The organism is Pseudomonas citronellolis, assembly GCF_001586155.1.
Classification (GTDB): domain Bacteria; phylum Pseudomonadota; class Gammaproteobacteria; order Pseudomonadales; family Pseudomonadaceae; genus Pseudomonas; species Pseudomonas citronellolis.
Map to the genome: position 1 here is coordinate 5,124,330 of NZ_CP014158.1, position 50,136 is coordinate 5,174,465.

Consider the following 50,136-nt stretch of genomic DNA (forward strand, 5'->3'; position numbering starts at 1 on the left):
GTCAGGCGGTAGTCCCGCGGGTCCTGCAGGCGCTCGGCATAGCTGTCGAAGGGCGGCGCCTGCAGGCGTATGCCCCGTTGCACCTGGAAACGCGCCTCGAAAGAAGCGTGCTCGGAAAGGATGCGCCCGCTGGGCGGCGGGCTGGCCATCCCCTCCCAGAGCACGAAGCGGTAATAGGCCGCCTCGGCCATGGCCGTCTCCAGGCGCAACGCGGCGTAGAACAGGCTGGGTTCGTGGCGGCGGCCGAAGCGCGAGCCCCAGCGCAGCGGCGGGTAGCGGAACGGCGTCTTGAGCAGGTAGTGCAGGGTTTCGGTGGACGGCGGCAGGTGCGGCTTGCTGGTCTCGATCAGCTCTTCCAGCAGGGCCTGCTCCTCCAGGGTATCCACCAGTTGCAGGGTCGCGACCTGCTCCTGGCTCTCCACCAGGCGCACCAGCTTGCCCCGCAGCGGGGCTATGACCTGCTCGCCCCGGCATTCGCGCCACAGTTCGGCGCCGGCGTCGAGGGCCATTCAGATCTTGCCCCGGATGGCGTCGAGGTACTCGACCACCTGCACCAGGCCCTGCACCTGCTCCATCCGCTGCAGCGGCACACCGCTCAGGTGGCGGTTGGGGGTGCGCAGGAAGTGGCGCATGTCCTCCAGGTTGCCGCCGAACAGGGCGAAGAGCGCGCGGTATACCCGCACCAGCAGCAGCGCCAGCTCGCCGGTCTTGCTGCCCACCCGCAGGCCGCCGCTCTTCCAGCGGCTCACCGCGCTGCGGTCGACGCCGACGATGGCGGCCAGCTCCTGCTGCGTCATGCCCAGTTGCTCACGGGCAGCCAGTACCGCCTTGGCCAGGACCAGATCAGCCGACGGAGTTTCCCGGATCAGTGCGCTCATGCCGTACCTCTTTCGTGCATTTGATGCAAACATACCATCAAATGTGAAAACCGCACAAAGCACTTCCCCTTTTCCGGCAGAGCGCCGGACGCGGTTCGGGCGGCCATGTATCAGCGCCCTGACGAAAGCGACGAATTCTTTACCGGACCTTTACTCCACATTGGCGTTTCTTGACCTGGACGCACGGTCTCATGAAGTACCCGAACCGGCTGCGCCCGGTGCCGGGATCGACCGATAGCAGCGCGCGCCGCAACCGCCGGCCGCGCCAGGAGAACACCATGAAGAAGACCGTCGCCCTGCTCTGTGCCGCCCTGATGCTCGGCAGCCCGCTGGCGAGTTTCGCCCAGCCGGGCCCCGGCACGGACCACGGCCCGAACCGCCCGGACAATCGCCCGCAGCAGCACCAGCAATACCAGCAGCAGAAAGGCCACCAGGGCGGCCACTACCAGGGCCGCACGGGCCACGCCGATCCGCGCTACTACCGCGACCCGCACTTCCGCCCGCAGGCCGGCATGCCGGTGCCGCATCGCGAATGGCGCCGCGGCGTGGTGGTGCAGCCGGTCTACCGCAGCGACCGCTACTGGGTCACCGACTGGCGCGCCCGTCACCTCTACGCGCCGCCGCGCGACCATCGCTGGCTGTACGTCAACGGCGACTACGTGCTGGTGGCCATCGCCACCGGGGTGATCGTCAACATCCTGGCCGGCTATTGAGGCGCCTCAGGCGCTGGTGCTGAGCAAGGCACCGGCGCCACCGCCGCCATTGCGGATCGCCTCGGCCAGCGCCGCCGCCGTGGCCTGCATGGCGGCGCTGGTGCTGGCGATGCGGCTTTGCAGGGCCATGATGATCGCGGTGCGCTCGTTTTCCGAGGAATATTGCCGCTCCTGCGCGGCCGCCAGTTCCTGCTGCTCCTGCTGCAACTGCTTCTGCAACTGCTGCAGGCGCTTCTGCAACTGCTCGACGGCGACGCTGGAGCTGCCGCCGCTTTCGACACCGGCGCCGGCCGCGCCCTGGTTTTCAGCCGTCGTGCCACGGGTGGTTACGGCACCATCATCCTGGACGGCATCGGCCGCCGTGCTGGCATCGCCACTGGTCGCTATCCGCAACGAGCCGGCGAAGGTCTGGCTGGAGGGCGTCAGGGAAAGGTTCATGCCCGAGGTTCCTTTTTCCGGGTGTTCTGCCGCTCTATCGACTGCCGTAGGAAAAACTTGAAAGACCATTCGCCGATGCCAGGCAAAGGCCCTAGGATAGGCCCCTTCATGCCCAGGCAGCCGTCACCATGGACAAGCAACGCGCCCACCAGTTGATCCTCCAGCGCCTCGACGCCGACCTCGATGTCGCCGTCCGCGCCGCGCGCACCGCCCACGAGGCCGCCACCCACGAGGAAAACATCGCCGAGAACAAGTACGACACCCTCGGCCTGGAAGCGGCCTACCTGGCCGCCGGGCAATCGCGCCGGGTGGAGGAGATCCGCCAGGCGCTCGCCTCGTTCCAGGGGCTGGTGCTGCGCGACTTCGACGCCGACCTGGGCATCCAGACCAGCGCCCTGGTCGAACTGGCAGACCATGAGGACCGCCGTCGCTGGCTGTTCCTGGGTCCGGACGCCGCCGGTCTGAAGATCGAACTGGACGGCCACGAGGTCCTGGTCATCACCCCGCGCTCGCCGTTGGGCGGCGCCCTGCTCGGCCGCCACCCCGGCGACGAGATCGAGGTCGGCCTGGGCTCGGCGCGCCAGGCCTACGAGATCGTCGCGACGCTCTGAGCGCCCCGCCCGCAGACCGGCGAATCCCGGACTAAGCTGCATGGCCGTCAACCCGAAAAGGAGATGCCGCCATGCTGTTCAACTGGTCCGAATACGTTCCCGCGGTGAAGAAGGCCTTCGGCTCATTGGGTAAGAAACATCCGAAGATGATCGCCGCCTACCAGGCGCTGGATGCCGCCGCCGCGGACGGCGACGCGCTGGACGCCAAGACCCGCGAGCTGATCTCCCTGGCGGTGGCCATCACCACCCGCTGCGACGGCTGCATCGGCGTGCACGCCGAGGCTGCGCGCAAGGCCGGCGCCAGCGAGGCCGAAGTAGCCCAGGCGCTGGCCACGGCGATCGCCATGAACGCCGGCGCCGCCTACGTCTACTCGCTGCGCGCGCTAGAGGCCTTCGAACAGCCGCAGGGCTGAGTGTTCAGGCGCGGCGCCGGGCGCCGCGCCCAGGCTTTCTCCGGCGGCGGAATTGGGTTATCCATTGCATTTTCGCCCAACGATGAGCCGCCATGTCCTCGCCCAGCATCAGTCTCTGCAAACTCGCCCTCGGCATCGCCGCCGGCATCTGGCTGGGCTTCGTCGCCGTGGCCCTGAGCTGCGTCCTGCTCCTGCGCTTCTGGCCCGGCGCGCCCCTGCCGTTGCCCGCCGGCCTGTCGCCGGCGCCGGCCAGCGCTCCGGCGCCCATCCCGGATGCCAACGCGGCGATGTTCCAGCAGTACCTGGAGAACCAGCGCAAGGCCCAGGCCGAACAGGGCCGGCAACTCGAACAGAGCGAGCGGGAACAGCGCTTCAACAGCGCGCCCTGCCAGTTCTGGCGCCAGCAGTACCAGGCCGACCCCAGCGAGAAGAACCGGCTGAAGATGGACGGCTACTGCGGCTGAGGCCCGGCGCCCACCACCTGGTTGCGGCCCTGGTGCTTGGCCCGGTACAGCGCCTTGTCCGCGTCGCTCAGCCAGGCGCTGGCATCCACCTGGTAGGGGCTGTAGGACGCCACGCCGATGCTCAGGCCGACGGACAGGTCCGTCGCCAACTGGTAGTGCTTTTCCGCGAAGCTCTGGCGCAAGCGCTCCATGATCTCCACCGCCAGCGTCTGGGTGGTGCCGGGCAGGATCACGCAGAACTCGTCGCCGCCATAGCGCCCCGGGGTGTCGGTTTCACGCAACGAGTGGGTGAGCAGGTGGCTGAGCTCGGTGATAACCATGTCGCCCAGCACATGGCCGAAGCGGTCGTTGATGCCCTTGAAGTGGTCGATGTCGATCAGCGCCACGCTGGCCCGGGTGTGCTGCTGGCGGCACTTCTGGAATTCGTTCTCCAGCTGGTCCATCCAGGAACCGTGGTTGAGCAGCCCGGTGAGGCTGTCGGTGCGGCTGACCGCGCGCAGCGCCTGCTTGTGCTCGGACAGGCGCCTGGCCAGGCTGTAGCTCACGCCGCCCACCGCCAGCGGGTAGACCACCAGCATCGGCAGGCAGGCATACACCTGCAGCGGCGTGGCCACGGCGGTGAAGGCGATGCCGAAGCACAGCCAGGCCAGCAGCACGCCCAGCAGCTGCGCCACGCTGCCCAGCAGGAAGAAGCGCAGGCCGCCGGCGGCGATGTTGTCCATCGCCATCATCGACAGGATGGTCACGCTCGGCAGCGGGTTGAGCTGCATGGCCCCGGCCCAGAAGCCGCCGAACAGCGAATCCAGCAGCAGGTTGCGCCGCTCCGCCTGGTACGGCGCCCGCGACAGGCGCGCCAACTGGTAGGCCAGGTGCGGCCAGAGAAAGCCGTTGGCCACCAGCAGAGCCCAGGCCCAACCCGGCCGCTGCAACGGCTCCAGCGCCGCCGCCACGCAGAAGAAGCCGATGCCCAACCCGACCATGCGCGGCACGTAGATGCGCCTGGCGAAAGACAACCCCTTACCGACCACAGCCCCCATACATCATCCTGATCCAGGCATCCGATAGAGCAAGCTAGCAGATCGGCAGGAAAGCGCCTACGCGGATTGGCGGCAATTCGACATTACCTCCCGCCCACGCCATCGCCCGGCTACAGCGCCAATCCCATGGCGGAACGAGTCTGTAGGCCATCCCCCGCGACCGGGTCCGATCCTTCCGCAAGCACGCCAACTCCTTACGGATATGCGTCGCCCCGATTGAGGCCCGCCCCCGCCTGGGGTATGAGAACTCCACCCCCGCCGCCATGGCACACAAGCCACAAGGATCGTCACCCATGCCCAATCCAAGAACGACAATCGCTGCCGCCCTGCTCGTCCTCGCCGCGCCCTTCCAACTGGCACTGGCCGACACTGCGAAAACCGACACCGCCTCGCCCAACCTGCTGACCGCCGCCGTCGCCTGGCGGCAGACGGCCGCCGAATACCGCGCCCTCTACTACCAGGGCTTCAACCTGGCCAAGCTGCGCCTGGACCAGGCCCTGGCCGAACGCAAGCCCGGCGCCAGGCCACCGGCGATCATCAGCGACCTCGACGACACCATCCTCAGCAGCAACAGCTATTGGGGCGCCCTGCTCAGCCAGGGCAAGGACTTCTTCGACGACGCCCTCTGGGACCGCTGGGTAGCCGCCAACGGCCCCACCCTGACGCCCGGCGCGCTGGACTTCCTCGACTACGCCAAGTCCCGGGGCGTGGAAATCTTCTACGTCTCCAGCCGCGACCAGGGCGACAGGACCGACGAATACGCCCTGAACAACCTGCGCAGCCTGAAAGTGCCTTTCGCCGACAAGGAACACGTCACCATCCTGCGCGAAAGCTCCAACAAGGAACCCGCGCAGAAAGCCATCGCCGAACGCTACGACGTGCTGCTGATGCTGGGCGACAACCTCAACGACTTCAAACGCCGCTACTACATCGACGACGCCAGGCAACGCGCCGCCCTGCTCGACGAGGACCGCGCCCAGTTCGGCGAGCGCTTCATCCTCTTCCCCAACCCCACCGACGGCCACTGGATGAAAGCGATCTTCGGCGAATCGGAACCGGCCGACACCCCGGCCAATCGCGCCAAGTTCCGCGCCGCGGCGACTTCGGGGGCGTGGAAGGGGCAGGATTGAGGTAGACGCAGAAAGGACAAAGCTCCTGGAGCGCTGGGCGCTCCAGGAGCTTTGACTATCTGCAGGGCTTTGCCTGATCGCGGCGCCTACATCCCGCATAGAACTCAAGCGTCTAGAGCGCCCTCCCGTTCGGCTTGATCCCCATGGATGCGCAAGCTCCAGATTCGCAGTGTATGGAAACCATCCCTAGACACGCTCCGGCAGCGAATAGGTGACCTTCTGCCCTTTCACCTTCACAAGGCCACGCTTGCACAAGAGCTGGTAAACGCGCTCAGCCTCGGCCAGTGGAGTGTCCTTGCCAAGCGTCGCTCGAATCGTGCTGGTCAGCGTCTTGACCGAAGCCGGCTTCGAAGCCTTCCGACGAACAAGGTCGGCCATGACGGTCTTCAGATGGGCATCGCTCTCGGAAGCAGGCTTGGAAGATGCCTGGCTGGCCGGCTTGGCATCGTTCGCGCTTGCCGCGCTGGCTGCCAGCGTCGCCTGCAGTGCAGGCAAATCCTTGAAGCAGGGCATGGCCTCGATGCTTTCGGAACGCATTGCGAAGATACCCTTGCCCTTCAGGTGCCTGAGCAGGGGATCGAAGCCCTTGTCGGCCGAAATCACGTGGAAGAAAGCCGTGGGATCCTCCAGGGCGAAGCGCCCCAGGTAGTAGGCGATATGGAAGTCGAGGGCGTTGGGGCCGGCGGCTTCGAGCTGGATGTAGTCCGCCCGCTCACCCAGGCGCTGGATGGCGACGACCAGTTCGGTGGGCAGCCTGGAGTTGTTCGGGCCGAGAAAGACCCGCAGGCGAAAATGCGCGTCCTGCAGCAGGTCGAGCGACCGGACTGGAATGCTTTCGTAGTCGATCAGTACGTAGTTGGTACGCATCCGCTGCTTCCCGGGCATCCATGTTCCCGGCATTCTGCTGCAGTCATTGACGGAACGGAAGCAGGCTTGCGTCGGAGGTTTCGACTGCCCTGGCGCAGAAAAGACAAAGCCCCTGAAACGCTAGGCATTTCAGGGGCTTTGGCTATCTGTAATGGCGGAGAGATAGGGATTTGAACCCTAGGAGCCATTGCTGACTCAACGGATTTCGAATCCGTTTTCAGGGCCCGCTTTGCGCTGCCTCCATCCCGCTACACCAGAATCCATGCACCATTCACGCATTGCGCTTCATGTTCATGAATGGCTGTTTGGGGGATTCATTCCCCCAGAATTCCCCCATCTGCTCGTTCTGGGCGCCCTACCACATCGATCTAGCGATACTCAGCAATACCCGCTCCTGCCGGCCGCCACTCATCCTGCGGGGAGTTAGACCGGAGCATGACGAATGCTTCAACCTCCTGCCCCTCTTTCGGTTCCGCCGGGGAGATAGCGGCATGGCGGCCGGCCGCGTGGCCGGGGAACATGTCGGAGTTCGCCGACACGTGATATTCCCAAATCCCGAAATTGCCGGCCTTGCCGACCATGCGCTCCAGCTGAAGCCGCGAGAAAGTGCCCTGACGAATGATGAGCATGCCGATCTCCGATAATTGAAGGCCGGCATTCTACTGCAGGCCATCGTAAGCCGCCTCGCAGGCTAGCCCCCGGGCCCGGGCTTGGTCAGCAGCTTCTGCCAGGATTGTTGCTCGGTCGTTAGCGCGGCTGAGCACGTCGGCGAGCACTCTGGCTGCAGTGGCAGCTGCCTTGCTTGCTCCGGCAGTGCAGGTATCGCGGCCGGCTTCACTTGCTGCCAGTCGGGCTGCGAGTTTGTCGGCGGCGTCCCGCAGGCTGCCAGCAGAAGCGCGAGCAGCGGCAGCATCAGTAGCCGCGCGGTCGATTTCACGTTGGGCATCGGTCATCACCTTGTTGATGGACTGTTGGCGGTTCTGCTCAATGACGCGCTGTTCGGCCAGGGCCTGGGCGGTAGCTGCGGCGTCGGCGGCCAGGTGCTGCTCCCATCGAGCCTGCCAGGCTGCATCCGTCGTCGTCACGCCGTGGCGCCAGCATCCAATGCCCACGGCGGCGATGATCAGCACCATCAGGAGTTGGCGCCAGTAGCTGAGGAGCCAGGTCATTCGTCATCCTCCAGCGGCGGAATATCGACCGTCTGGCCGGCCAGGGCATGCGTGCAGTCGTTCAGGTACTGGATGCGCCCATCGGTGACGAAGGAGTGGCAGACGACCTGCTCGCGCTCGCCGCTCTCCAGTAAGCGCCACGGGTACTGGCACAGGATCGACGGCTGGAGCGTCGGCCTATCAACGCTGCCGTTCCAGGACCAGCGCGGCGGACCATCGATCTCAACGTTGATGCCGTGGAGCATGTCGCAGCCAGGGCAATGGAAGAACAGCTTGCCGTCTGCCTTCTCCAGAATCGGCGACACTCGGACGAAGGCGCTCATGCCACCACCCCGCCGGCGGCGCGGTACTGCTGCACCAGGTCGTCGAGCCGGTGCTCGCGCTGGCCATAGCCCGCGCCCGGCAGGCTGGCCCAGATGTTCGAGCACTTGGCGATGGCGTCGCGCGCCCGGCCAGCCTGGATGTCGCCCAGAGCCCCGCGCTCGCGAATCTGCTGGATGGCCACCCGATCCTGGCTCTCCGGACTGAAGTCCTTCAGTTGGAGGAGATCGCGGTAGGGCTTCCACCAACGGAACAGCAGTTGGTAGCGGCCGGCCGCGGTGGACTTCAGCCCCTGCTTGTTCACCGTCACCAGAATGTTCGGGTGGCCGGAGTAGTTGCTGAAGGTGTTCGGCGAGTCCAGTCCGCCGACCACCACGTCGTAGCCGTCGTCCTTGGTGTAGCGGCTGGTCCGGGTGCCTTCGCTCCAGGCCAGCATGTCGAGGAATGCGCAGACGTTCTTGCCGCCCGCTTGGGCAGCGCTGATTCGAGGCATGGTCAGGCTCCAGAAACAAAAACGCCGGCTCGATGGCCGGCGCTGGGAAGGATCTGCAGCAGTTGCTGCTCGGTGAGGGGCATAGGTTTCTCCAACTCGCACTTAGGTGTCGTTCTCAGCATTCATTCGAAATAGTCGCTAGACTCAACGCAATTAAGGAGGGATCCATGCGTTACTCACCACAACTTGATGGCTTAAGGGCAATAGCCTGCTTAGCGGTTGTCGCATTTCATGCGCGAGTCCCTGGCTTCTCAGGTGGATTTCTTGGAGTTGATGTTTTCTTTGTTTTATCAGGATTCCTTATCACTTCAATTCTGATGAGCGAGTTTGAAAAATCAGGAAATATTTCAAAAGCTGAGTTTTACAAGAGAAGAGCCCTGCGGCTTTACCCGCAATATGCGTTTCTACTCATTGCATACATAATAATATCCCCACATTTATTTTATAGCGCGCCGAAATCAAGGCATTTTCGCGACTCATTAATAGCATCGATTTACATGTCAGACTATGCAAACGTTTTAGATCTACCATTAAAATACTTAAATCATACATGGAGCCTTTCGGTAGAGGAAAAATTCTACATAGTATGGCCATTCATACTTATTGCAATACTAAAGAATCACAGAGAGCAAGCAGTAAAGATACTTTCCTTCACATACATAGCATTAACCATATGGAGATTCGGAAACTATACCTTCATAACGGATTACAGTTGGCAGGTATACAAACGCGCTGACACGCACTCAACAGGGATGATACTCGGGAGCCTATTGGCATTTTGCAAAATAGACTTAAACAGGTATTTCTCAGCCATTTCCATGGCAGCACTGACTTTTTGCATAAATACTTTCACATGGAGCAGCCAAATAACAGTGCTAGCTGGATTTACCGCAACGGAAATATCTACAGCAATTATAATCTGCTCATCCCCGGCAATTTTAGGTTTGGGCATCCTAAGTTGGCTTGGAAAACTGTCTTACGGGATTTATCTTTGGCACTACCTTGCCATAAACTACTGCAGACAGACAGGACTTGAATGGCCAGAAACATTTATTTACTCAACATCATTCGGAATAATAATGTCAGCAGCCTGTTATTATAGTTTCGAGGCGGCCATCAGGCGATATCGCGAGCGAGACAATGGCAGGACTAAGGGCTATAGATTGTCACAGTGATGTTGTCCACATAGTGATCATTAGCTGTGCCACTGGTGCGACCTGATGCGTTATACAAGGCATCTACTGATCGCGTAAGTGTTGGCAAAGTAACTGGGTATGAGCGCGGGAACCACGGGCCAGCTCCTGCAGCACCATTTCCGCCAAGCGTGTAGGCCAGAGGGCTGTATGTGGTACTGATAGTTTCTGCGGCACCATTTAGCATTCTGATCCCCATCCCGCCAGGATCATTGTTATCGTAGGCAGCCTGCCGCCAGCGAATTTTCGCCCACATGGTGCCGGTATCGAGATCAGACGTTGAAAGGCCCTGCGCTACAAGATCAAGACGTTGTTTAGATACCGAACTGGCGAAAGATCCGCCAGTGAAATAGTAGGCGCCCTCGAATGGCAAAGGATTCGCCTGGCGCACCGTCATTCCGCCAGATTCTACTGTCCAGCCAGTGGTATCTCCGGTTTCGGCTCCCGGGTTGACTAGTGTCAGCGTGTAGGCGGTCAGGTGATTCGATTCATATGAGCCACTGACAGCTGCAGAATATTCAGAATCGCTGATTGGCCCGCTCTGAATGTATAGGTTCCGGACAAGTCCGAAAGAGAAGCCGCTTGAAAAACCAGCTGTCGCACCGGGAGCACCGCCAATACTCACCCTTGATGGAGTAACAGTGGTGTTCCATGAAGCAGTGCCAAACGCACGATTATTCAACTTCAGCGTGATGCCACCTGCGCCGTCGTGCTCGATGGTAACGTCATTCTCCTGACCGATGGCTGAAAAGTCCGTACTCCATACCGAGCGCCATCCATCATAATCAGAAACCGAACTATATCCCTCTGTTGGTAGATATAGCCGATTAGTCACTGGATGGATTGCCATATCCTCTGGATAGAGAGATGGAGCAACCCATGACTTCGTAGCTGAAATTACACTATCAGTAGCCGTAGATGATATCGCGGCAGCAATATCATACTGTTCTATCCATCCATATGTTTGAGCGCCACCAGTTTTATGGTTTCGACTTAGCAATAGCTGGGAGTCTCGCAAAACGATACCTTGAACACGTCGGCCGACTTGGAATCTCTTGTATTGGTCGCCAATGGTAAAGGTTGTTCCTGATAATGCACTGACTGGTATAACCCAGATACGACCACTGGTGTCAGAGGTGCTGTAATAATTTGCCGCCAGCAAGTATTCGGTTCCAGACACCGTTATGAACTCAATCCCGTAGCCCGTGCCGGCAGAAGTCATATCATAGGTCGAGAGGATCACTGCCGTTCCAGCAGTGAAACTTGCATCTAAATCCAATCGAAGAAGCTTGTTGGTCTCATAATCGGCAGCCCAGAAATCGCCATTGCTTCGCTTGGCAAATGCCGCGATATGGCGATAAGTGCTGGTTCCAAATGTGAACTGTCCCAGCAGAGCCCCATCCGCCAGGCTGATTTTGAAAACCTTGCTCTCTGTGTCGTTATAATGGGCAGACAGAAGCATGGTGTCTGCATCAAGAATATAGATCGCCTGTGGGCTACCAACCTGGCCGCCAGACGCCAGAACAGGAAGCCGCCCTTCATATCTGTATTGATAGCGGAAAAGTGGTGTTTGGCCAGAAGGATACCCCCCACTAGCAAAGACCGCCCCGCAAGGGGCATTCGATCCATCTGGCCGAAGAGAAATCTCCAGCAGCGTATCGGGCACAGCAGAGTTCATGCATAGCGAGGCGAAAATATCGCGCGTAGATGCGAGGTATGGAGAGTCGCACCTGATAGTGGCAAGCATACTGACAGGCCGCGTATGGTCTGTAAGCCACGACGGAAGCCCGGACGCAACAAGACGAGCGCCGTATCCATCTCCTTCAAAACCATCAGGCGTTATGAGCGGACCGCTTCCTCCGCTTCTGGTTAGATTTATGGTTCCGGTTGAGTCCTGCTCGTCATAAGTCAGCGGGAAGACCAGCTTGTCATAGACAATCGGGGTAGATGCGAATCTGTATGGATTGAGAAGCATCAGGCTTTAACTCCGATCAGGGCCACCTTCAGTCCTTTGGCTGTTCCATCACCAACCTGGTCGATATCGACGGTGATCTCGGCATCATCCGCAAGCGCGGTGTCCGAAATGACCGGAGGCGTCGCTGCTGTGGTGGACGTTTTCTCGGTGTTGTCGATGGTTAACTTGGTACTGAGAACAGAGGTGCCGCCTTCGTTGATGTCAACGGTGAGGATGCTGCCACTGGTCTGCGCAGTGGTGAGCGAAGCTCTTACCTCCTGCAGCGTGAATGCATAGGGCATCCTGAACGTCACCTTGGCGGCCCCGGCGGCGAGCGCCGTAGTTTCATCCGAACAGGCGATGATGATCGACTGTGTTGCGGCCCCGCCAGCAGATTCCGGCTGCACCCAAACCGAGCCGGTGTATCCGTAGCGCTTGGGGACACTATTGGCATCCAGCTCATCAAGAACTGAAACCATCCACCCGGCCAGCGGCACGATGAACTGCCACGCCCCCGCTGCCGTCAGCCAATATGCAATCTGACCGGCCTTCCCTGACCAGGCGCCTGTAGGGCTTGATGCGACGATGTAGGCGTCTCCATCGCCTGGAGAGCCCGGAGGAGTCGCCAGGTCCTTGTCCTTGACTCCCGCCTGCACGATTTGGTCGAGGGCTGCGAAGGTGGTATTTGCCAGCGTCTGGTTGGCTGCATTGTTTTGCAGGTATTCGAGCTTCAGCTTGGCGGATTGCGTCACAGGGTGACCTCCAAGGGATAGCCGCGGCCGACGGTGCCGCTGAGCTGGTAGATACGGAAGGTGATCGAGGATTGAGCCGAACCGAAGTCGGCGGCCTGATCGGCAGCCGAGTAGGACCATGCCGGAGAAGTGACCGAGATCGTGCGCTTGACCGTAGAGCCCGACATAACGTCGATCTCGTAGGCCTCGCTGGCTTCTCCCACCGGCGCAACAACCCCATTGGTCCACCAGGTGTTGCTCAGTCGGCTGCGGCGCGTGAAGGTGCCTGAGAAGTTGCTGGAGCCGTCGCGCGATCCCTTCGCGTACACCGGGCTCAGGCATTCCAGGTTCACGCCGCGGTAGGTAAACGCCTGGTCTGAGGCGCTATCGATTGAAGCGCCGGCAGTCACTGCTCGATAGATGCGCCCCCGCCCAATCGATTCGACTGGCATGCCAATGAACAAGTTATCGGGATCGTCGAGCAGCACGAACCAGTCATTCTGCTGATGCAGACCAGAAGCCCATTCCGTACCTCGCTGGCCGCGAACAAAACCGGAAATCACATAGGTGCCGTTAGGTTGCAGCACCGCGTTCTGGAATCGAATAATCTCCCACCGACCATCCACTCCATAGGCTGCATAGTTCACGCCTGCCAACATCTGGTCGCGGGTGACACTTTCAAGCTCGCCAGCCAGCAAGCCGACCGTCAGGCTTCGCTGATCAATGATTGTGCAGTTGCTCGATGGAAGAACCCCGGTGACGCGACCGAAAGTGCCTTTCCCATCGAAAGCCTGGAGCTCACTCCAAGTCTGGCCGTTGTCAGGGGACTGCACCAGAACACCGCTACTCCAGCCGTTGGTATAGCCGGCCATCGCCGCAGCGAATCCAACGCTGTTCTGCACGGTCTCGTCGACGATTGGAATGTCCATTAGGACGACGATGGATTCCCCGGTTAAAGGGATAGTGCCATCTGGACCAGGGCCGGGAGCCCCAACAGCATTGCTGGTGTAGATCGCGGCATTGTTGAGCTTGGCCTTACAGGTAAGGCGCCCATCCGACTCGTAGTTGATCTCAGTGAGGCGGAGCTCGAAGGTGCCGAATTTAGCGTTCACGGTGGCAACATCGGCCGGCTCCAAGCCAAGATAGGTCGGAGGCAGAGAGAAATCGAAGTCATCGCGTTCCAGCCAGCGGAGGAACAGCAGCTTTTCAGCCATCTGTGCGATTTCATCATCAGACAGAACAAGCGGTATATCACGGTCTTCGGCGTTAACTGCCGATGTGTTCAGCCGCTCGTAATACTGTGTGCTCTCTCCGTATTCTCGATCTGCGCTCAGTGCTGTGATGCTGACTTTCTGCGGGAGTTGGGAATCCATCTCGCGCGAGTAAGGCAGTGAGTCTCCGATATCTGAACCATTAGTAGCAGCAAGGTCTTCCCAGGGGATCGTCATCACTGAAGACTGGCCGCGCGGAACGAACTTGATTTTGTATCCTGCCGGCACGACATCAAAAGGATAGGCGCCCTGCAGCGGCTCAATCACTGAACGAATGGTGCCCCCTGACACTCGATATCCAAGCAATGAGTCCTCAAGCAATGTTGTGTCGAGGTCGCTTGCCGTAATCAGCGAAGATAGCTCGCATTCTGGGATTATTACCTCTGCGAGGGGGATTCGCTCAGATGTTTCGCGCCCGACTCTAGCCAATAGCGTTGCCTGACTATTTGGCGAGACTCTTCTATTTGCCCTTCCGATTATCCCTGAAAACGCGCGGGCGCACGCATCAATAGGCGAAGTCAAAGGCGCTATTGAATAATCAACCCTATAGCTACCAACAATATCCAGCAAATCCGGATCAAGCCTAAGGAAATCTATTCCAGACTCATCATAGCCGATGCTAAACAATATTTCAGAACCATATCCCCAGCAGTTATTGCTATTGCTATCAACAACGCCATCAACCTCATGCGATATTGTATTTGTACTAACCTGAACCAGGTCTATTGATCGGTACTTTACGATAACAATCGGATCATCGCTTAGCGCCCTGGATATACCATAAAGGTGATCTCCAGAATCAAAAATTACGCCATTAGGAACATTTATAACTCGCGCAGTTTCGCTCCACTCTCCAGGGTTTGACTCATCAAAACGACATATGCGCTCTTCACCGGTGAGCGTCGTATAGCCAATGAATACATATCCACCGCCTTCACCCTCTAAAAAGAATATCTTGCGCGATCCCGCTGGGAGAGCAACAACATTCGGTGTCTCATCACTACCAAAACAAACATATGATGTAGTAGTTCCTATTGAGTCAAGGCTTATGAACGCATATGAAAATGACCTAACATTACTTGAAAGAGGAAGAAGAATCCTGCTTGAATCAGTAGAAACAACAAACTGATCGACCTTTATGTCGCCATAGTATTTATATAGCGTCGTAACATATGATCCAGTGCTGCCAGATTCAACAAGCTCATACCTGCACCCAGACTCGTCTATTGGCGATCCGGGGGCTCTTCTGCCGGAACTTGAACTGCTAACAACATAATCGACCATCAGAGAATCGATGGAAGATAGCGAGACAATCTCTACCTTGAACTGCGCCGCCTGCAGGGTATTGCCATAGTCAGCCAGGGCAAAATCATCGAAAACGATGTAGGAATAGCCCCTGAACGCCGGCGCATTCCCCACGCCCACGTCAGCCTCATAGCGCGGATCTGGCAATTGGTCATCGGTGCCGCGGTAGAGACGCCAGCCCTTCGCCGCCTGGTTCGAGGCGATGATGGTTTCCAGGTCATCGCTGCCAGCGTTGTAGATGAGCTTGTCGGAGCACCAGATTCGCCGGATACCAGCAATCTCGCCCTGGCAGAGCATCAGGGCAAAGGTGGCGAAGTACGAGTACGTCTTGGTGACCGTCGACGCCCCGCCCTTCCCGCCCGATTTCTTTTTCTTGACGACCTCCTTGAGCTGGTTTTTCTCCATCCAGACGATCTGGCTACCGGATAGGCCGACGGTGCCGTAGACGCGAGGAATGTCGCCGCCGTACTCGCTGCCTTGGAAGGTTCGATTGGAGAGCTTCCCAACCTCGATAGTGGTCTTCTGCTGTTGAGAAAGACCAACAAGGAGTGCGCCAACTACCCCGACGCCGATGCCTATCGTTAGGGGATCAGACATCAGTCACCTCGGAAAATCTGTAGGCACGTACAACACGTCCGAACCAGCGCGAATCCAGGCGATGAACACAGACCTTGCCGTGCTGCTCACTGGCATGGATGACGTAGGGGTGGCCGCGGTATTCACCCGCATGGATGGCGATGTGCTGGGGTTGTTTGGTCATGCGCATCAGCAGAACGTCGCCCTTCTGCGCTTCTGAGATGGCGATTCGCTGCAGAGAGGGCTGGGCGTCCATCTGACGCTCCAGCTCACCATCGAACGGCGTGCGCGGGTAGCCCTGGGCGTCACGATGGGGAATGCCCAAGGATTGGCAAACGAAGACATAGAGGCCTGCGCAGTCGAGCCCCAGGCCAACCACTCGCCCTTGATGCCGGAACGCCGTTCCTTCGGCCTCCAGGGCGGCAGAAACGATCTCGTCGCGAGTCATGCGCCCCTCCCCACCGCTCCAGACTGGGAAGCGGTCGGCATGTCGGGCTGTCCACCGAAGTTCGGGCCGTTGCCGTACTTGCCCACGCAATCTTCGGTGCGGCGCTTGCGGCATCCGGGGATCATCACGTAGGCATCCCCGGGCGCGATGGCATAGGGGAACGGCTCGTGCGTGGTGATGACGCCGGCCGCAGTCGACGATTTGATCTGCTGCGGTTTCAATCCGGCATTGAGCCCAGTGGTGAACATCACCTGGCCGGCGGTGAACCAGTCATCTGCCTCGGACCTGGATGCATCGGTGAAGGTGTACTGGCTAGTCACCCCGGTGACGCTGCCGCTGACCTTATAGTCGTTGATGTTCGGGCCGTCCGGATTGGAGCGAGGACCGGTGCAGCGACTGCGCGTCGACGCGATGATCCGGCCATCCAGCGTCTGGTCGAACAGGGTGTATGGGCATTGCGCAGTGAACACCGCACCGACCGACTGGTTGAGCGCATCCACGATGCTCATCATCTCGGCCTTGTAGGCGTCATCGGTGAGCGTGGTCTTGCCGAGGATCATGACGCCAAGCGGCTCTTCGTCCTCGATGGGCGCCTTCCAGGAGGTGGCGAAGACGTAGGCACGAGCGTTGTCGAAGACGCCAGTAGCCAATTGCTCCCGAGTGATTCCGTGGTTCAGGATGCCGGTCAGGTCCACGCTCGATGGCGACATGCTGTCGGTCGCATCCAGCCCGCTGAACTCGTAGCCGGACTCGGTCGAATAGACCTCGCCGTTGCTCATCACCAAGTCAGTCGGGTAGGCGGCCAGGCGAACGATAGTGCCGTTCTCGGCCACGATGCGGGCGCAGTAAACCCTCGTCTTCCAGTCTGCGACGTGTGGTTTCATGGATGGTCTCTGGGAAGGTCAGCGAGCAGCGAGGACGAGGAAAGCGGTAATGCCGAGGGAGATCAGGATGCCGGCGATATTAGCTGCGCGCGGCGTCATCTGGAAATCGCCCCAATTGCGGTGATTAGCTCTGGCAACCTAGCGATCAGAACCAGGGCGCCAATGGCGAGCGCGGCATGCCACAGGTTCTTGCGGAACTCGGCCGGTTTGATGTTCACGGATTCCATGAAAGCTCCTAGGAATTTGAGGGTGAACCTCTTATCCTTCATCTACGTTCTGCTCCTTGTCCTTCCAAGGGGTGGAAATAAAAAGCCCCGGACGTTGCGAGCGCTCGGGGCTTTTGCTTTTTAGTAGTCCGAATAGGGAGCCAATCGACCTGTCAGGGGTTCAGCAGCTCTACGAGCGTCAGGCCTGACGCCTGCCCTACATCCGCGCTCAGCGCCTGGACGTTGAAGTTCGAATCGAAGGCGACAGGGATATCGAACTCGCAGCCGCCGGTGACGATGTCCGTTCCACTGTTGAGCGGGCGCGTCTGGACCGCGCCATCACTGGTGTAGTCGCTGAAGGCGCTGGAGTTAATGGCGACCGTAATAGACGTTCCAGAGCGAGCGGTGATGACACCGCGGCGTCCGTTTATCTGCGTCATGCCGGTCACACCGGAGATCACTACCGACTCACCGACGGCGAAGCTGTTGGCCACCGTGATGACCGTGGTGGCACCCTTCGTGATACCGGTGATGGTGCCGGTCTTGTTCGCCGCCAGCGTCACCCGGCCGGTCGTGTAGTCGATAGTGGTTCCATTCGGGTAGGCCAGGCCGGCGACGGCGATGACGGCCTTCCCCTGTACCGGTTTGAAGATCGTCCGACGAGGCCGGCCTATACTCGCAAGGCCTGGCTTGTCCCGGCCGTACTCCTTCACCAACTGGTACACGCCATCACTCACCACATCCAGCGTGCAGTCCAGCGAGGTATAGGCAGACTGCCCATCGTTCGCCGTGGTGAAATCCGCCCAGGCCTTCACCCGGAACCCCGCGAACCCTCCCCAGGTCCGGTAGTACAGGCTGGCTACGTCCTGGGCCAGCTCCTTGTTGTACTTCACGAACTCGATATCGAAAGTGCGGTAGGGCTTGCCGTTCTTCAGCGAGACAAACCGCGAGCCGCCGGCCGTCGTGGTGACGCTGGTGAAGAAGCTGTCCTCGGCCTCTGCCCCAATGCGGAAGCAGGTATCCAGGCGCTCCTCGATGAACTCGCCCATCAGCTGTACCTCCCGGCCGCATCAACTGCGCGAGCGATCTGGCGCGCTGCCTTGGCAGTGCTGGCCTGCTGTTCGCGCGAACTACCACCACCTTGCTGGTAGAAGTTGATGACGGTGCTGCGATTGTCATTGTTCGCAGCGATCATCGCAGCGCTCGCCTTGCCAATTGATGTGTCCAGCTTGCCGGCGCGCAGGGCCTCTAGGTTATCAACGCCGATCCTGGAGGTCGCCGCGGCGTCGAAAACGAACTCCTTGCCGTGAACCACGCCGGCTACATCGTTCACCCCGGCATCGCCGGTATAGCCACCCTTCTTGAACCCGCCCTTGAAGGCGAGCGCGGCAACCACGGCAGCCAAGCCGATAGCGGCTGCGGTACCGAATGACCCGATGGAGGATGCGATTGCAGCCGGCGTCCACGCCGCGGCGGTCTCTGCGGCTGCGGCGGTCTGGGTTGCAGTCGTGGCGGTAGTCGCGGTGGCTGCGGCAGTGGTCGTAGCGCTGATGGCAGCGATCTGGGCTGATGCAGCTGCCTGCGCGCCAGCGATCTTCGCGGCGGTATTGGTCTGCACCCCGGCAAGCTCAAGGGCCTGATAAATCAGCCACTGTGCGGCCATATCAGAAATGGCTTTGATTATCGACTGGCCTATCGTGGTTGCTACATTAGCCAGAGCATCGTTCAGGTCTTCGGTCTGGGTGATGAGTCCATATATTCCATCGCTTAATCCGCTAGTTGCATCACCTAGAACTCCAGAGACAGCATCAGCGGCTTGGCTGCTGTAGTCCGTTGCGCTATCGACATAATTCTGGAATGCATCGTTGACACCATCCTGCCAGTTCTTCTGAGCCTCATCGACCTTAGCGTAGTAGTCCTCCTGGATTTTCAGGCGCTTATCCATAGCTTCCTGGAGCAGCGAAGTTTCCTTGTCGTAGAGTTCCTTGCTGATTTCGCCAGAATTGTACTGTTTGTTTAGATCGGCTTGTTTTTCGTTATAGCTCTGCCTGATTTGAAGTAGCTCTTGAAGGCGAGCACGATATTTATCGCCCATGCCTGCGCCAGCAAGCTCGATATCAAACCCTGCCGCTGCGGTACTATTTTCTTGATCCAAGGTAGAGCCGAATGCAGCAGCCTTGGCCGCATCCTCATTGGCTTGCTTCAGCTTCTTGAGTCGGTCAAGTTCAGCAGCCAAGCCGTTCAGGCGCTCCTGCTGCTGGGCGTTGATGCCCTTCAGCTTGCCGGATTCGATTTCGAACTGGAGCTTGGCGACTTCAGTGGCGTCTTTCCGTTTGTCGACTTCGGTGTTGATCAGGGCGATCTGACGTTCATAGCCGGTCTCGGCATCATCGAAACGCTTCTGCAGCGCCTTGGCTGCCTGCTCTGCTGCCTTCTGCGCGGCCTGCTCTTCCTTGGTTAGGGCATGGAATGTGCCTGGGGCATTCTTAAGTCTTCCCAGTTGATCCATGAGATCAGAAAGAGACTTTACTGTGCCGCTAGTTCCATTCCTGCCCGCATCATCGATTTTTTCGAAATAACCACCCCACTTCAATGCCTCAGATTCGAGGCTGCTACCAACATCGGCCGCAGTAGATTTTATTCCATCCCAGTTTTTTGCTAGGCGCACTCCCAAAGCAGCCGGCCCCATAGCAAGGTCGGCCCATGAGGCATCCTTGAATCCAGCCGCAGCAATTGCGGCGACACCACCAATAGCTTTACCAATCAGATCAAAAGCAGCTACGGCACCTACCGCAGATTTGGCCATCCACTTTATCGTCTCAACAACGAATTGTCCGACAGCCACCATAGCCGTACCTTGCTTTGTTACATCAAGTAGTGCACCGGCAAACGCGCTAAGAACTGGAAGCAATTGAGTAGTTAACTGATTCTTAAGGCCAGTTGTGCTTTGCTCAATTAACCATTGTGCAGCAGCAAGCTCATTGGCTGACTTTATGGTTTTCTCATCCATAATGGCGCCGGCGGCGGCGGCAGCCTCACCGAAGGCCTTGAAACCCTCGGAGTTATTGCGGAGCAGTGGCAGCAGCGCGGTGGCGTCACTGGCGATGGCTTCCAGGTAGAAGGTCATATCTGATTGGCTGACCTTGGCCTTCTCCAGGCTGGAGACATACAGGCCAAGTGCCTGAGGGCCCGACAGGTTGCGGAACTGATCGGCAGTAACGCCGACCTTCGGTGCAATGTTGGTGAAGAAGTCCTGTAGCGCGCCGCCCCCGGTGTTCAGGAAGTCGCCGACCTTATCGTTCACATCCTTGAAGATGTCAGCGAGCTTGTCCTGCTCAATTCCAACCAGCTTAGCGCCAGCCGCATATTTCTGGAACTCAGTTGTGCTGGCATTAGCGACATTGGATAGATTCGAAATCTCTTTTGCTGAGTTGATGGTGCTGATAGTAATAGCAGTCAGCGCAGTAGCTCCGGCTACAACCGCCCCACCTATAGCGATACCGACAGCCTTGGCATTCTTCTCGACCTCTTTTCGCCACTTCAGAGAACTACGCTCGGCTTTGTCCATACCGGCAGTAAATCCTCCTACCTGAGCGATCAGGTCAAGGGTAAGAGTTCCAAGACTTTTCGACGCCATGCTTTTCTCCGGGCAATAAAAAGCCCGGACAGGCCGGGCTTTATTTTTGGTTCCGTTTACATCCCAGGGAACCCATTAGTATCAAATTCGAAAACTTGTATGCCTGAATGGTAGAACTCAATACCAATTCTTATAGGCTTACCTTGCTTGATTACTGATTCGCACCTCGCGAATGATCTTGCTAAAATCCAATCACGTTCTCCTCATGCTGCTTCATGGGGTATGAATGAAAAACCCCCGGACGTTGGCGCGTACCGGGGGTTTTGCTTTTCAGTGCCAGGTTTCCATGGCTTGCTCCAGCGTCAGTACCGGCTCCGATTCATGCGGCATGAAGTCGTAGAGCTTGAACCCGCCGTTCTTGCTGTGTGAGTTGGCGTAGAGCGTGGCCAGCAGCGCTGATCCGCGTTCTACCCTCATGCCAATATGCAGCGTCCCGCGCTTTGCCCGATACCGACTCCAGGCCATGAACTCCCGATAGCTCAGCCGCTGCTGGGCTTCGGCGATGGTCCTGCCGCCAACTCCGCACAGGACCAGCTCATGCCAGAGTTCATCTAGCTCGCTGAGCTCGGCGTCTTTCCCATGTTGTTGACCTCGGCGATCACGCTCAGGAGCGCTACCGTCAGGTTGCCGTCCAGGGCGCCGCGGGCCGGATCAGCTTCGCCGGTGATATCGCCCGGAGTGAAGACCGGCTTGCCCTCGGCATCGACGATGCTCGCCGCGATGCGACCAGCTACGCCATCCACCTTGCCGTTGATGGCCATCAGGTCAGATACGGCAGAACTGTAGGAGAGAGGCCGGACGTAGACTGTGGCCGTCAGCTCCTTGTCGCCCTGCTTCCAGGTGATTTCCTTCTCGACCGGGGCGCCGGTGAAGGCGCCAAGTTCTTTCAGCGAATCGATGCTCAGCAGCATGCGTTATACCTTCCGAATCCAGGCGGAACCGCCAGAGCGTTGAATCGTGGCCGTGGTGGTCACGACGGTGTTGGCCGCGAAGTCGAACGGGAAGTCCGAGACGTAGCCCTCGAAGACGAACCAGGTGCGATCCGTCGGCAGATCGAAGTCGTAGTCGCCGTTGCTGTCCGGGCCAGTGACGGTCGGGAGGGAAGTGCCATCCGCCCAACCTACCGCCCACTTCAGAGTTGGTGCCGGATCGGTCTCGCTCAGCTCATGCAGGCGAACGTGCGAGTCGTTCTCCGGATCGGCGTTCAGGCCCAGGCTGGCCTGGCCAGGAGTGCGCAGGCCCGGCTTGTAGCTGCGGGTGGTAGCCGACAGGCAGGTGTCCTCGATCTGGTCTGCAGGGTTACCGCCAGGACTGAAGGTGGTAGCGCATTCCACCTCGCGCACGTCGGGGCCGCTGCTGTCGAAGTTGGGATCGATAAAGAAAATCTGAGTCCCTTGGGTCAAAACGCTCAAAATGCACCTCCTAGCCGGTATCGGCTATTTTTAGGCAATAAAAAACCCGGCGTTTGCCGGGTTCCTTTCTATGAATCTGATCAAATCAGATAGTGGATGTTTGCATGCTTCCTGAGATTGTCCTTGGCCCATATTGGCCTAAGATTTGGCAGCGCCCAGCAAGCCCGAATTTCGTCAATGTCATTTCTGGAAAAAGTTGATAACGGCACTATGTGATCAACATGCCACTCCCCATAGTTATCCCAAGACATCCCCCTCAAAAACTGCCGCTCAAGATGGGTCTTAAGATCGTTACGAGAATAGCCGAGCATGTCAAACGTCCTGAGACCGCCCCTGTCAAACAGAAGGCCAAATCTCAATCTCTCCCTAATCGCCTTGTGCACCCTGAGGATTGGGTTTTCCACGAATCGTCTTTTGTGATTTTCTCTAATCCTTGATCTATTCTGCGCCTTCCAGGCTTTAGCCCTCGCCGACTGACGCTCCCTATTGCGCTCATTCCAGGCCTTGACAGTTGCCTTCTTTCTCTCAGGGTTCCGTTCAGCCCATGCCCGAGATGACGCATTGGCTCTCTCTGGATTCTCTTCCCTGTACTTCTTGTTCGCCGCACTTTGTGCAGACTCGCTCTGTCGGGATAGACTGCTCTTCAGCCATGGCCATGATCCTCGTCCGATCAGGTTGTGGTTAGGGCCGGGTGGCTGTTGACGCAGCTCCCGGCCCGCTCATTTTACATTCAAATACTGTACAGACGACCAGTTACCTAGGTGTCCACCAGTCCACGTCGAAGCTGACGCGGTAGTTCTTGGTTTCAGCGTCTCGATCCTCGCCATTCCAGCGAGTGATGTAGGCCACCGGCTCTATGGCATCGCGCAGCGACTTGGCGGCAGCTCTGGCCGCTGCTGCGGTAGCTGCGTAGACATCAACCTGGAGGGTGAATTGGTCGATGTCTGGGCGCTGCTTGAGGAAGTTCTCTGGCGATCCGCCTAGCGTCTGCCAAACCGCATATGGCTTAGCCACGCCTTGAGGCGCCTCGCCGAATGAGTAAAGGCGAGCAGGATTGCCCAGGGCGGCCTGCACGCCAGCATTGGCCGAGCAGACTTCATAGATTGGAGCGAACATTAGCCACCTATGATTTTGTCAATTTGCTTCTCAAGCTCCGCAGCAAAAGCATTAGTAGCCTTCTGGGTGTTGTTCTCCAGGGCGGGCCTCATAAATGGCTTTGCCGCAGTTCGCTCAGTTCCGAACTCCACAAATCTCCAGTACCAAGTGTCACCGCCGGGGTTCTCCTTTCCCTTCCCACCGAACTCGCCATAAGCAGACATATCCCTAGAGCCACCACGGATGCCTACGCGATACCCCTGATCTCCATTCAATCTGTTCCGTCGTGACATGTACTGAATGGCAATATTCTTCGCTATCTCCTCTCGGGTACCTGGGTCGTTGACCCCAAGGGCATTCTCCCTGGCCGCAGCCCTTACCACCGCAGCAGCCTTAGCCAAGGCTCTCTTACCTGCTTTATTGCGGATACCTACCGACAGGTCGTTCATCTTCTTGATGACTTCATCAAGGCCGGTGATTTCAAAATTCACACTGTCTGCCATTCACGCCACCCTATCTCCACGCCGCACGAGCCAATGGCTATGCCGACGGAATGCAAACGAAGTTATGCCTTCCCGGCCTAGCTCGGACTCGGCGTGGTTGATCTCCATGACCTCGAAGCCTTGGCGGTCCATCCAGGCGATGAAGCCCTCCAGGGACCAGTACCATAGGTGTTCTGCCGGCTTGTAGTGCTTGCTCGCCAGGCAGTCCTTGGCGTCCTTGTAGATCGGCATGGAGACGAAGGCCCATTCACCGATGCCCCTCAGCACAACCTCGGGCTCGGGGATATGCTCCAGGCTGTCCCAGAAGGTCATGGCCGGCCAGCCGAAGTTCGGGTTCTTGTAGCGGCCATTGGCATGCAGCCAGGCCAGGGCCTCGGGGTTCACGTCGAAACCGAAAGCATCCGCTTCCTCGATGAAGCGGCCGCCGCCGATGCCGATATCCAACACCTGGCCATCGAAGTGGCGACGGACCAGTTCAATGCGAGCGCGAGTCAGCGCCTCACCCATCGGCGTAGCATCGAGGTTCCGGTACTTCTCGAAATACGGCCCGCTATAGTCCATCGGAGGGCGCGGGTGGAAGCCCATGCCAAGCTCTTCAGACCAGAGCAGGCAGTCGGTCAGCCCAGGCGGCAAAGCGTTGGTCATGATCGGTGATCCTTTTGTCGCAGTTGTGCTGTTTCAGGGTGCAGCGGCAGAACCTGTCTGGAACCGCGAAGGTGACGCGGGACAGGTCCATGCATTTGTCGGTGATGTGTTCGGGCGAGTTGTATCCGCCCTGCCCGCCACAGATGATCCAAGCTGGAACCTTGGCGGCGATGGCGGCCGGAACGATCCAGCCAATCCCACCGATTACCGCGTCAGCGTGCTGGAGCAGCGCCAGCAGTTGCTCCACCGGCAACTCGCCCTTGTGGAACTGGATGTCAGCCGGCGGAAGTGGATCAAGCGCCCACTCCTTGCCAGGCTCCAGGTCGGCCACAGAGACCACTTTCCAGCCCCTGCGGCGCATCTCGGCGGCAGCGCTGGCGATGTACTCGGGCAGTGGGTTACGCGTGTCTGCGCGCCATTCAGCCCGGACCGTGGCCGGCCGCACCAGGACGTAACGACCTTCGACCGGCGAAGGCCCGAAGTCCGGCAGGTCGAATTCTCCAGGCTCGCAGCGGAACGCCTTGCGTAGCCCCTGGATGATCGGATCACGACCGTAGGCAATCCGCAGTTGGCCGCCGCCGACAGGGCGGTGCCAGGCGTGCTCGCGTTGGATGTTCTTGGCCTGGGTCCTGAGTTGCGTAGTCGGGCGGACGCATTTCGCGTCGAGGTCCGAGTAGAGCTCAGGCCATGGCGTTTCGAGAAAGGCGCCCTGGTGCTTCTTCACGAACGCGCGCGCGTAGATATTGTCACCAAGGCCAAGCATTCCGCGAATGAACAAGATTTCTCTACTCCAGAAACGACGAAGCCCGCTCAAGGCGGGCTTTCGTACGTCAGGGTGAGGTTAGGATGGGTCTCGAAATATCGAGCCAGCAATCAATGTGCAAGGCAGGCGGGCCTGCACACAACACGAATAATTGAAGTATCTGTTTCGCAGCTGAACTTTGGGCATACCGCAATGCCTCGTGTAGCTCTGTACGCGGTCATGTAGCGCTGCAATTGGTTTCTGGCCCTTCCGTTGAAAACGTCTCTTTTCACTTCAACGGGGATCAGATCGCCACCTATTTCTACCCATCCATCAGGAACGTTGATTCCATCCGATGGCCCCTGAACACGCTTGGCACCTGGAACCAGTTCAGACAGCCTTTCCCAAAACTCGCGATGGACATCAAATTCTGTAAAAGGTGGCGCTATGCTAGAGCGATTCTCGGTCGCCATATTGCGGGCCGCCTCAAACATGATGCACGCCCGTATCCACATCAAATCCTCGTGCTGGAACTCTTCGCCAGCCAACAAGCACATAGCTTCGACTGGCCTCTCAATTGCCATCCTCGCAATTTCGTTTAGCTCTTGAAGCAGATCACCAGAAAGCACGTTCATATTATCCCCTGCAATAGCCCTGGGAATAGATCGGCCACAGCAACGCCCCAGGGAAGGCGCTTTCGGGTGCCCCCTAGCTGTGACCAAAATAGAAACGCAGCCGGGGCGGACGGATGAGCGACATCCGCCGTTCGAGAGCGACTCTAGGCTGCGTATTTGGTGCCCGTGCGGGCGAAATCGTTACTGGCCGTCGGTTAGGCCGTCGGAACAGCGCAGCCGCCACTCACGGCGAGCGGTGGCATCGGTCTCTGCACTGGTGATGTTGTAAACCCGGCCATCCCAAAGAATTCGCCAGGTGTAGAGTTCCAGCCGATCCACCGGGAACCATCGGCAATTGATGCGAGCAGTGGTCTCAGCCTGTTGCGCATCGGCGGCGATCAGTTCACGGCCGGGGCCTGTCAGCACCTCTGCGGGGACATCGGAGCGACCGGAAAACAGAACGGTCTCCCAGGTCGTTATCACCTCTCCTGTCACCGGATCTTGGGTATGCACCTGCCGCTGGAACTGGATGCGGTGGCGCATGCGGTAGGCGAGCATGTCAGTCCCCGTAGAAATGATCTTTCACGGACTCGGGATGCCAGGCCCTGGCCGCATTGCCAGAGTAGGTTTTCGGGCACGCTTTGATGTCGTGATCCTTCGCACCGCAATAGGTGCAGCGGAGATTTGCCCGTCTGGCACTTCCCGAATAGGTGCTTGGGCAGAGCGCTTTCGTATGTGCACTACTTCCGCAGTAGGAGCAGTACATTTAAACCCCCAGCCCGCAGCGGTACGGCATCAGCTTCACCTCGGCCGCCTTGCGCAGCGTCTCGATTTCATCAGGAGCGGCCTGGAAGTTCGCCTGGAGCAGCAGCAGAACTCCTACAGCCACGCTCGGCGGAAGTCCTGGCTCGCTGCTGGCTGCCTCGCCGCTCTCTTCGCAGTTGCACAGACCATCCAGGGATTGCCGCCACATGAACTGGCAGGCTTCGTCTTCAGCGCCATCCAGCAGCAACTGGATCTTGGCGTCATCCGAATCGTGGATCACGTCCAGAAATGCCTTGGCCGTCTCAAGCGGGATCAGGCTCATTCAGCATTTCCTCCAGCGGGCGTCGAGCGAAGCAGGTCAGCGCTGTTTCGCGAGTGCAATTGATGATCTCGATTGCCGGATTGTTGCGCTTCAGGCGCTCGAACTCGGATGGCCATTCCGCGATCTTGCCGGCGCTCCCAAGCCCCTTCGGGTGGTCGCCGTGCCAGTGCGATTGGCCATTAGTTTTCTGCATGTCGTAGCCCAGCAGGATGATCCGTCTAGCGCCCCTGGCGATGGCCAAGGAAACCGCGCCGCCACCGGAGTTCCTGTAGTGCTCGATGCGTGCCGTCTTGATGCCGAAACGGTTGGTGTTGAGGGTGAGCAGTTCGCCCTGGAAGAGGGATTTGGCTTCCGACGCGTATCGCTCCCACCAGACCTTATCCATTGCCCAAAGGGCATCAGCCCATGGCGTCAGTCGGAATGTCGTGTTTGTGCAGACGGCCGCCCTCTGCGGCGCGGCTGCTCTCCACTGACGGACTCGCTCGCAGTCTTCTGCGGTGAGGCTTGGGCCGCTGGCGATGCAGACGGCGACTCGCCAGCCGGTGTCTTTGGGCGCTCGGCTTCCACAATGCAGCAGAGGCCGCGTGCCTCCAGTTGTTTTGCCAGGTGCGAGGAGACGGGGTAAGCCGCCCCTCCCGCCTTCCTGATGACGCCGCGGTCCATGTAGGAGCGCATCGGCTTGACCATGACTTCGGACATGAACACCTCGAAAGCGGGGCCGGTTGCCCGGCCCCTATCGGTTAGCTGGCGGTCAGCGAACCGGCCACGAACGCTTCGGGGCGATAGACCGCGAAGGCCAGTCGCTCTTCGGCGCGGATGGTGACCATGTTGTTCTCGAAGTCCTTGTCGTTCTCGGTGGATACCAGAACCTCGATGTCCATGCGGTCGAAGATCTGGGCGCCGAGGGTGAAGGCTCCGGTCAGGAACTCGTCCTGGGCGATGGCCTGGGTTTCCACCACCGGCAGACGCCAGAGCGTCGGGGTGGTGCCGTTCTGCGGGCTGCCGATGATGTAGCGGTTCTCGGCGTCTTTGGTCAGCTCGATCAGCGCCCAGTCGATGGGGTTTAGCACGATGCCGCTGGCCGGAAACTCGGCCAGTTGCGCCTGCAGGATCGCCAGGCGGATGCGGTCGATGCGCTGCTCGGCCACCACCGATACGCCGCTCGGCGCAGCATAGGCCTGCGCCTGCGGGATGATGCCGTGCAGGTTGGCGCCAGTGCCGTTGCCGTACAGCAGTTGGCCTTCTTCCACCAGCATCAGGCCGTAGCGGGCACGGGCGTCGATATAGCTCTGCAGGGCCGCAGCATCGTCCAGGATCTGGCGGCTCGCCTTGAACAGGTGCGCGATGGTGCGAACCGGCGCGTTTTCCAGCTCGAAGGTCAGGTCGGAGTAGGGCTTCTGGGTGCCTTCCGAAACCGGAGCAGCGTTGTTGGTGAAGCCGGTCTCGCGGACGTATTCGACCGAATTGCTGGAGGTGGTGCCAGGCGCCACCAGGTCGCGGATGGTCAGGCGACGCTGCGGGGCCGCCACGATGCCGGGGCGACGATCAGGAGCTACCAGCGCGCCGCCGGAGCCATCGATGGAGGTGATGGCCGAGCGCGGCATAGAGACGCGGTGCGAGCCGCGCAGGGAACTGTTCACGCCCTTCTCTTTCAGGCTCTCGGCCACCAGTTCGCCGGCGGTCTTCGGCGCGTCATCGCCGTTCTCGCGTTTCTCGCTGGCCAGCATGGCCTGCTCGGCGGCACTCAGGCGTGCCTGCAGTTCGCCCTGAACGGTCAACAGTTCGTCGACCTTGGCGCGGGTTTCCTTGTTCATCTCGCCGAAATTGGCGATCTGGGTGTTGACCTGCTCGGCCTGAGCCTTGATCTGGTCGCCCACTTTGGTCAGGTTGGCGTTCAGTTCGACGATTTGTTTCTCGAAGTCGCTCATTGCGATTCTCCTTGGAGGATCTGGGTAAGTTCTCGCACCGCACGAAGGGCGGCAGAAAGGTCAGGAGCGACAGCGCCAGGCATATCGGTCGGGGTGTCACCACCCCCGCCAGCAGCGCCAAGCATGCTGGTCTTGAAATCGTTGATGAGCTCGTTGCGCTGGCTGCGCGGCATTCCGCTGCGGGCCAAGGCGGCGTCAATCCGGCGTTTTGCCAGGATGGTTTCGCTACGGTTGTTCGGGGCGCTGGAGATTTCGTCTGACTCCAGGAAGGCATCTGCCCATCCCTTGTCGACAGCCTCGCGTCCACCGATCCAGGTCTCGGCATCCATCTGCTTGACGATGTCGTCGAGGTCGATACCAGTGCGCTGGGCGTAGATATCCGCCAGCGTCATGTCGAACGGCTCCAGCCAGTCGGCGATCTCGCGGAGGTCGTTCCGATTGCCCATGGCGATTAGCCACGCGTTATGGATCATCAGGAAGGCGGCGCGGCCGATGCGGATTTCATCCCCCGCCATGGCGATGAAGGAGGCTGCGGAGGCGGCAAGGCCGATGATGTTCACCGTGACCTTGCCCTTGTGCTCGCGCAGCAGGTTGTAGATGGCCAGGCCTTCGAACACATCGCCGCCGGGGCTGTTGATGTTCACGGTCACATCGACATCGTTGCCGATGGAGCGAAGCACTCCGGCAATGCGCTTTGCCGTCACCCCCTCCCCAGTCCACCAGTCATAACCAATGGGCTCGTAGATCGTGATGGTGGTGTCGGGGCTATCGCCGGAGGCCGCACGAAGCTCAGGACGCCATGCATCCAGCGCCTTCGGGGCCAGGTCGCACTGGACGCCCGAGCGCGGGCGAGCCTCCGGCGCGGCCGGAAGATTTCGCAGAGTCATGGGTTACTCCTGTGGTTCTTCGAAGTCAGGCCCTGGAATCTTCAGTTCCGCGCCATGCTGATTGACGAGTTGCCTTGCTTCGTCGGCGGTGATCATCTTGCCGACGCCTAGATATGCCTTTTGTACTGCCTCTACGGCAGAGAGCTTCCGCTCGCCCCCCCGCCAAGTTGATCCAGGGGGACCAGGTTCGATTGGACGGTGAGCACATCGGCATTCCCGCCCTTGCGGGGCAGGTTCTCCTTCACTCGGCAATCATCGCGGGTGTAGATGCCGTTCTGAGTCATCTTGCTGTAGAGATCGGCCCGGCCCGCGCTGTCGGCTCGGAGGAATGCCTCAAGCGAGAACTCGGAGTAGTACCGCTGGCGCTCAGCTGCGGTCAGCAGGCGCTTGTTCACGCATTGCTGAATCTGGTTGGTGAAGGAACTGATACAGAAGGTCAGGAAAGCCAGCATCTGCTGCTCAAGCCCTGTCCCCCAATTGCTACCCTTGTCGGTCTGCCCGATCATCCAGGGCGGAACCCCATACCAGCGGCAGATCTCCTCGATGCTGAACGCCCTGGACTCCAGGAGCTGCGCATCAGTCGGGTTAATGCCAATGGTCTCAGGTGTAATCCCTTGCTCCAGGACTGGTGATTTCCCAGAGTTCAGGGCTCCGGAGATGGTCTTGACGTATTCGCGGAAATCGTCGCGCTGGGTGGGCTGCAGCACCCGGTCAACCTTGAAGGCTACTGTAGGCAAGAGTCCATTCTTGAACGTCCCATTTGCCGCATCATCGGCCGACATCGCCGAACCGAAAACATCCGCGCCGTAGCAGATGGCCGATAGGCCAATACGCCCATCGAGCGTGAAGGCCGGAATATGCAGCATGTTCTTCCGGTCAATCTGCCGGCGACCGCCTTTCTTTGGCGTGTAGTAGTACTCCAAGCGCCCGTTGTCGTCGCAATCCAGGTCGATTCGAGATGGAAGCAGGAAATCCAGTGCCGCCACTCGATCACCCACTCGCCGGATCTCGGCATAAGCATTCCCCCAAAGCAACATGGAGGAAACCATCGCCTGCCAGAACTGGAATGCGGTCATGTCGTCATTGGGACTGGTATGAACGATGTCGTAGAGCGGCAGGCTCCGGGCATCCTCTCGACTGCCATCAGTCTTGCGCTCATATACACCCATTGGCAGACCGGCAACCGAGGTGGAAATAAGCCGCACGCAAGCCCAGACCGCAGACAGACGCATTGCGCTATCGACGGTTACGGGTTTCCCGCTGGAAGACGTTCGGCCAAGCATCTGCGTCCAGAAATCGCCATCAGTCAGCCGAATCGTTTTCCCCGCCCAGCCGAGCAAGGATGCCCGAGGGGCTTTCGCCGCACGATTCAGGACCTGGGCCAGGCTCTTACTCACTGGTCAGCCCCTTGCGGACGAAGGCCGCACCAGCGAAAGAAGCACAAGCGCCAGCCATGAGCGACCAGCCAAGCCCGAAAAGGACGAATGCGCCGGCGACAAAGAGCGCCAGCCCAATCGCGCCGAGCAGGAGATAGAGGCCAGTGGCGATGTTCATGCGATGATCGGGTTCCGTATGGCATTCATGAAGTCGTCACCGTCATCAATGCCGGCAACCAGGGCGCGCCCCATCGTCATGATCAAGGTCACCGGACCATCGATCTTGCAGTTGGGGTCGTTGTCGTTTTCCTTGCGCGGGTAGATATTTTCCTTGGCGTCGATCTTTGCCGCCACGTTGCCCATCATCCAGGTCATGACAGGATTCCCGTCATGCCAGAGCGTCCGCGCGATTACCCTCGCCTCCACCTCCTTCATCGGGTCACTCATGTTCTTCACCGTCTGGTTGAAGTCCACGACCGGAATTGAGGTGCTGGAAAGCCGGGTGATCAGGTAGTTGGCTTGCCAGTCATCGAAGGCGACATCCTGCAGTTCTACCTGCTTCGCCAAGTCCAGGATGTCCGCCTCGATGAAGGCGTAATCGGTCATGCTCCCGGGAGTCAGGATCAGATGCCCGTCGAGCGCGAAATTCTGGTACTTCTCGTTTTCTTCGGCCGCTGCTTCGGGGGCGTAGAACCGAGGAATGCAGTAGAACTGCCCCGCCTTCTCGAACAGCATCACCAGGGCGGCCACGTCCTTCTTGCTCGCCAGGTCGAGCGCCATCCAGCAACGGCATCCGGCCATGTCGGCAATCGTGAAGTCGCGCTTCTGCCGCTGCCAGGCCAGCATGTTCATCCAGACCGTCCGGGCTCCCACCCACTGGTTCAGGTGCTTGGTGCGGAACGCGTTCTGCTTCGACGCCGAGCGCTTGGCCTGCTGGAGCTGGGCCAGGAGAAAGTCAGGGAATACCGATATGCCGTAGTTCGGGTTGGCCTTGATCAGGCTGGCCGGATCGTCCCAGGCATCATCCTCGTCGATTGTGTAGATGATGCCGAAAATCGTCTCGTCGGCCTCTTGTCCTTCGAGAATCCGAATCACATCCCGGCGCTTCTCGTAGCACGGGCCGCCAAGATTCGATCCGGCGGTAGTGATGATCGACAGCAACGGCTGCTCGCGAGCCCCCATACCGGTTTGCATGGTATCCACCAGGGCGTCGGTATCGTGCTCGTGGTATTCGTCCACCAGCGCAGCGTGAGGGCTAGCACCATCCCCCGGATTGCCAATTACCGTTTCGAACTTCGACATGTCCTCCATGACGAACATGGGGCCGGGGTTCTTCTGGTTACCGGACAGCTCAATCCCGAATCGATTGCGCAGATTCTCCAGCTTGTGCGCCATCATCCATGCCGGCCGGAAAACCTCGAATGCCTGCTTCTCAGTGGTCGCGCCAGAATAGACCTCTGCTCCCGACTCGCCGTCCGCGGCGAACAGGTAAATCCCCCTAGCTGCCAGCCGGGCCGACTTGCCGTTCTTTCTCGGGATCTCTTCGTAGGCCTCGCGAAACCTGCGTTTGCCTGTTCCCTTCTTCACCCAGCCGAAGATGTTGGCCTCGATGAATACCTGCCAGGGCTCGAAGACCAGCTTCGACTTCGAGGCGCTCCATTTGCCTTTGGTGTGAGGCATGAGCTGCATGAACTTGACGGCGCGATCTGCCTTCGACTCATCGAAGAGGTAGGGCCAATCTTCATCGCCTTGTCGCGCTAGGTCATTCAGGAAGCGCTGGCATGCCAGAATCACGTATCGGCATGCAACGACACGCCTCTCCACGACATCGCTCGCATACTGTCGCGCAATGCCGCTAGGGGTCATGTCAGAAATCCTCGAACTCGTCCCTCTCCTTCGGCTTTTCCAGGCCGAACTTCTGCCGGTCGGACGGGGTTAATCCCAGTCTGGCCAGGTTGCCAATAAGGTGGGTGTATTTGCCGACCGCGAACTCAGTCGGGTTAGCGCGGTATTCGGCCAGCAGGTTAGCGGTGACTTCCAAGATGATCCGGTCAGAGCCGGTCAGGACGCCCTTCAGTGATTGTGAGCAGAGCTCTTTCCACGCGAGCCGCGCAGGGCCTTGCAGATGGATTGGCGCTTCGCCGACCTCCCCCTCTCCCTTTGCCGGCTCCTGCCGGTAGCGCTGGGGGTTTTTCTTGTCGGCGCCTTTGAACTTGGCGACGACATCTGGCTGTTTGTGTCGTGCCATCTTGAAACCTAAATTCTGTGGAAATGGAAAGTGACTTGGTGGCGCGGTGTCCTAACGAAAAGTTCTAAGGTTTTGACCCGCCCCATCCCTATAAATGAGAATTTTTCTCATTAAACTCGATTTTTCGGTAAAAACGCACGAAACCAGTGAAAACCACTGCCGTCGTTCGTAAATATCTCGATATCGTCGTGTCCGCGCGCTGAGAGAACCCGACTATTTCCTAGATGCCGCCGACTCCCTTGCCGTCTTCCTCGCATGACATGGGTAGCCAGCAATAGCCATCAGGTTGGCGTCATCGTCTGTGCCGCCCTGGCTCAGCGGGATGATGTGGTCCACCTCTGTGGCGATCCTCTTCATCCCCTTGCACTCTGGGCACTGGCACATGTAGCCGTCACGCTTGAGGATGCGCTCACGCTTGCGGCGCCAAGGGCGACCACCACGGCCATTGCCCCATGACTGATCGGCTGCTTCGTGCTTCGTGACGTTGACAGCCTTGGGCTTCCCGTGCTTCTGCGGAAGATCAGGCATCACTCAATCCCAAGTACTTGGCAACCATCAGCGATTCGGCCAGGTCGTTGCCGTTTGCATCGCGCCATTCGGACACCCCAGCATCCTCCCAAGTGACAGGCTGGCCTGGCGGGTTAAGTCGGGCTCGCGCGACCTTGTATCTCACCTGCAGGATCAGCCTGCCGAACCAGCCTCGGCGTACGCGCACGGCATCGATCTCGGTGCATTTGGAGCGACCGTAGATCGGCATCATCTCGACCTCCGCATGGGCCTGCGATACCAGACCAGCTCATAGCGCCTGGCTTCATCAGGAATCTGGTCAATAACCCAACGTATGCATTGCAGGTAAAGGCGTTCTGGCTTGCTCGGGCTGGGCCGTATTGACTGCACCAGATATGCCGAACCGCGAGCAGTGGTAATGAAGTCGCCAACCATCAGGCCTTCGGCTCCGTCGATATATAGCTTGCACGGAGTGAATGGTTGTCGTTGCTGAGCCATTAGCGAATGGTCTTCCCGTTCAGGTAAGTCTGCGGTTCAGCATCCGGATCGCGCTCATCGGCCATCGCTTCGACCAGGGCGAGCAGCAGGCCATTGGTCTTGCGCTGCTCATCGAGGAGCGATTCCAGCAGTGGGCGGATGTCGCTGTGGATTCCAGCTTGGAGACCGTCATCCAGGATCAGCGGCTTGGCTCCGATGCTCTGCGCAATCGGCTCCAACACCCTGGCCATCTTCTCCCGGGCTTCCATCGACAGAGGTCGATCCGTGGTGATCACCAGCAGGGGCTTTGCGCATTCGCTCATGGGCTACCTTCCACCATTTCTTCAGCCAGGCGCGGCGCTTCTCACAACCTGCACAGGCCATCAGTGACAAACTCCCTGCATGGCGAATCAAGACCGGTAACCTCAATCACGTCGACGTTAAAGATAGGCTCCAGTTTGATCGCAATCTGATTGCCCCAAGTATCGCAGAGGACTGCCTCGCGGGCGGGAACCATGTGCTCCTGACCATCCATGATGATCTTCACCTGAAGTGGTTCAGACATCTGGATACATCGCCGCTTCGAGGATGACCTGCTTACCCATCTCCAGTAGGCCGATGACCTGGAGGTCGTCGGACTTCGGCCCGAAGCCCAGGGTGTCGAGCGTGCCGTTCTTGCCCATCAGGACAACGCATCCGGTTTCGCAGGGCTCGATATCGCCGGCTTCCAGTTGGGCGATGATGTTCTTCAGGGCGTCAATGGCGTCGGAATAACCGTCGCGCTTGATCGGGACGACTTTCAGGTCGGTCATTCGGGCTTCTCGACCAGCTCGTAGCGCTTGATGATCTCGATGATGTTCACGGCCTGGCTCCGCTCTGGAAGCATGGAGACCTCCAGGGTGACAGGATCACTACCATTCATTTCTATCTTGATCCCAGTCACGCCTTTGCCTTCAAGGCCGAGGGCTTGGAGAACCTCCAGGCCAATCTGCTGCGCGGTGACTGCCATCACTTGGTCTCCAGCCGGAACTTCATGCCGCGCATGACGGTTCCGGTGATCTTGTCCAGATTGGGCTCCATTCCGGTCAGCCATGCGAATGTGATGCAGGCATACAGGTAGGGCTTCACCCACCAGGAGAACTTCATGTGGAGGATGAGAGGGCCGACAGTAGCCATTAGCTATACCTCGGCGCTCGGCTTATAGCGCGCCCGATCCGACTGGGCAGAGTCACATCAGCCAGCGGATTCCGGTCTTCAGCGCTATAAGCGCTGCAGGTTATCCGTGGCTCTACCCATTGAGGCCAAGCCATGTCGCCTGTACGCAGGCCGGGATAGGTTGGCCCGACTTGGCGAAGCTCAGGCGTCACCTTCATGAAGACAGTCTTCAGGTGATTCTTGATCGATTGCCATTGCTCAGCGGTTGGCTCGGAGCCGTTCAGCTCAACGAAGCCCTGGAGCCAGTAGGCGAACTGTTCAGGCGACATTTTGGCCAACCTCGCTGGACCAAAGGTCCAAGTCAGGAACAAGCTTCATTCCGGCGGCATTGGCGAGAACGTGGCCGGTGAAGCTGATACGAAGGCCATGTTCGGTTTCGCGAACTTCCATCGTGACCTCGGCATAGTCGCCCCCGCACTCGATGCGAACCTTACGCTTCAGTCCTGGCCGGACTGGAGACTCGAAGCTGGCCATGATGTCGAAGTCTGCTGGGTCTGCGTTCATTTCAACCTCCGGCGATCAGCGCCATTCCACCGACGCTCCCAGTCGATCTGAATGATCCGGGCGATGTTGCCGCGGGCCCGGTAGACCAGCACCGCCAACACCATCAGGATGATCAGCAGCCAAGGAGAAAGGCTCGGCTGGGGATGACCATGCAGCATGTCGAGGTAGACCGTCAGCGAGTAGCAGCCGGTCCCTACACACAGCAGGTAGGCTAGTAGCGAAACGCCAGCCCGGTAGCGTGCGCCTTCTCTGCGGTAAGCGGCGATGCGAACGCAAATGGCACTGCAGATGAACGCAGCACCCAACGCCCAGGGATCAACCATTCTTGCCACCCGCTCCGATAGCGTTCCGGAGCCATGAGAGAGTCAAGCGGAGCCATGTGGGGGCCTTGCCACCCTTCGCCCAATCCAGCAGCCCGACGGCAACAACGACGAAAACCGCAGCGCAGATCGCGGCTGCTAGGCCAGAGGTCTGAGCCCAGCCCCGGGCGATGAACTCGCTCGAGGCGTAGTAGCCGACGATCCATGAGGCGATGAAGTAGCCCAGGCGACCGAAGTGCGAGAGGTCCTTGGCGTAGACGATGAAGAACATCGCCCCGGCGAAAGCACCGATCACCGCATTGACGTCGAAGCCGAGAAGAGACGCCCCGCCAATACCGATCAGGCCGGCTACTGCGACGGCTCCGCTGTCGGACATGAGGCTTCTCCAGGAAGAAAACGCCCGGGGCCTACGGCTATACCGGGCATGCGCTGGGGAGCGCGGAAACTAGATGAGGTTGATGATCAGGAAGGTCAGGACCGAGATGACGGTCCAGCCGATGATGTTCAGGGTTGCGATGTCGTTCGGGCGAGTGGACATGGCGCCTCCTAGCCGTAGCCGATCACCCTGAGCGGCAGGAACCGCAGCGAGCTGCGATTGCGCCAGTAGTCGTCAGGGTGAATCAGGATGCTTTCGAGATGAATGCCCTTCCGCTGCGCTTCGTAGTACCAGCGCTTGATGCGGGATTCGATGGGCATCCGAACTCCAGAAACAACGAAGCCCCGGCATTGGCCAGGGCTTTGAGGGCTGAACTTCCTCAAGTGGGAGTTCGTGTTATGGGAAAAGCATAGCGCCAGCCGAGAAATTTGGCAATCCATGCAACCAAGTGATTTAGATGAGATTTATTCTTTTCGCCCCTTTCCGCTGATTCTCGTGTGACCACATCGGGCGCAGATTGGAAAGCGCATTAATTATCGATGGATCAGTTTCCCCTTTAGCAACCATTTCCGTGATTGGGATAATGTGGTCAATATGGATTTCCCTTCCAACCTTCTCCCAGGTCATCCCTGTGGTGAACTGTCGCTCAATATGGGCTCTTAATTCGTCCGGGCCATAGCCAAGCGCAGCGACGGACTTGGTTGTGGAAAGCCTCCCTCTAAGAACTCGATGAAGCATACTGCGCATATCCCCAATAAGGCGAAAAGCTGGGTCATTCGACCGTCTTGTGCGATCTCGTTCAGCCCTTCTGTCCCTGTTTGCAGGATGATATTTGGCATAGTAGGCGGAAGCCCTTTCCTTATGCTTTGCGTAATTAGATCTGCTGCTGGCGCGCTCGCATTCTCTACATATTCGATTTATGACTTTGCGTTCTGCGACATGCCCATGCTTGCATGGCTCCCCAGTAAAATACACAGTCAGGCCCATGCCTATTGCTTCTTGCCGCGAGATGATTTTCCTCTCTTCCATCATGCGGCCTCGCACATGAGGTTGATCGCCTGGCTTACCGGGGCAAGCGACGCCTTGTCCAGGTCGTCACAGGCAACGAAACATGCATCGACGAAACCGCCCCATTCACGACTCCATGACTCGCTAGCTAGTAGAGCGCCGCGCTCTTCCAGCAGCCACGCCCTGAACGATTCCGGCGATGGCAGGGGATCAGATCCGGAACTCTGGCCTCCCTGATGCATCCTGCGATAGCGGAACAGTACGCCGGCGGCCACCGCCTCTGCCTTGGAGATGCGCTTGGCATACATGCGCTCGCCGCGGCTGTAGGCCAGCCTGAACACCAGCGCCTCGGCCGCCTCGCGAACGTCATCGGGATCGCCGATGATCCCTTCCGGCCCGTACATGTGATGGCCGAACAGCTGCAGGTCAGGCGAGAGGCTGGCGACCGCCTGCTGCACATAGCCGGCCAGCACGCCATGCTCGCAGTGATCCAGGGAGCGGTCGATCTCGGTCTGCTGGATCTGGGTGCCGAGCCTATGGATGGTCGCGAAGTGGTTGGCGTTGCTGTTCCGCTTGCCATAGAACGCCTCGTGCCAGGCTTGACGTGCGCTATTCAGCTTCATTCCCCTTCCCCCTTGATCAGCCCGTACTCTCGAAGGATTACCCATTGCTGGGCGATCCAGTCTTCGAAATTCATACCGTCACCTTGAAGATTTCCGCCTCGCCAAACTCTGGAGCCCAATTGACCGAGAACCCGAACTTCAAGGCGGTCTTTTCAATATCCAGGTCGCAAAGACACTGCTGGCTCTCCATGGCATCGCCAGACATGGAAACCAGATCCGCAATCTGGCAGCCAATTGCTGCGGCGAGCTCGTCGGTATCGGTCGCGCAATCGATGCATTCACCGTTCACAGTCACGGCAAGCCAAAGGCACATCAGGCAGTCCTCTTCTTCAGCTCGCGCAGCTTGGCGCGGTATTCGGCCGTGATGGCCTTCAGTTCGTCGTTGGTGTACTTGCGGGGACGGTGATCGGCTTCCAGGGCCTCTACAGCCTCTAGGCCGATGCGTTCGATCAGGCCCTCACGGAACCCTTGGGAAACGGTCAGCCCCTTCCTGGCGTACTTGCTGGAGCCGGCGTTACAGGCTTTACATTGCAGCCATATGTTGGACGGCTCCAGGCGGTGCTCAGGGCGGGCTCCCTTACTGAGGAAATGCCCGGCATCGAAGGCGCCGCCGGTCTTCCACCCCTGGGCCGCTTGGATATCTGCCTGCGACTTCCCGCAACTGATGCAGCCGCTGCCGATGGACAACTCGTAGGTGCGGCGGTAGTCGCGCACAGCCTTCTCGGCATCCTTCACGAAATCGCTGTGGTTCTTCAGCTTCTCCTTCCGCGCCTTGATCTCCCGGCGATTGCGGTCGGCGATGGCCTTCCGTGCCGGAGCCTGGTGCTTGTCCCTGGTGGCGATGGCGCAGGCCGGCGAGCAGACGCGCTGCCCGAAGCGTTGCGGGATGAACTTGGTGCCGCACTCGGTGTTCTGGCAGATCTTGGGCTTAGGCTGGCGAGTGGAGAGCGTCATGCCGACTGCTCCCATTCCAGCGACTGCGCCATCGGCGGGATGGCTTCCAACGTGGACAGGTCCAGCAGCGTGAAGTAACCACCGTCCTGCGGCCTCCAGCCCATCGTGTCGATGTGGAAGACATTCCCCAGCACCACCGGCCGGCGAAGAGGCGTATGGCCCACCACGAGAGCGCGGAGGCCGTGAACGGGGCGCTCGTCGCCCTGCTCGATGCGAGTGCGCGACCACATGCAAGTGTTCATCACCAGCTTGCGGCGCTGGTTGGTGGCCGGCTGGTCAAGCTCGTGCTTCAGGGCATCCCAGGAATCGAAGACGCAATCCGCATGGAGAAGGCCGACCAAGCCACCAGAGGTCTCCACCTCGATGCCGATGGGCAGGTCGCGGAACTGGGTGGCGAACTCGTTCTGCTCGTCGAATGGCAGGCCGGCGAACCAGGCACCGCCGTTGTAGACCCAGTTGTCGACATCGCAGGTGTCGAAGCGGCAAACGTAGTCGTCGTGATTGCCGCGCACCGGGTGGAACCAGGGCTTGGCCAGCCAGTCGAGCACGTCACGACATTCCGGACCGCGGTCCACCAGGTCGCCGACGCTGAACAGCCGATCGCGAGTTGGATCGAAGCCGACGGCATCAAGCGCCTGCTGCAGGCGCGTGAAGTGGCCGTGGATATCGCCGACGGCGAAGTCACGGCCGGCCGTGTTGCGCTCGAAGCGTTTGATAAGGCTCATGCCGCCACCTCACTCAGCAGGTCATCGAACACCACGCCCTTCTCCGAGAACTCGGCAACGATGGCGTCGGTGTAGGCGATGCCCTGGGCGCGATTGAACAGCCTGGTCACGGGGAATCCGTCCGGCCCGAACATGGCGCACGCGCCCATCAGGCGGATTTTGGTTTCGTAGTCCAGGTGCAAGAACAGGCGGTTCCAGCCATCGCGAAAGTCGGCGTCAGCCGCACGCATGATCGGCACGCCGAAATGGAGCTTGCAGTAGCGGCGTGCGTCCTCGATGTCATCCATCCCGGTCATCTGGGCAATGCGCTGGTAGAGGGCGAACCAGAGGGCATTCTGGTCCAAGGTGCGATCCTTTCCAGGGCGCAGGGACACCACCACATACTTCTTTTCGCGATACATGGTGGTCAGCCTGGTGATGGCTTCGGAGAGGCGGGCTGCGCTGTTCACGGCGATCTTGTCAGCCATTGGCAACCTCCCGCATCTTGCGCAGATACTCTTTCTTCTCACGCCTGGCGCGATCATGGTTCCGGCCCTCTACAACCAACCAGAGCCGATACATGTTCCAGAGGCTTGGACGACGCTTCTCGATTCGGCTTTGAAAGATATGCCCGTAGGAATAGAAGGCGTTATCAGTCCAGATTTCGACTCCATTGATGTTGGTCGTATACAGGCCAACTAGGGCGCTATCGGCGTGTTTATCAAGCAGAGCACCCAAGGCTTTATTCCATTCAGGGCAATAGCGCTCTTGATGCAAAAGTCCGAACCAAGTTGATCCAGCCCACATCAGGTAAAACTTCAGGAAGCTCATCACTCAACCCTCCCTTGGAACCAAACTTGCTCCTGGGTGACTCCGGGAATCATCTCCGCGCGGCGGCGCAGTACTTCCGCCCTCTCGTGAGGGATACCGGTCCTGTCGGAAACGCCGTTGCGATAGCCGTGCATGTAGGCAGCCGTGGAGCGTTCGGCGCGCAGGCCATCCTTGCCGGCCATGTAGCCCTGGACCATTTCCCAGTCGGCGTCCGAGTAGATGTCGGGCTTGCGATAGTTAGGCATCACTCACCCTCCCCTTGCAGGCTCTTCAGCAATGCCTTGAGCTGGCGATAGCTCTCCATCGACTTGGCATTGGCCTCGCGTTCCTGCTCGACGGCCAGAGCAACATCCTCGACGCGCGAGGCCAAGCGCTTCAGGTGCTCAGCCATGCCGACGATCTCGGTGGCCAGCTCTCCTAGCATCTCCAGCGGAGAAGCAGTGCGCTTCGGCTCGGCCGGGGTTTCGATCTTCTTCGCGGGCTCGGCCATCTTCGGCTCCTGGGTTTTGGTCTTGGGTTCCACGGGGATGCGCTGGAAGGAATCGCGGCCGTTCTTCTTGATCAGGCCGGCATCGACCAGTGAGGACAGGCAGCCGGAGACGATCCGCGAGTCGGGAGTGCTGCCGGTCATGTTCCGCATGGCGGTCATTACCTGGAACGAGCTCCAAGCCTCGGCAATGGGTACGCAGTCGTAGACCTTCTTGGCGATACCGGTCTGGCCTTGCATGAGGATTTCCTGCTTTGCGGGAGTCATTGCACACTCGCCTCCGGCCAAATCGAACGAACCACTGCGAGCGGGTCGCAGTCTTCCATCAGCACCATGGTGAAGCGCTGGGTGCCGAGGATTACGGTCCAGCAACGTTTCATGCGACCTCCTGATCAGCTTGTTGTTGGGCGATCCCGGAGTACTCAACCCACTGGCGAGGCTTGTGACCTTCGCGCTCCATGTACTGAGCGGATGCGGGATCGAACCAGAGCGGAATGGATTCCTCGACGCCTGTCAGGCGCTGCTTGGTGATGATCATCTTCACGTCCGACTGCTTGCCGAAGTACTCGGCCTGGTCTTCATCGTTTGCCTTGAGCGCTTCTTCCTTGCGCTTGTTGCGCCAGACGGTGATCACGTTGTCGGCCAGGTCGGTAAGGATTGCGCCGCCTCGAACATCGAGCTTCCCGGGGATCTTGGCTTCGTCGTCCGCCTTGCGCGGGTGCGCAACCAGGTGGACGTGGACGCCCATCTCATGGGCGAAGCCGACGATGGCCTCCATGGCCTGCTTCTGGCCGTTGTAGTCGTCCTCGGCCATACCCAGCTTCGCCAGGCTGTCGACGATGAACTGCTTCACTCCGTAGCGGCGGGCGGCGTAGCGGAAGGTGTCGATCATCTCGGCGGTGTTGGCCGAGCCCATCTGGTTGTAGATCCAGAGACGACCGCCCAGGAACTGCAGGATGGCGTGGATGTAACCGCGGGAAGGCTGGTTGAGACCGGCCGCCTGGCGGACCATCCGTTGCAGGGTGCGCTTGGCCGGCATCTCCATCGAGGCGATGCAGAACTTTTCGCCCTGGCGCATGCCGTGGAAGGCGAGGTAGTTCAGGAGTTGGGATTTCCCGTGTCCACTCCAGCCGGTCCAGATCGTGACCTCGCTGTCGCGGAAGCGGATCATGTCGCGGGACTTCTCCCAGGGCGTGGCCATGCCCATGACCACCGGGTTGCGCTCGAAGAACTCGGCGCAGACCTCATCGACGAACGATTCAGCCCCTACCAGCTTCTCGGGATCGAGCGTCTTGGCCTTGGCGTAGCAATCGTCGATGTCGTCGCGGGTGTAGTACAGGGCATCCAGGGCTTCATTGAAGTCCTTGCAGCCCAGGTCGAGGATGCGGCAGCGCTCACGCCCCAGGCGCTTGATCAGTTCCTCGGTCGCCTGCTTGCCTGCCTCGTCGTTGTCCATGGCGAGGTAAATCACGTCGAACCGTGAGAGTCGCGAGTATTCGTGTTCGATCCACGCCTGCTTCTCGCCCTTGCCGCCGCCGAAGGGAACCGACAGCGCCGGCCGGCCGTACTGCCAGGCGGTCATGGCGTCGATCTCGCCCTCGGTGATCGTCACTTCGCGGGCACCGTCCGGAATCGCCTGCCAGCCGAACAGGCATGGTTCGGAGTCCTTGGAGGCGAAGATTTTCTTCTTGCCGTTCTCGCGGTCGATGCACAGGGTTTTCCAGTGGATCAGGGTGCCGTCGCGCAGGAACGGGAACACGATGTCCCGGCCCTTCTCACCGATCTTGAACGCCGCGATGGTTTCGGGCTTCAGGCCACGACCTGCCAGGTAAGCCATGACCGGCGACTCATCGACGGGGGCCTTGCACTTCGGGCGATCAGGGCGGACGTAGGCCTTCCTCGACGGCGCTTCGAGCTTTGGCTCGGTGATCCCAAGGTAGGATTTTGCCTCGGTCAGTGCGGTGCCCATGTCGCAACCACGGACAGCGCGCCACAGGTCCAGCAAGTCGCCGGTTTCACCGGTCGAGAAGTCGCACCAGACACCTGCTTTCTCGCCCTTGAGGTGAACCCCCAGGCTCTGGCCCTTCTCGCCGTTCACGCTGCCGACACGCCACTCCGAGCCCTCACGCTTGCCACCGGGCAGCAGGTGATGCGAAACGTCGATCACGCGGTCAGCGAGCCGTTGAGCGATCTCCGAGGGAGTCATGCCAGCCCCCTGGAGCGCAGGTAGTCCCAGCGGTAGCCGGTTACACGGTCGAAGACCTCTTCGCTCAGGATGCGGCGCTTCTCGGGGGGCAGGTCGATATCGGCCTCATGCCAGAAATATCCGGGCAGCAGCTTTCCGTCCGGGCCGAGCCCTTTGCGGATCGGGTGGACGTTCGCCGGCTGGGTGGCTTCCCGCCAGTGCTCGTTCGGGCCGAAGAACGTCGCGGCCTGCTTGACATACTCGGTGCCTACCTTGCCCTTGACCTGCATTTCGGCGGAGTAGGCCTGCACAGCGGCGTCGAGGGCCTCAGCGGTTACGCCTTCACGGATTCGTGCTGCCCAGGCCTTGTGGGCAGCCTTCTTGGAATTCCCGCCAGCACGCTTCGGGTACTTAGCCCAGCACGCTTCGAACTCCTGCGGATAACCGCTCGAATCCTCGCCGCCCCCAGCAGGGGGGTTGGGGGGGTTATCTTTTGGTTCTTGGTTATTTGGTTTTGGTTCTTGGTTAGTTTTCGATCCGCTTTCTTCTTGCAACCCAGAAATAACCGGCTGGGTTTTTCCTGGGTTATTTTCGGGTTCCTGTTGGCTTTCTTCCTGCTTGCGCGGACGGCCCCCTTTCCTGCCGTTTTCGGCTGCTATGGATGCCTTTTCGCGGTACTTGGCGATCACCTCATCGCAATGCTTATGACTCCAGCAACCGCCCTCCTCCACGAAGAATTCGCCGAGTACAGCAGCCACTTCGGCAACGCTTGAGCGCATGCGGATGACGCGCGCGATGGATTCCGCAGTGCCCTCAAGTGCCTTCTCGCTGACGTAGTACAGGTCCAACAGTCGCCGATACGCCAGGTCTTCCAGAGGCTCCAAGTGGGCAGTGCGGAGCATGTAGTCGCCAGGGTGGAACGGATAGAAGTTCATTCCTCATCCTCCAGCGGATTGCGCATGTCTTCGCGCATCGATGCGGCGAGGATGCAGAGATCGCTTGTGAATTGGTGGAGTTGGTCCAGGGTGATGGTCACGACTTCCGTGCCCTGGCAGATGGCGATGGCGTTCTTCGCCGGACGAAGTTCCACGGCGTTGTAAGTCAGAGTTCTAGGCTGCATACTTCACCTGTCACGACTTGATGTACCTCGCGTTTCTCGGCTGCCACCGAGCCACGCACCGACAAGGCCCTGTAGTACTGCTGCAGGGCCTTGTTCATTTCCTTCCGAATGCCAACGCTCCGCTCCGCCAGCTCTTCGGCAGCGACCGCCATATCGGCGTAGTCTTCAGCGGTGAGGCGTTGGCTGATCACGTCAGGCCACCTTTACCGACTCTTCCATGCCGTCCAGGCTCAGCCGGACGTGCTGGATCTCGCGGCGGATTTGGGCCTTCTCCAGCTGGTTGACATGGTTGTCTTCCAGGGCCTCATGAACGGCCAGGGTGAGGTCGGCGACCTCCTTGGAGACGTGCATCATTGCCGCGGTCAGCGAGCACGCGCCGACCGTCTCCTTGGCATCCAGGTCGTAGCCAAACTCGCCCACCAGGGCGCCGAGAACGCGATACAGGCGCTCCTGGTCGAGGTTCTGCAGGATCAGCAGGAACTTCGGCAGGTTGAGGTTGTGCGACTCGCTGTAGGGGTTGGTGTGCTGCAGCAGCGACACCTCGGTCTTGAAGGCGCACTTCGCGTAAAGCCCCTTGGCGCCCTGCTCCTTCACCTCGGTGTGGAGCGTCTGGAGAAACTGTTCCATTCGGAAAATCCTCTCTGTTCTTCCGTGGAGCCCTCGCAACCGCGATGGCAACCTGTCATCACTCGATCAACCGACAGGGAATTCCCCATGGCCGACCTCTCCGAACTTCAGGGCGAAGTACTCGCGCTTCGTTGCGCTCTAGCTGCCCTACTCCACTCGCTGCCGCTGACCTACCAGTCCAAGGTCTGGCCGGCGTTCAATCACTACTCAGAACTGGTGCAGGACCGGCTGGATGAGGCAGGCAAGGCCGCGTTCAACCATGCGGTCACCCGGCTCGCGGCGCGCCGCAAATGACCGGTCTCAATGGGCGCCAGGCGCTCCGTGCTATCGTTTTGCTTCCACACGAAACGAAGACCACGGAGGTCTGGCATGAACGACATGAACGACATGAACGACGAAATCGAGCTAAGCGCAGAGTCGGAAAGTGTTCTGCTCGAAGCGCTTTCAGCAACGGAAGGCGCCGTAGCCGCAATCTGTGCGCTAGCGATTTCCCTCAAGAGAGCCGGGGCCATCGACGAGGCACTGCTGGACGAGAAGGTCGAGAAATTCATCAGCAATACCTCTGGGCGGCCGATATTGCGCGAGCCATTCGAGCGGCCGCTCCGCCTGCTTCAATGGGCGCTGTCAGATCAATCATCAGACGCAGAGCGCCGGATTTTTGGAGATCAGATTCCGGGCCAGGCTCCCACTCCGCCAGGCGAGTAGCGGCATCGGCGATTTCGCGCAGGCGCCGACTGATGACCGGGCGGACCGAAATCTTGTTGTCCAAGGTTTCGAAATCCAGGCCAATTAATTGCGGAGCTTCGCCCATCGAAGTCCTGCGCAATACCTCAGCCAGCTCAGGGCACTTCTTCATGGCCGCCTGGAGCTGGCTGCATATCCGGTCAAGCCCGGCATACGCTTGGCTGGCAATCTGGACTTGGAGTTCGTTCATGGACTGCTCCTATGAATTCGTGCGGCTGTCGGCTAGGCGGCGGACGACCGGCGATTGCGCAGGTACGCCCAATCGATATCCGGGCGCAGCTGATCACAGCTGACGATCCCCTTGGTTTCCCGGTCGATGTCGATTGCCAGTGCAGCGCTCGCCCGGCGATGGCCGTATGCGATCTGCTTGATTTGTCCAGCGCTGGTCTTGCACCGAGCAGCAAATTCCTCCAGCTCCTCGCGCGACAGCGGCTTCATGTATTCGAGTAGGTCCATTTGTGCCTCCTGTTCTTGGAGCAAGATTAGCGTTTGCTAATGGCGCAAGCAATAGCAAACCGTAATTTACAGTTTGCTAACTGGCTGCGACGATCAACGGATGGACATGAACCGATTACGAGTCGAGGCCCTTAAGCGCCTAATGGGCGGCCTCACACAGGCAGAATTTGCGAATAGGCATGATCTCAATGCCTCCTACATTTCCCAGTTACTGAGCGGCACCAGGAACTTTGGGGAGCGCGCAGCGCGCAACATGGAGGAGAAGATCGGGCTGCCGCCTGGATCGCTATCCAGGCCGGACGGAGACGCCATTGATGGCGAATTCGTGAGGATATCGGGAGTGCTTCCACACTTTCAGAACGTGGAGGGCGGTCCGCTGGCAGTCAAGGACGGTTTGGTTCCAGTCGTAGGGATGGCGCAGTTGGGAACAGACGGTTATTTCGAGGCCCTGGATTACCCGGTCGGCCACGGGGACGGTTACATCAGGATCAGCAGCGATGACCCTAACGCTTACGCGCTGAAGGTTGTCGGCAACAGCATGGAACCGAGGATTCGTAGTGGTGAGTTCGTCATCATTGAACCGAACAAGCCTTACGTCGCTGGCGATGAGGTGCTAGTCAGGACGACAAGCGGTCAGTCCATGATCAAAGTCTTCATGTACGCGAGGGATGGCATGGTTCGCCTGCTGAGCGTGAACGATGCCCACCCTCCACTAACAATCGCCGAGACAGAAATCGAGAAGATCCACTTCATGGGGGCCATCTCGAAATCAACCAGGTACGTTGAGCTTTAGCCGGGCAGACAGATAAGGAGATCACATTGCGCGCCATAGCCATTACTGCAGCTTGCTCTGCAGCCATGCTTGCCTGTAATGCAAACGCATCCGAGAAGTGCATTGCAATCGCCTCAGATTCCGAGCGGCTGGCCTGCTATGACATGGAGTATCGGCCATCCCCGGTAGTGGCAAAGGTCAGTAAGTGGGACGTTTCTGAATCATCATCCAAAATGGACGACAGCAAAACGGTCAGCCTGCATCTGGAGTCTAACGAGCCGATCCAACGCAGGTTCGGTGGCAGTGAATCCGCAGACATTTACATCCGTTGCCAAGAGAAGAGCACTTCGATGTACTTCATCTACGCTGGGAATTTCCTGTCCAGCATTCAGGGGTATGGCGAAGTCACCTATCGCGTGGACGATCAAAAGCCAGTCACGCGTGAATTCGAGGAATCAACAGACAACAAGGCGCTCGGGCTATGGAATGGCGGAACGGCCATCCCGTTCATAAAGCGACTTTTTGGCAAAAACCTGCTGACTGTTCGGATTACCCCGTTCAACGAATCCCCTGTCACTACCCAATTCCAGATTTCCGGGCTCGAAGAAGCAATCAAGCCGCTGCGCGCCGCGTGTGGATGGTGATGCATGAAGAAGCTAGCAGTCCTTATCTCATCGCTTGCCGTAATTGGTGTCATCTATAGCCAAATCACAATCTTCGTCGTTCCTCCTATCGGCGCAGTCCCGGAGGGGCGCACCATAATCATGCTTCGACTGAACAAGACAAGGTTCATCGATAGCGCCGATGCGATGTGCGAGCGCATCCAGGGCGGCGTAAGTTTGCTGTGTCGCGGAATCACCACGGCCGCGGTGGTCGAAAACACTAAGATTCTCGCCCGCCTCCCCTATTCGAGATCCCTATACCTGATATCTACGGACGGCAAGACCTACGACCGCTGAGCACATCAACCCCAAGACAAGGAGGTCGCCATGCGCGCCCTAGCCATCGCCATCATGGCTTCAATCCTTCTGACGGGCTGCGCTATCGTCGGGAAGAGAATCACCGATGCGCAGATGCAGCAGGTCATTCCCGGGAAGACAGACCGGCAGGACCTGATTGCCCTCTTCGGGAATCCAATTTCAGAGACGCTCGACTCTGACGGAAATCGCACGCTCGGCTGGTCCTACGTGAACACCGGGTTCATGGGAATCGGAACAGAGATCCAAAGCGTCGGAATCCAGTTGGGCCCGGATGGCACCGTAAGCAAGTTCACCCGCGGCGGCACTGCACCGATCTCTCCCTATGAGCGGACTGTCCGCCCAGCACCTGTTCCCGCTTCGACAGCCCAGGCGCCAGTCCCTGCATCTCGCGAGCAATGGCAACAGCAGCAGCTCGACAAGCTGAACGCCGAGACCGGCCTGAGCTACGACGAGTACCAGCGCCGCTATAGGCAGATCATGGGGCAGTAATCGAGAAATGGTCTTCTCCTGTCTTGCGGTTAAAATGACGGCAGGCCTCAGGAGAAGGAAATGGTAGCGATCACCGCAATCTGGCGAGAGATAGCAGATATCGACACGCGCGACATGGCAATTACAGCGGGAGCGGCATCAGTGGCGGGTGGCATCTGCAGCACCCTGGTCCCGTTGCTGCTGCCATATGTCGATAAGAATCTTGCGATATTTATCGCCGGGGCAATTGGCGGCGTCGCCGGTCTTTGGCTATCGCGAAGGCTTAAGAAGGGGCGCTGATTGGTACAGCTTCTTTTGTCGAACATCGGCAATGCATCGACAGCGCTCTTCATCCTTTCTTTTGCTCTGGCCATGGCCATGGATTTAGCGAGAGGGCGCCAGGTCATACTTGAGCGAGCCCTTACATGCGGACTCTCAATGGCTAGCGCTCCCACGGGGATCGCGCTCATGGCTTGTGCATTCAAGCCTGATCTGATCCAGAAATTGGAAGGAGCAAGCCTTAGCTTTGCCGTTGGAGGCGCGGTCCTGCTTTTCATCTCGGTGAAATACGGAATCGGCAAGTAGATTTGCCACAAGCCATAGCGGACGGGGCAGCAGCTAGGCCATCTGTCGGAGCCTGTAAAAATGGGAATGAACAAACCCACCCAGCTGCTCAAGCACGATCTCAAGTCCATAACGGCAGACCTCAAGTGGGCATCCGTCGACCTGGTGAAGATCGCCGAGCGACTGAGCCAGTCAGGCAATGAGACTGACGCCTGGGCCGTACTCCGTATCGTTGGGGTGCTCATCAATGGTGAGGATCGTCTTGGCTCGTATGCTGATGAGGTCAAGGCGGGGCGGATAACGCGGAGCAAGGGGTGATGGGGCCGGGCCGCCTGGCGGGTAGGGGCTATAGGCAGATCATGGGGGAGTGAGTCGCTCGAGCAGGCCGCCTATTTCTTGTTTTAATTCAAAGGATTGCATATGAAAAGCACAGATTTACAGGCCGGCCGCGGGCAGATGCCTCTCGACCTCGGCGTTGAGGTTCAGCGTGATGTAAACGGCATCGAGATGGGGGTTCTAGAGAACGGCGTCCCATTTCTTACTCAACGCGGCCTGGCCCTGGTGGTGGGCATCGCACGCAGTGTGCTTCAGACAATTACGCAGGAATGGGAAGATCACTACGACGACGACGTCCTCGGAAAGGATCGTATCTCCACCATAAAGCAGATGCTTTTCCAGCGCGGATATACTGAGCGGAAACTCTACATAGAGACCATCAAGGATGGAACGCCACACTATTCATATCCAGATATAGTATGCATGGCGATACTTGAATTCTACGCGTTCGAGACTCGGTCTCCAAACCAGCAGGCTAGCGATAATTACAGGCGATTCGCTACTTACGGCTTGCAGCGGTTCATCTATGACTCCCTAGGCTATACGCCGGCGGACAAATGGAAGTATCACAATGACCGAGTATCTATTCTCAACAACACTGC

General features: G+C 59.2%; 75 protein-coding genes and 1 pseudogene (2 of these 76 running past the window's edge). 15 read left to right on the forward strand and 61 right to left on the reverse strand.

The annotated features are described in order from the left end of the window. Positions 1-509, reverse strand: partial view of an RES family NAD+ phosphorylase gene (locus PcP3B5_RS22275; RefSeq protein ID WP_043271092.1) — the 5' portion only. The gene continues 262 nt to the left of window position 1, outside the view; the window shows 509 of its 771 coding nt (coding positions 1-509); it begins with the start codon at positions 507-509; the stop codon falls past the left edge of the window. Beyond that, on the reverse strand, positions 510-878 hold the full coding sequence (locus PcP3B5_RS22280; RefSeq protein ID WP_043271094.1) for an antitoxin Xre/MbcA/ParS toxin-binding domain-containing protein: 369 nt from the start codon (positions 876-878) through the stop codon (positions 510-512). A 278-nt stretch (positions 879-1,156) separates the two neighbouring features. Between PcP3B5_RS22280 and PcP3B5_RS22285 the strand changes: the two genes are divergently transcribed. Further along, positions 1,157-1,591 (forward strand): RcnB family protein, encoded by a 435-nt coding sequence (locus tag PcP3B5_RS22285; RefSeq protein ID WP_043271560.1) that lies wholly within the window; start codon positions 1,157-1,159, stop codon positions 1,589-1,591. A 6-nt stretch (positions 1,592-1,597) separates the two neighbouring features. Here PcP3B5_RS22285 and PcP3B5_RS22290 read toward each other — a convergent pair whose 3' ends face one another. Further along, positions 1,598-2,029 carry a hypothetical protein gene (locus tag PcP3B5_RS22290; protein ID WP_043271096.1) on the reverse strand — a complete coding sequence of 144 codons (432 nt, stop codon included), beginning with the start codon at positions 2,027-2,029 and terminating at the stop codon, positions 1,598-1,600. Between the two features lie 128 nt (positions 2,030-2,157). On the opposite strand from PcP3B5_RS22290, the gene PcP3B5_RS22295 reads away from it, so the two are divergent. From PcP3B5_RS22295 to PcP3B5_RS22305, 3 genes are all read left to right on the forward strand, one after another. Further along, positions 2,158-2,640, forward strand: a complete 483-nt coding sequence (locus PcP3B5_RS22295; RefSeq protein WP_043271098.1) for a GreA/GreB family elongation factor — start codon at positions 2,158-2,160, stop codon at positions 2,638-2,640. Positions 2,641-2,711: 71 nt separating this feature from the next. Further along, positions 2,712-3,053, forward strand: coding sequence for a carboxymuconolactone decarboxylase family protein (locus PcP3B5_RS22300; RefSeq protein WP_009620588.1), 342 nt, complete (start codon positions 2,712-2,714; stop codon positions 3,051-3,053). Between the two features lie 92 nt (positions 3,054-3,145). Next, a complete protein-coding gene (locus tag PcP3B5_RS22305) occupies positions 3,146-3,517 on the forward strand; it encodes a hypothetical protein (RefSeq protein ID WP_043271100.1) in 372 nt (123 codons plus the stop codon). Here the strand turns inward: PcP3B5_RS22305 and PcP3B5_RS22310 are convergent. After that, on the reverse strand, positions 3,505-4,554 hold the full coding sequence (locus PcP3B5_RS22310; RefSeq protein ID WP_043315592.1) for a diguanylate cyclase: 1,050 nt from the start codon (positions 4,552-4,554) through the stop codon (positions 3,505-3,507). The genes PcP3B5_RS22305 and PcP3B5_RS22310 overlap by 13 nt on opposite strands. 293 nt (positions 4,555-4,847) lie before the next feature. Between PcP3B5_RS22310 and PcP3B5_RS22315 the strand changes: the two genes are divergently transcribed. Further along, positions 4,848-5,684, forward strand: a complete 837-nt coding sequence (locus PcP3B5_RS22315) for a 5'-nucleotidase, lipoprotein e(P4) family (RefSeq protein WP_043271102.1) — start codon at positions 4,848-4,850, stop codon at positions 5,682-5,684. A gap of 186 nt (positions 5,685-5,870) precedes the next feature. Here PcP3B5_RS22315 and PcP3B5_RS22320 read toward each other — a convergent pair whose 3' ends face one another. The 6 genes and pseudogenes from PcP3B5_RS22320 to PcP3B5_RS32255 form a co-directional block, all read right to left on the reverse strand. Next, positions 5,871-6,551, reverse strand: a complete 681-nt coding sequence (locus PcP3B5_RS22320; protein WP_064583934.1) for a PIN domain-containing protein — start codon at positions 6,549-6,551, stop codon at positions 5,871-5,873. A gap of 368 nt (positions 6,552-6,919) precedes the next feature. Further along, positions 6,920-7,180, reverse strand: a complete 261-nt coding sequence (locus tag PcP3B5_RS22325; RefSeq protein ID WP_061562416.1) for a hypothetical protein — start codon at positions 7,178-7,180, stop codon at positions 6,920-6,922. 30 nt (positions 7,181-7,210) lie between these two features. Next, the gene (locus tag PcP3B5_RS22330; protein WP_061562417.1) at positions 7,211-7,720 is read right to left on the reverse strand and encodes a DUF2514 family protein; all 510 of its coding nucleotides are present in this window, start codon (positions 7,718-7,720) and stop codon (positions 7,211-7,213) included. Beyond that, the gene (locus PcP3B5_RS22335) at positions 7,717-8,043 is read right to left on the reverse strand and encodes a ubiquitination-like system serine protease family protein (RefSeq protein ID WP_061562418.1); all 327 of its coding nucleotides are present in this window, start codon (positions 8,041-8,043) and stop codon (positions 7,717-7,719) included. Before PcP3B5_RS22335 ends, PcP3B5_RS22330 begins: the two co-directional genes overlap by 4 nt. Then, positions 8,040-8,534: a glycoside hydrolase family 24 protein gene (locus PcP3B5_RS22340; RefSeq protein WP_061562419.1), complete on the reverse strand. Its 495-nt coding sequence runs from the start codon at positions 8,532-8,534 to the stop codon at positions 8,040-8,042. Before PcP3B5_RS22340 ends, PcP3B5_RS22335 begins: the two co-directional genes overlap by 4 nt. A gap of 14 nt (positions 8,535-8,548) precedes the next feature. Continuing rightward, positions 8,549-8,617: pseudogene (locus tag PcP3B5_RS32255) on the reverse strand (glycoside hydrolase family 19 protein); the annotation flags it as partial. Between the two features lie 84 nt (positions 8,618-8,701). Here PcP3B5_RS32255 and PcP3B5_RS31005 point away from each other — a divergent pair. Next, the gene (locus PcP3B5_RS31005; RefSeq protein WP_160336941.1) at positions 8,702-9,709 is read left to right on the forward strand and encodes an acyltransferase family protein; all 1,008 of its coding nucleotides are present in this window, start codon (positions 8,702-8,704) and stop codon (positions 9,707-9,709) included. On the opposite strand, the gene PcP3B5_RS31610 is transcribed toward PcP3B5_RS31005, so the two are convergent. The 50 genes from PcP3B5_RS31610 to PcP3B5_RS22560 all read right to left on the reverse strand — a co-directional run bounded on the left by PcP3B5_RS31610 (position 9,684) and on the right by PcP3B5_RS22560 (position 45,214). Next, on the reverse strand, positions 9,684-11,702 hold the full coding sequence (locus PcP3B5_RS31610; RefSeq protein ID WP_145923938.1) for a hypothetical protein: 2,019 nt from the start codon (positions 11,700-11,702) through the stop codon (positions 9,684-9,686). The two genes, PcP3B5_RS31005 and PcP3B5_RS31610, sit on opposite strands and share 26 nt — an antisense overlap. Continuing rightward, entirely contained in the window at positions 11,702-12,433 is a 732-nt protein-coding gene (locus PcP3B5_RS22345; RefSeq protein WP_061562420.1) for a DUF2793 domain-containing protein, read from the reverse strand. The genes PcP3B5_RS31610 and PcP3B5_RS22345 overlap by 1 nt, the downstream gene beginning before the upstream one ends. After that, entirely contained in the window at positions 12,430-15,585 is a 3,156-nt protein-coding gene (locus PcP3B5_RS31010; protein ID WP_082816393.1) for a phage tail protein, read from the reverse strand. The genes PcP3B5_RS22345 and PcP3B5_RS31010 overlap by 4 nt, the downstream gene beginning before the upstream one ends. Continuing rightward, positions 15,578-16,012, reverse strand: a complete 435-nt coding sequence (locus tag PcP3B5_RS22360; RefSeq protein WP_061562423.1) for a C40 family peptidase — start codon at positions 16,010-16,012, stop codon at positions 15,578-15,580. The genes PcP3B5_RS31010 and PcP3B5_RS22360 overlap by 8 nt, the downstream gene beginning before the upstream one ends. Beyond that, the gene (locus tag PcP3B5_RS22365) at positions 16,009-16,896 is read right to left on the reverse strand and encodes a DUF2163 domain-containing protein (protein ID WP_061562424.1); all 888 of its coding nucleotides are present in this window, start codon (positions 16,894-16,896) and stop codon (positions 16,009-16,011) included. Before PcP3B5_RS22365 ends, PcP3B5_RS22360 begins: the two co-directional genes overlap by 4 nt. Before the next feature lie 95 nt (positions 16,897-16,991). Continuing rightward, positions 16,992-17,123: a hypothetical protein gene (locus PcP3B5_RS32355; RefSeq protein ID WP_256595767.1), complete on the reverse strand. Its 132-nt coding sequence runs from the start codon at positions 17,121-17,123 to the stop codon at positions 16,992-16,994. A gap of 152 nt (positions 17,124-17,275) precedes the next feature. Further along, positions 17,276-18,151: a DUF2460 domain-containing protein gene (locus PcP3B5_RS22370; protein WP_061562425.1), complete on the reverse strand. Its 876-nt coding sequence runs from the start codon at positions 18,149-18,151 to the stop codon at positions 17,276-17,278. Beyond that, the gene (locus PcP3B5_RS22375) at positions 18,151-20,739 is read right to left on the reverse strand and encodes a phage tail tape measure protein (protein WP_082816395.1); all 2,589 of its coding nucleotides are present in this window, start codon (positions 20,737-20,739) and stop codon (positions 18,151-18,153) included. The genes PcP3B5_RS22370 and PcP3B5_RS22375 overlap by 1 nt, the downstream gene beginning before the upstream one ends. 270 nt (positions 20,740-21,009) lie before the next feature. Next, positions 21,010-21,204: a phage tail assembly protein T gene (locus PcP3B5_RS22380; protein WP_420820139.1), complete on the reverse strand. Its 195-nt coding sequence runs from the start codon at positions 21,202-21,204 to the stop codon at positions 21,010-21,012. A gap of 86 nt (positions 21,205-21,290) precedes the next feature. After that, entirely contained in the window at positions 21,291-21,650 is a 360-nt protein-coding gene (locus PcP3B5_RS22385; protein WP_061562428.1) for a phage tail assembly chaperone family protein, TAC, read from the reverse strand. Between the two features lie 3 nt (positions 21,651-21,653). Next, on the reverse strand, positions 21,654-22,151 hold the full coding sequence (locus tag PcP3B5_RS22390; RefSeq protein ID WP_061562429.1) for a phage tail tube protein: 498 nt from the start codon (positions 22,149-22,151) through the stop codon (positions 21,654-21,656). An 80-nt stretch (positions 22,152-22,231) separates the two neighbouring features. Next, positions 22,232-22,555 (reverse strand): hypothetical protein, encoded by a 324-nt coding sequence (locus PcP3B5_RS32050; protein WP_203228521.1) that lies wholly within the window; start codon positions 22,553-22,555, stop codon positions 22,232-22,234. Positions 22,556-22,904: 349 nt separating this feature from the next. Next, on the reverse strand, positions 22,905-23,267 hold the full coding sequence (gene gp17 / locus PcP3B5_RS22395; protein ID WP_061562430.1) for a tail completion protein gp17: 363 nt from the start codon (positions 23,265-23,267) through the stop codon (positions 22,905-22,907). Further along, positions 23,267-23,749: an HK97-gp10 family putative phage morphogenesis protein gene (locus PcP3B5_RS22400; protein ID WP_061562431.1), complete on the reverse strand. Its 483-nt coding sequence runs from the start codon at positions 23,747-23,749 to the stop codon at positions 23,267-23,269. Before PcP3B5_RS22400 ends, gp17 begins: the two co-directional genes overlap by 1 nt. Then, on the reverse strand, positions 23,750-24,394 hold the full coding sequence (locus PcP3B5_RS22405) for a class I SAM-dependent methyltransferase (protein ID WP_082816397.1): 645 nt from the start codon (positions 24,392-24,394) through the stop codon (positions 23,750-23,752). Then, a complete protein-coding gene (locus PcP3B5_RS22410) occupies positions 24,345-25,157 on the reverse strand; it encodes a glycosyltransferase family protein (RefSeq protein WP_061562432.1) in 813 nt (270 codons plus the stop codon). The genes PcP3B5_RS22405 and PcP3B5_RS22410 overlap by 50 nt, the downstream gene beginning before the upstream one ends. Before the next feature lie 110 nt (positions 25,158-25,267). Continuing rightward, the gene (locus PcP3B5_RS31615; protein WP_145923939.1) at positions 25,268-25,771 is read right to left on the reverse strand and encodes a hypothetical protein; all 504 of its coding nucleotides are present in this window, start codon (positions 25,769-25,771) and stop codon (positions 25,268-25,270) included. Between the two features lie 180 nt (positions 25,772-25,951). Then, positions 25,952-26,308, reverse strand: coding sequence for a phage head closure protein (locus tag PcP3B5_RS22415; protein ID WP_061562433.1), 357 nt, complete (start codon positions 26,306-26,308; stop codon positions 25,952-25,954). A 208-nt stretch (positions 26,309-26,516) separates the two neighbouring features. Next, a complete protein-coding gene (locus PcP3B5_RS22420; protein ID WP_061562434.1) occupies positions 26,517-26,837 on the reverse strand; it encodes a head-tail connector protein in 321 nt (106 codons plus the stop codon). Then, positions 26,818-27,222 (reverse strand): hypothetical protein, encoded by a 405-nt coding sequence (locus tag PcP3B5_RS31620; protein WP_203228522.1) that lies wholly within the window; start codon positions 27,220-27,222, stop codon positions 26,818-26,820. The genes PcP3B5_RS22420 and PcP3B5_RS31620 overlap by 20 nt, the downstream gene beginning before the upstream one ends. Positions 27,223-27,577: 355 nt before the next feature. Next, positions 27,578-28,765 carry a phage major capsid protein gene (locus PcP3B5_RS22430; protein ID WP_061562435.1) on the reverse strand — a complete coding sequence of 396 codons (1,188 nt, stop codon included), beginning with the start codon at positions 28,763-28,765 and terminating at the stop codon, positions 27,578-27,580. After that, entirely contained in the window at positions 28,762-29,652 is an 891-nt protein-coding gene (locus PcP3B5_RS22435; RefSeq protein WP_061562436.1) for a head maturation protease, ClpP-related, read from the reverse strand. The genes PcP3B5_RS22430 and PcP3B5_RS22435 overlap by 4 nt, the downstream gene beginning before the upstream one ends. Positions 29,653-29,783: 131 nt before the next feature. After that, entirely contained in the window at positions 29,784-31,049 is a 1,266-nt protein-coding gene (locus PcP3B5_RS22440; protein WP_061562437.1) for a phage portal protein, read from the reverse strand. Then, positions 31,042-31,206, reverse strand: coding sequence for a hypothetical protein (locus PcP3B5_RS32055; RefSeq protein ID WP_203228523.1), 165 nt, complete (start codon positions 31,204-31,206; stop codon positions 31,042-31,044). Before PcP3B5_RS32055 ends, PcP3B5_RS22440 begins: the two co-directional genes overlap by 8 nt. Further along, on the reverse strand, positions 31,203-32,894 hold the full coding sequence (locus PcP3B5_RS22445) for a terminase large subunit (protein ID WP_061562438.1): 1,692 nt from the start codon (positions 32,892-32,894) through the stop codon (positions 31,203-31,205). Before PcP3B5_RS22445 ends, PcP3B5_RS32055 begins: the two co-directional genes overlap by 4 nt. A gap of 1 nt (position 32,895) precedes the next feature. Continuing rightward, positions 32,896-33,276, reverse strand: coding sequence for a hypothetical protein (locus tag PcP3B5_RS22450; RefSeq protein ID WP_061562439.1), 381 nt, complete (start codon positions 33,274-33,276; stop codon positions 32,896-32,898). Positions 33,277-33,489: 213 nt separating this feature from the next. Beyond that, positions 33,490-33,804 carry an HNH endonuclease gene (locus PcP3B5_RS22455; protein ID WP_061562440.1) on the reverse strand — a complete coding sequence of 105 codons (315 nt, stop codon included), beginning with the start codon at positions 33,802-33,804 and terminating at the stop codon, positions 33,490-33,492. Then, positions 33,797-34,036, reverse strand: coding sequence for a hypothetical protein (locus tag PcP3B5_RS22460; protein ID WP_061562441.1), 240 nt, complete (start codon positions 34,034-34,036; stop codon positions 33,797-33,799). The genes PcP3B5_RS22455 and PcP3B5_RS22460 overlap by 8 nt, the downstream gene beginning before the upstream one ends. Positions 34,037-34,280: 244 nt before the next feature. After that, positions 34,281-34,583 (reverse strand): hypothetical protein, encoded by a 303-nt coding sequence (locus tag PcP3B5_RS22465; RefSeq protein WP_061562442.1) that lies wholly within the window; start codon positions 34,581-34,583, stop codon positions 34,281-34,283. Positions 34,584-34,624: 41 nt separating this feature from the next. After that, positions 34,625-34,825, reverse strand: a complete 201-nt coding sequence (locus PcP3B5_RS22470; protein WP_061562443.1) for a hypothetical protein — start codon at positions 34,823-34,825, stop codon at positions 34,625-34,627. After that, positions 34,818-35,072 (reverse strand): hypothetical protein, encoded by a 255-nt coding sequence (locus PcP3B5_RS22475; protein WP_061562444.1) that lies wholly within the window; start codon positions 35,070-35,072, stop codon positions 34,818-34,820. Before PcP3B5_RS22475 ends, PcP3B5_RS22470 begins: the two co-directional genes overlap by 8 nt. After that, complete coding sequence (locus PcP3B5_RS22480) at positions 35,069-35,269, reverse strand: hypothetical protein (protein ID WP_061562445.1); 201 nt, start codon at positions 35,267-35,269, stop codon at positions 35,069-35,071. The genes PcP3B5_RS22475 and PcP3B5_RS22480 overlap by 4 nt, the downstream gene beginning before the upstream one ends. Further along, positions 35,269-35,436 (reverse strand): hypothetical protein, encoded by a 168-nt coding sequence (locus tag PcP3B5_RS31875; protein ID WP_160336942.1) that lies wholly within the window; start codon positions 35,434-35,436, stop codon positions 35,269-35,271. Before PcP3B5_RS31875 ends, PcP3B5_RS22480 begins: the two co-directional genes overlap by 1 nt. A gap of 297 nt (positions 35,437-35,733) precedes the next feature. Next, entirely contained in the window at positions 35,734-35,979 is a 246-nt protein-coding gene (locus PcP3B5_RS22485) for a hypothetical protein (RefSeq protein ID WP_061562446.1), read from the reverse strand. Continuing rightward, a complete protein-coding gene (locus PcP3B5_RS22490; protein ID WP_061562447.1) occupies positions 35,976-36,302 on the reverse strand; it encodes a phage holin family protein in 327 nt (108 codons plus the stop codon). The genes PcP3B5_RS22485 and PcP3B5_RS22490 overlap by 4 nt, the downstream gene beginning before the upstream one ends. Next, entirely contained in the window at positions 36,295-36,675 is a 381-nt protein-coding gene (locus PcP3B5_RS22495) for a putative holin (RefSeq protein ID WP_061562448.1), read from the reverse strand. Before PcP3B5_RS22495 ends, PcP3B5_RS22490 begins: the two co-directional genes overlap by 8 nt. A gap of 170 nt (positions 36,676-36,845) precedes the next feature. Beyond that, entirely contained in the window at positions 36,846-36,995 is a 150-nt protein-coding gene (locus PcP3B5_RS31880; RefSeq protein ID WP_160336943.1) for a hypothetical protein, read from the reverse strand. A gap of 708 nt (positions 36,996-37,703) precedes the next feature. After that, positions 37,704-38,306, reverse strand: a complete 603-nt coding sequence (locus PcP3B5_RS22500; protein ID WP_061562449.1) for a hypothetical protein — start codon at positions 38,304-38,306, stop codon at positions 37,704-37,706. A 70-nt stretch (positions 38,307-38,376) separates the two neighbouring features. Continuing rightward, positions 38,377-38,619, reverse strand: coding sequence for a hypothetical protein (locus tag PcP3B5_RS22505; RefSeq protein WP_061562450.1), 243 nt, complete (start codon positions 38,617-38,619; stop codon positions 38,377-38,379). Next, a complete protein-coding gene (locus tag PcP3B5_RS22510; protein WP_061562451.1) occupies positions 38,619-39,260 on the reverse strand; it encodes a recombination protein NinG in 642 nt (213 codons plus the stop codon). The genes PcP3B5_RS22505 and PcP3B5_RS22510 overlap by 1 nt, the downstream gene beginning before the upstream one ends. Further along, a complete protein-coding gene (locus tag PcP3B5_RS22515) occupies positions 39,257-39,985 on the reverse strand; it encodes a metallophosphoesterase (protein ID WP_061562452.1) in 729 nt (242 codons plus the stop codon). Before PcP3B5_RS22515 ends, PcP3B5_RS22510 begins: the two co-directional genes overlap by 4 nt. Then, positions 39,982-40,452, reverse strand: a complete 471-nt coding sequence (locus tag PcP3B5_RS22520; protein WP_061562453.1) for a hypothetical protein — start codon at positions 40,450-40,452, stop codon at positions 39,982-39,984. Before PcP3B5_RS22520 ends, PcP3B5_RS22515 begins: the two co-directional genes overlap by 4 nt. Then, positions 40,445-40,795: a hypothetical protein gene (locus PcP3B5_RS22525; protein ID WP_061562454.1), complete on the reverse strand. Its 351-nt coding sequence runs from the start codon at positions 40,793-40,795 to the stop codon at positions 40,445-40,447. The genes PcP3B5_RS22520 and PcP3B5_RS22525 overlap by 8 nt, the downstream gene beginning before the upstream one ends. After that, positions 40,795-41,040 (reverse strand): hypothetical protein, encoded by a 246-nt coding sequence (locus PcP3B5_RS22530; protein WP_061562455.1) that lies wholly within the window; start codon positions 41,038-41,040, stop codon positions 40,795-40,797. The genes PcP3B5_RS22525 and PcP3B5_RS22530 overlap by 1 nt, the downstream gene beginning before the upstream one ends. Beyond that, positions 41,040-41,522, reverse strand: a complete 483-nt coding sequence (locus tag PcP3B5_RS22535) for a hypothetical protein (protein WP_203228524.1) — start codon at positions 41,520-41,522, stop codon at positions 41,040-41,042. The genes PcP3B5_RS22530 and PcP3B5_RS22535 overlap by 1 nt, the downstream gene beginning before the upstream one ends. 136 nt (positions 41,523-41,658) lie before the next feature. Then, positions 41,659-43,488, reverse strand: a complete 1,830-nt coding sequence (locus PcP3B5_RS22540; RefSeq protein ID WP_061562457.1) for a bifunctional DNA primase/helicase — start codon at positions 43,486-43,488, stop codon at positions 41,659-41,661. After that, positions 43,485-44,402 carry a YdaU family protein gene (locus PcP3B5_RS22545; protein ID WP_061562458.1) on the reverse strand — a complete coding sequence of 306 codons (918 nt, stop codon included), beginning with the start codon at positions 44,400-44,402 and terminating at the stop codon, positions 43,485-43,487. The genes PcP3B5_RS22540 and PcP3B5_RS22545 overlap by 4 nt, the downstream gene beginning before the upstream one ends. Continuing rightward, positions 44,399-44,587 carry a hypothetical protein gene (locus PcP3B5_RS22550; RefSeq protein ID WP_061562459.1) on the reverse strand — a complete coding sequence of 63 codons (189 nt, stop codon included), beginning with the start codon at positions 44,585-44,587 and terminating at the stop codon, positions 44,399-44,401. Before PcP3B5_RS22550 ends, PcP3B5_RS22545 begins: the two co-directional genes overlap by 4 nt. Further along, a complete protein-coding gene (locus tag PcP3B5_RS22555; protein ID WP_061562460.1) occupies positions 44,569-44,778 on the reverse strand; it encodes a hypothetical protein in 210 nt (69 codons plus the stop codon). The genes PcP3B5_RS22550 and PcP3B5_RS22555 overlap by 19 nt, the downstream gene beginning before the upstream one ends. Position 44,779: 1 nt before the next feature. After that, complete coding sequence (locus PcP3B5_RS22560) at positions 44,780-45,214, reverse strand: phage regulatory CII family protein (RefSeq protein WP_061562461.1); 435 nt, start codon at positions 45,212-45,214, stop codon at positions 44,780-44,782. Between the two features lie 87 nt (positions 45,215-45,301). Between PcP3B5_RS22560 and PcP3B5_RS22565 the strand changes: the two genes are divergently transcribed. Together PcP3B5_RS22565 and PcP3B5_RS31625 are read left to right on the forward strand one after the other, a co-directional pair. Continuing rightward, on the forward strand, positions 45,302-45,508 hold the full coding sequence (locus PcP3B5_RS22565; protein WP_061562462.1) for a hypothetical protein: 207 nt from the start codon (positions 45,302-45,304) through the stop codon (positions 45,506-45,508). A 75-nt stretch (positions 45,509-45,583) separates the two neighbouring features. After that, a complete protein-coding gene (locus PcP3B5_RS31625) occupies positions 45,584-45,919 on the forward strand; it encodes a hypothetical protein (RefSeq protein ID WP_145923940.1) in 336 nt (111 codons plus the stop codon). 261 nt (positions 45,920-46,180) lie between these two features. On the opposite strand, the gene PcP3B5_RS22575 is transcribed toward PcP3B5_RS31625, so the two are convergent. Then, complete coding sequence (locus PcP3B5_RS22575; protein ID WP_061562464.1) at positions 46,181-46,414, reverse strand: transcriptional regulator; 234 nt, start codon at positions 46,412-46,414, stop codon at positions 46,181-46,183. Between the two features lie 100 nt (positions 46,415-46,514). On the opposite strand from PcP3B5_RS22575, the gene PcP3B5_RS32060 reads away from it, so the two are divergent. The 7 genes from PcP3B5_RS32060 to PcP3B5_RS22615 form a co-directional block, all read left to right on the forward strand. Further along, positions 46,515-47,207 (forward strand): LexA family transcriptional regulator, encoded by a 693-nt coding sequence (locus PcP3B5_RS32060; RefSeq protein ID WP_061562465.1) that lies wholly within the window; start codon positions 46,515-46,517, stop codon positions 47,205-47,207. Positions 47,208-47,233: 26 nt separating this feature from the next. Beyond that, positions 47,234-47,830, forward strand: coding sequence for a type VI secretion system-associated protein TagO (locus tag PcP3B5_RS22585; RefSeq protein ID WP_082816402.1), 597 nt, complete (start codon positions 47,234-47,236; stop codon positions 47,828-47,830). A gap of 3 nt (positions 47,831-47,833) precedes the next feature. Then, positions 47,834-48,145, forward strand: a complete 312-nt coding sequence (locus tag PcP3B5_RS22590; RefSeq protein WP_061562467.1) for a hypothetical protein — start codon at positions 47,834-47,836, stop codon at positions 48,143-48,145. 30 nt (positions 48,146-48,175) lie between these two features. Next, positions 48,176-48,655 (forward strand): hypothetical protein, encoded by a 480-nt coding sequence (locus tag PcP3B5_RS22595; protein ID WP_061562468.1) that lies wholly within the window; start codon positions 48,176-48,178, stop codon positions 48,653-48,655. Between the two features lie 60 nt (positions 48,656-48,715). Continuing rightward, the gene (locus PcP3B5_RS22600) at positions 48,716-48,934 is read left to right on the forward strand and encodes a hypothetical protein (RefSeq protein WP_061562469.1); all 219 of its coding nucleotides are present in this window, start codon (positions 48,716-48,718) and stop codon (positions 48,932-48,934) included. A 351-nt stretch (positions 48,935-49,285) separates the two neighbouring features. Then, positions 49,286-49,516: a hypothetical protein gene (locus tag PcP3B5_RS22610; protein WP_420820140.1), complete on the forward strand. Its 231-nt coding sequence runs from the start codon at positions 49,286-49,288 to the stop codon at positions 49,514-49,516. Between the two features lie 102 nt (positions 49,517-49,618). Beyond that, positions 49,619-50,136: the 5' portion of a BstA C-terminal domain-containing protein gene (locus PcP3B5_RS22615; RefSeq protein ID WP_061562471.1), read on the forward strand. The gene runs 406 nt beyond the window's last position; the window shows 518 of its 924 coding nt (coding positions 1-518); its start codon is at positions 49,619-49,621; its stop codon lies beyond the right edge, outside the window.

Coding starts and splice junctions, on each gene's coding strand:
- PcP3B5_RS22280 (WP_043271094.1), bottom strand. CDS start 878: ATGAGCGCACTGATCCGGGAAACTCCGTCGGCTGATCTGGTCCTGGCC.
- PcP3B5_RS22285 (WP_043271560.1), top strand. CDS start 1,157: ATGAAGAAGACCGTCGCCCTGCTCTGTGCCGCCCTGATGCTCGGCAGC.
- PcP3B5_RS22290 (WP_043271096.1), bottom strand. CDS start 2,029: ATGAACCTTTCCCTGACGCCCTCCAGCCAGACCTTCGCCGGCTCGTTG.
- PcP3B5_RS22295 (WP_043271098.1), top strand. CDS start 2,158: ATGGACAAGCAACGCGCCCACCAGTTGATCCTCCAGCGCCTCGACGCC.
- PcP3B5_RS22300 (WP_009620588.1), top strand. CDS start 2,712: ATGCTGTTCAACTGGTCCGAATACGTTCCCGCGGTGAAGAAGGCCTTC.
- PcP3B5_RS22305 (WP_043271100.1), top strand. CDS start 3,146: ATGTCCTCGCCCAGCATCAGTCTCTGCAAACTCGCCCTCGGCATCGCC.
- PcP3B5_RS22310 (WP_043315592.1), bottom strand. CDS start 4,554: ATGGGGGCTGTGGTCGGTAAGGGGTTGTCTTTCGCCAGGCGCATCTAC.
- PcP3B5_RS22315 (WP_043271102.1), top strand. CDS start 4,848: ATGCCCAATCCAAGAACGACAATCGCTGCCGCCCTGCTCGTCCTCGCC.
- PcP3B5_RS22320 (WP_064583934.1), bottom strand. CDS start 6,551: ATGCGTACCAACTACGTACTGATCGACTACGAAAGCATTCCAGTCCGG.
- PcP3B5_RS22325 (WP_061562416.1), bottom strand. CDS start 7,180: ATGCTCATCATTCGTCAGGGCACTTTCTCGCGGCTTCAGCTGGAGCGC.
- PcP3B5_RS22330 (WP_061562417.1), bottom strand. CDS start 7,720: ATGACCTGGCTCCTCAGCTACTGGCGCCAACTCCTGATGGTGCTGATC.
- PcP3B5_RS22335 (WP_061562418.1), bottom strand. CDS start 8,043: ATGAGCGCCTTCGTCCGAGTGTCGCCGATTCTGGAGAAGGCAGACGGC.
- PcP3B5_RS22340 (WP_061562419.1), bottom strand. CDS start 8,534: ATGCCTCGAATCAGCGCTGCCCAAGCGGGCGGCAAGAACGTCTGCGCA.
- PcP3B5_RS31005 (WP_160336941.1), top strand. CDS start 8,702: ATGCGTTACTCACCACAACTTGATGGCTTAAGGGCAATAGCCTGCTTA.
- PcP3B5_RS31610 (WP_145923938.1), bottom strand. CDS start 11,702: ATGCTTCTCAATCCATACAGATTCGCATCTACCCCGATTGTCTATGAC.
- PcP3B5_RS31010 (WP_082816393.1), bottom strand. CDS start 15,585: ATGTCTGATCCCCTAACGATAGGCATCGGCGTCGGGGTAGTTGGCGCA.
- PcP3B5_RS22360 (WP_061562423.1), bottom strand. CDS start 16,012: ATGACTCGCGACGAGATCGTTTCTGCCGCCCTGGAGGCCGAAGGAACG.
- PcP3B5_RS22365 (WP_061562424.1), bottom strand. CDS start 16,896: ATGAAACCACACGTCGCAGACTGGAAGACGAGGGTTTACTGCGCCCGC.
- PcP3B5_RS32355 (WP_256595767.1), bottom strand. CDS start 17,123: ATGGAATCCGTGAACATCAAACCGGCCGAGTTCCGCAAGAACCTGTGG.
- PcP3B5_RS22370 (WP_061562425.1), bottom strand. CDS start 18,151: ATGGGCGAGTTCATCGAGGAGCGCCTGGATACCTGCTTCCGCATTGGG.
- PcP3B5_RS22375 (WP_082816395.1), bottom strand. CDS start 20,739: ATGGCGTCGAAAAGTCTTGGAACTCTTACCCTTGACCTGATCGCTCAG.
- PcP3B5_RS22380 (WP_420820139.1), bottom strand. CDS start 21,204: ATGGCCTGGAGTCGGTATCGGGCAAAGCGCGGGACGCTGCATATTGGC.
- PcP3B5_RS22385 (WP_061562428.1), bottom strand. CDS start 21,650: ATGCTGCTGAGCATCGATTCGCTGAAAGAACTTGGCGCCTTCACCGGC.
- gp17 (WP_061562430.1), bottom strand. CDS start 23,267: ATGTTCGCTCCAATCTATGAAGTCTGCTCGGCCAATGCTGGCGTGCAG.
- PcP3B5_RS22400 (WP_061562431.1), bottom strand. CDS start 23,749: ATGGCAGACAGTGTGAATTTTGAAATCACCGGCCTTGATGAAGTCATC.
- PcP3B5_RS22405 (WP_082816397.1), bottom strand. CDS start 24,394: ATGACCAACGCTTTGCCGCCTGGGCTGACCGACTGCCTGCTCTGGTCT.
- PcP3B5_RS22410 (WP_061562432.1), bottom strand. CDS start 25,157: ATGCTTGGCCTTGGTGACAATATCTACGCGCGCGCGTTCGTGAAGAAG.
- PcP3B5_RS31615 (WP_145923939.1), bottom strand. CDS start 25,771: ATGAACGTGCTTTCTGGTGATCTGCTTCAAGAGCTAAACGAAATTGCG.
- PcP3B5_RS22415 (WP_061562433.1), bottom strand. CDS start 26,308: ATGCTCGCCTACCGCATGCGCCACCGCATCCAGTTCCAGCGGCAGGTG.
- PcP3B5_RS22420 (WP_061562434.1), bottom strand. CDS start 26,837: ATGAGCCTGATCCCGCTTGAGACGGCCAAGGCATTTCTGGACGTGATC.
- PcP3B5_RS31620 (WP_203228522.1), bottom strand. CDS start 27,222: ATGGATAAGGTCTGGTGGGAGCGATACGCGTCGGAAGCCAAATCCCTC.
- PcP3B5_RS22430 (WP_061562435.1), bottom strand. CDS start 28,765: ATGAGCGACTTCGAGAAACAAATCGTCGAACTGAACGCCAACCTGACC.
- PcP3B5_RS22435 (WP_061562436.1), bottom strand. CDS start 29,652: ATGACTCTGCGAAATCTTCCGGCCGCGCCGGAGGCTCGCCCGCGCTCG.
- PcP3B5_RS32055 (WP_203228523.1), bottom strand. CDS start 31,206: ATGAACATCGCCACTGGCCTCTATCTCCTGCTCGGCGCGATTGGGCTG.
- PcP3B5_RS22445 (WP_061562438.1), bottom strand. CDS start 32,894: ATGACCCCTAGCGGCATTGCGCGACAGTATGCGAGCGATGTCGTGGAG.
- PcP3B5_RS22450 (WP_061562439.1), bottom strand. CDS start 33,276: ATGGCACGACACAAACAGCCAGATGTCGTCGCCAAGTTCAAAGGCGCC.
- PcP3B5_RS22455 (WP_061562440.1), bottom strand. CDS start 33,804: ATGCCTGATCTTCCGCAGAAGCACGGGAAGCCCAAGGCTGTCAACGTC.
- PcP3B5_RS22460 (WP_061562441.1), bottom strand. CDS start 34,036: ATGATGCCGATCTACGGTCGCTCCAAATGCACCGAGATCGATGCCGTG.
- PcP3B5_RS22465 (WP_061562442.1), bottom strand. CDS start 34,583: ATGAGCGAATGCGCAAAGCCCCTGCTGGTGATCACCACGGATCGACCT.
- PcP3B5_RS22470 (WP_061562443.1), bottom strand. CDS start 34,825: ATGTCTGAACCACTTCAGGTGAAGATCATCATGGATGGTCAGGAGCAC.
- PcP3B5_RS22475 (WP_061562444.1), bottom strand. CDS start 35,072: ATGACCGACCTGAAAGTCGTCCCGATCAAGCGCGACGGTTATTCCGAC.
- PcP3B5_RS22480 (WP_061562445.1), bottom strand. CDS start 35,269: ATGGCAGTCACCGCGCAGCAGATTGGCCTGGAGGTTCTCCAAGCCCTC.
- PcP3B5_RS31875 (WP_160336942.1), bottom strand. CDS start 35,436: ATGGCTACTGTCGGCCCTCTCATCCTCCACATGAAGTTCTCCTGGTGG.
- PcP3B5_RS22485 (WP_061562446.1), bottom strand. CDS start 35,979: ATGAACGCAGACCCAGCAGACTTCGACATCATGGCCAGCTTCGAGTCT.
- PcP3B5_RS22490 (WP_061562447.1), bottom strand. CDS start 36,302: ATGGTTGATCCCTGGGCGTTGGGTGCTGCGTTCATCTGCAGTGCCATT.
- PcP3B5_RS22495 (WP_061562448.1), bottom strand. CDS start 36,675: ATGTCCGACAGCGGAGCCGTCGCAGTAGCCGGCCTGATCGGTATTGGC.
- PcP3B5_RS31880 (WP_160336943.1), bottom strand. CDS start 36,995: ATGCCCATCGAATCCCGCATCAAGCGCTGGTACTACGAAGCGCAGCGG.
- PcP3B5_RS22500 (WP_061562449.1), bottom strand. CDS start 38,306: ATGAAGCTGAATAGCGCACGTCAAGCCTGGCACGAGGCGTTCTATGGC.
- PcP3B5_RS22505 (WP_061562450.1), bottom strand. CDS start 38,619: ATGTGCCTTTGGCTTGCCGTGACTGTGAACGGTGAATGCATCGATTGC.
- PcP3B5_RS22510 (WP_061562451.1), bottom strand. CDS start 39,260: ATGACGCTCTCCACTCGCCAGCCTAAGCCCAAGATCTGCCAGAACACC.
- PcP3B5_RS22515 (WP_061562452.1), bottom strand. CDS start 39,985: ATGAGCCTTATCAAACGCTTCGAGCGCAACACGGCCGGCCGTGACTTC.
- PcP3B5_RS22520 (WP_061562453.1), bottom strand. CDS start 40,452: ATGGCTGACAAGATCGCCGTGAACAGCGCAGCCCGCCTCTCCGAAGCC.
- PcP3B5_RS22525 (WP_061562454.1), bottom strand. CDS start 40,795: ATGAGCTTCCTGAAGTTTTACCTGATGTGGGCTGGATCAACTTGGTTC.
- PcP3B5_RS22530 (WP_061562455.1), bottom strand. CDS start 41,040: ATGCCTAACTATCGCAAGCCCGACATCTACTCGGACGCCGACTGGGAA.
- PcP3B5_RS22535 (WP_203228524.1), bottom strand. CDS start 41,522: ATGCAAGGCCAGACCGGTATCGCCAAGAAGGTCTACGACTGCGTACCC.
- PcP3B5_RS22540 (WP_061562457.1), bottom strand. CDS start 43,488: ATGACTCCCTCGGAGATCGCTCAACGGCTCGCTGACCGCGTGATCGAC.
- PcP3B5_RS22545 (WP_061562458.1), bottom strand. CDS start 44,402: ATGAACTTCTATCCGTTCCACCCTGGCGACTACATGCTCCGCACTGCC.
- PcP3B5_RS22550 (WP_061562459.1), bottom strand. CDS start 44,587: ATGCAGCCTAGAACTCTGACTTACAACGCCGTGGAACTTCGTCCGGCG.
- PcP3B5_RS22560 (WP_061562461.1), bottom strand. CDS start 45,214: ATGGAACAGTTTCTCCAGACGCTCCACACCGAGGTGAAGGAGCAGGGC.
- PcP3B5_RS22565 (WP_061562462.1), top strand. CDS start 45,302: ATGGCCGACCTCTCCGAACTTCAGGGCGAAGTACTCGCGCTTCGTTGC.
- PcP3B5_RS31625 (WP_145923940.1), top strand. CDS start 45,584: ATGAACGACATGAACGACATGAACGACGAAATCGAGCTAAGCGCAGAG.
- PcP3B5_RS22575 (WP_061562464.1), bottom strand. CDS start 46,414: ATGGACCTACTCGAATACATGAAGCCGCTGTCGCGCGAGGAGCTGGAG.
- PcP3B5_RS32060 (WP_061562465.1), top strand. CDS start 46,515: ATGGACATGAACCGATTACGAGTCGAGGCCCTTAAGCGCCTAATGGGC.
- PcP3B5_RS22590 (WP_061562467.1), top strand. CDS start 47,834: ATGAAGAAGCTAGCAGTCCTTATCTCATCGCTTGCCGTAATTGGTGTC.
- PcP3B5_RS22595 (WP_061562468.1), top strand. CDS start 48,176: ATGCGCGCCCTAGCCATCGCCATCATGGCTTCAATCCTTCTGACGGGC.
- PcP3B5_RS22600 (WP_061562469.1), top strand. CDS start 48,716: ATGGTAGCGATCACCGCAATCTGGCGAGAGATAGCAGATATCGACACG.
- PcP3B5_RS22610 (WP_420820140.1), top strand. CDS start 49,286: ATGAACAAACCCACCCAGCTGCTCAAGCACGATCTCAAGTCCATAACG.